The 57671-nt window shown below is 64.4% G+C and carries 48 protein-coding genes and 3 tRNA genes (1 of these 51 running past the window's edge); 23 read left to right on the top strand and 28 right to left on the bottom strand.

Annotated features, from left to right (window positions below):
• The 7 genes from NH448_RS09515 to NH448_RS09485 all read left to right on the top strand — a co-directional run.
• Nucleotides 1-108, top strand: partial view of an ABC transporter ATP-binding protein gene (locus tag NH448_RS09515; RefSeq protein WP_045994210.1) — the end only. The gene continues 1041 nt to the left of window position 1, outside the view; 108 of the gene's 1149 nt are visible here — the last part of the coding sequence; the start codon falls outside the window, past its left edge; its stop codon occupies nt 106-108.
• Nucleotide 109: 1 nt separating this feature from the next.
• Complete coding sequence (locus NH448_RS09510; protein WP_045994209.1) at nt 110-1213, top strand: ABC transporter ATP-binding protein; 1104 nt, start codon at nt 110-112, stop codon at nt 1211-1213.
• Complete coding sequence (locus NH448_RS09505; RefSeq protein ID WP_045994208.1) at nt 1210-2097, top strand: sugar ABC transporter permease; 888 nt, start codon at nt 1210-1212, stop codon at nt 2095-2097. The genes NH448_RS09510 and NH448_RS09505 overlap by 4 nt, the downstream gene beginning before the upstream one ends.
• Nucleotides 2090-2983, top strand: a complete 894-nt coding sequence (locus tag NH448_RS09500) for a carbohydrate ABC transporter permease (RefSeq protein ID WP_045994207.1) — start codon at nt 2090-2092, stop codon at nt 2981-2983. Before NH448_RS09505 ends, NH448_RS09500 begins: the two co-directional genes overlap by 8 nt.
• Nucleotides 2984-2994: 11 nt before the next feature.
• Nucleotides 2995-3267: a DUF2160 domain-containing protein gene (locus NH448_RS09495; RefSeq protein WP_108133102.1), complete on the top strand. Its 273-nt coding sequence runs from the start codon at nt 2995-2997 to the stop codon at nt 3265-3267.
• A 66-nt stretch (nt 3268-3333) separates the two neighbouring features.
• Nucleotides 3334-5073, top strand: coding sequence for an ABC transporter substrate-binding protein (locus NH448_RS09490; protein ID WP_045994205.1), 1740 nt, complete (start codon nt 3334-3336; stop codon nt 5071-5073).
• Between the two features lie 265 nt (nt 5074-5338).
• Nucleotides 5339-6592 carry a uracil-xanthine permease family protein gene (locus NH448_RS09485; protein ID WP_045994204.1) on the top strand — a complete coding sequence of 418 codons (1254 nt, stop codon included), beginning with the start codon at nt 5339-5341 and terminating at the stop codon, nt 6590-6592.
• Between the two features lie 90 nt (nt 6593-6682).
• On the opposite strand, the gene NH448_RS09480 is transcribed toward NH448_RS09485, so the two are convergent.
• Entirely contained in the window at nt 6683-7264 is a 582-nt protein-coding gene (locus tag NH448_RS09480) for a cupin domain-containing protein (RefSeq protein ID WP_045994203.1), read from the bottom strand.
• A 175-nt stretch (nt 7265-7439) separates the two neighbouring features.
• Between NH448_RS09480 and mobA the strand changes: the two genes are divergently transcribed.
• The 7 genes from mobA (at nt 7440) to NH448_RS09445 (ending at nt 12725) form a co-directional block, all read left to right on the top strand.
• The gene (mobA, locus tag NH448_RS09475) at nt 7440-8051 is read left to right on the top strand and encodes a molybdenum cofactor guanylyltransferase MobA (RefSeq protein WP_045994202.1); all 612 of its coding nucleotides are present in this window, start codon (nt 7440-7442) and stop codon (nt 8049-8051) included.
• Entirely contained in the window at nt 8048-8617 is a 570-nt protein-coding gene (mobB, locus tag NH448_RS09470) for a molybdopterin-guanine dinucleotide biosynthesis protein B (protein ID WP_045994201.1), read from the top strand. The genes mobA and mobB overlap by 4 nt, the downstream gene beginning before the upstream one ends.
• Nucleotides 8614-9864: a gephyrin-like molybdotransferase Glp gene (glp, locus tag NH448_RS09465; protein WP_045994200.1), complete on the top strand. Its 1251-nt coding sequence runs from the start codon at nt 8614-8616 to the stop codon at nt 9862-9864. Before mobB ends, glp begins: the two co-directional genes overlap by 4 nt.
• 9 nt (nt 9865-9873) lie before the next feature.
• The gene (gene moaC, locus NH448_RS09460) at nt 9874-10686 is read left to right on the top strand and encodes a cyclic pyranopterin monophosphate synthase MoaC (protein ID WP_045994199.1); all 813 of its coding nucleotides are present in this window, start codon (nt 9874-9876) and stop codon (nt 10684-10686) included.
• Between the two features lie 3 nt (nt 10687-10689).
• Nucleotides 10690-11148: a molybdopterin synthase catalytic subunit MoaE gene (gene moaE, locus NH448_RS09455; RefSeq protein ID WP_045994198.1), complete on the top strand. Its 459-nt coding sequence runs from the start codon at nt 10690-10692 to the stop codon at nt 11146-11148.
• Nucleotides 11145-12137, top strand: coding sequence for a GTP 3',8-cyclase MoaA (moaA, locus tag NH448_RS09450; protein WP_253028693.1), 993 nt, complete (start codon nt 11145-11147; stop codon nt 12135-12137). Before moaE ends, moaA begins: the two co-directional genes overlap by 4 nt.
• Before the next feature lie 303 nt (nt 12138-12440).
• Nucleotides 12441-12725 (top strand): hypothetical protein, encoded by a 285-nt coding sequence (locus tag NH448_RS09445; protein WP_045994196.1) that lies wholly within the window; start codon nt 12441-12443, stop codon nt 12723-12725.
• A 216-nt stretch (nt 12726-12941) separates the two neighbouring features.
• On the opposite strand, the gene NH448_RS09440 is transcribed toward NH448_RS09445, so the two are convergent.
• Nucleotides 12942-14528 (bottom strand): ribonuclease J, encoded by a 1587-nt coding sequence (locus tag NH448_RS09440; protein WP_253028698.1) that lies wholly within the window; start codon nt 14526-14528, stop codon nt 12942-12944.
• Nucleotides 14529-14817: 289 nt separating this feature from the next.
• Here NH448_RS09440 and purU point away from each other — a divergent pair, with 289 nt between their 5' ends.
• Nucleotides 14818-15672, top strand: a complete 855-nt coding sequence (gene purU / locus NH448_RS09435; RefSeq protein WP_045994195.1) for a formyltetrahydrofolate deformylase — start codon at nt 14818-14820, stop codon at nt 15670-15672.
• 173 nt (nt 15673-15845) lie between these two features.
• Entirely contained in the window at nt 15846-16538 is a 693-nt protein-coding gene (locus NH448_RS09430) for an energy-coupling factor ABC transporter permease (protein ID WP_045994194.1), read from the top strand.
• 25 nt (nt 16539-16563) lie between these two features.
• Here the strand turns inward: NH448_RS09430 and nadB are convergent, their stop codons facing one another.
• From nadB to NH448_RS09385, 9 genes are all read right to left on the bottom strand, one after another.
• Nucleotides 16564-18135, bottom strand: a complete 1572-nt coding sequence (gene nadB / locus NH448_RS09425) for an L-aspartate oxidase (RefSeq protein WP_253028692.1) — start codon at nt 18133-18135, stop codon at nt 16564-16566.
• Nucleotides 18116-19261 carry an FUSC family protein gene (locus NH448_RS09420; protein ID WP_253028691.1) on the bottom strand — a complete coding sequence of 382 codons (1146 nt, stop codon included), beginning with the start codon at nt 19259-19261 and terminating at the stop codon, nt 18116-18118. Before NH448_RS09420 ends, nadB begins: the two co-directional genes overlap by 20 nt.
• Nucleotides 19262-19617: 356 nt before the next feature.
• On the bottom strand, nt 19618-19836 hold the full coding sequence (locus tag NH448_RS09415) for a hypothetical protein (protein ID WP_045994191.1): 219 nt from the start codon (nt 19834-19836) through the stop codon (nt 19618-19620).
• 282 nt (nt 19837-20118) lie between these two features.
• Nucleotides 20119-20205 (bottom strand) — tRNA-Leu (locus NH448_RS09410).
• A gap of 84 nt (nt 20206-20289) precedes the next feature.
• Nucleotides 20290-20363 (bottom strand) — tRNA-Cys (locus NH448_RS09405).
• A gap of 25 nt (nt 20364-20388) precedes the next feature.
• Nucleotides 20389-20463, bottom strand: a tRNA-Gly gene (locus tag NH448_RS09400).
• Between the two features lie 92 nt (nt 20464-20555).
• Entirely contained in the window at nt 20556-21104 is a 549-nt protein-coding gene (pgsA, locus tag NH448_RS09395; protein ID WP_045994190.1) for a CDP-diacylglycerol--glycerol-3-phosphate 3-phosphatidyltransferase, read from the bottom strand.
• 94 nt (nt 21105-21198) lie between these two features.
• Complete coding sequence (uvrC, locus tag NH448_RS09390) at nt 21199-23013, bottom strand: excinuclease ABC subunit UvrC (protein WP_253028690.1); 1815 nt, start codon at nt 23011-23013, stop codon at nt 21199-21201.
• A 112-nt stretch (nt 23014-23125) separates the two neighbouring features.
• Nucleotides 23126-23770, bottom strand: a complete 645-nt coding sequence (locus NH448_RS09385) for a response regulator (RefSeq protein ID WP_045994188.1) — start codon at nt 23768-23770, stop codon at nt 23126-23128.
• A gap of 537 nt (nt 23771-24307) precedes the next feature.
• Here NH448_RS09385 and NH448_RS09380 point away from each other — a divergent pair.
• Nucleotides 24308-25057: a hypothetical protein gene (locus NH448_RS09380; RefSeq protein ID WP_253028689.1), complete on the top strand. Its 750-nt coding sequence runs from the start codon at nt 24308-24310 to the stop codon at nt 25055-25057.
• Between the two features lie 14 nt (nt 25058-25071).
• Here NH448_RS09380 and NH448_RS09375 read toward each other — a convergent pair whose 3' ends face one another.
• The 4 genes from NH448_RS09375 to NH448_RS09360 all read right to left on the bottom strand — a co-directional run bounded on the left by NH448_RS09375 (nt 25072) and on the right by NH448_RS09360 (nt 34933).
• The gene (locus NH448_RS09375) at nt 25072-30498 is read right to left on the bottom strand and encodes an ankyrin repeat domain-containing protein (RefSeq protein WP_253028688.1); all 5427 of its coding nucleotides are present in this window, start codon (nt 30496-30498) and stop codon (nt 25072-25074) included.
• A 22-nt stretch (nt 30499-30520) separates the two neighbouring features.
• Nucleotides 30521-31993: a type IV secretory system conjugative DNA transfer family protein gene (locus tag NH448_RS09370; protein WP_045994186.1), complete on the bottom strand. Its 1473-nt coding sequence runs from the start codon at nt 31991-31993 to the stop codon at nt 30521-30523.
• Nucleotides 31994-32044: 51 nt separating this feature from the next.
• Complete coding sequence (locus tag NH448_RS09365) at nt 32045-32872, bottom strand: hypothetical protein (RefSeq protein ID WP_045994185.1); 828 nt, start codon at nt 32870-32872, stop codon at nt 32045-32047.
• A gap of 201 nt (nt 32873-33073) precedes the next feature.
• Entirely contained in the window at nt 33074-34933 is a 1860-nt protein-coding gene (locus NH448_RS09360) for a DUF4231 domain-containing protein (RefSeq protein WP_253028687.1), read from the bottom strand.
• 441 nt (nt 34934-35374) lie between these two features.
• Between NH448_RS09360 and NH448_RS09355 the strand changes: the two genes are divergently transcribed.
• The 5 genes from NH448_RS09355 to nanR all read left to right on the top strand — a co-directional run bounded on the left by NH448_RS09355 (nt 35375) and on the right by nanR (nt 40445).
• Entirely contained in the window at nt 35375-36373 is a 999-nt protein-coding gene (locus NH448_RS09355) for a sialic acid TRAP transporter substrate-binding protein SiaP (protein ID WP_045995038.1), read from the top strand.
• 46 nt (nt 36374-36419) lie between these two features.
• Nucleotides 36420-36986, top strand: a complete 567-nt coding sequence (locus tag NH448_RS09350; protein WP_108133178.1) for a TRAP transporter small permease — start codon at nt 36420-36422, stop codon at nt 36984-36986.
• Nucleotides 36987-37010: 24 nt separating this feature from the next.
• The gene (locus NH448_RS09345) at nt 37011-38390 is read left to right on the top strand and encodes a TRAP transporter large permease (protein ID WP_108450206.1); all 1380 of its coding nucleotides are present in this window, start codon (nt 37011-37013) and stop codon (nt 38388-38390) included.
• Nucleotides 38391-38495: 105 nt separating this feature from the next.
• Entirely contained in the window at nt 38496-39572 is a 1077-nt protein-coding gene (locus NH448_RS09340; RefSeq protein WP_253028686.1) for an Ldh family oxidoreductase, read from the top strand.
• 141 nt (nt 39573-39713) lie between these two features.
• Entirely contained in the window at nt 39714-40445 is a 732-nt protein-coding gene (nanR, locus tag NH448_RS09335) for a transcriptional regulator NanR (RefSeq protein ID WP_108133181.1), read from the top strand.
• Between the two features lie 161 nt (nt 40446-40606).
• Here the strand turns inward: nanR and NH448_RS09330 are convergent, their stop codons facing one another.
• From NH448_RS09330 to NH448_RS09275, 12 genes are all read right to left on the bottom strand, one after another.
• Complete coding sequence (locus NH448_RS09330; protein WP_108133182.1) at nt 40607-41755, bottom strand: mannitol dehydrogenase; 1149 nt, start codon at nt 41753-41755, stop codon at nt 40607-40609.
• A gap of 37 nt (nt 41756-41792) precedes the next feature.
• Nucleotides 41793-43493: an altronate dehydratase family protein gene (locus NH448_RS09325; RefSeq protein ID WP_253028685.1), complete on the bottom strand. Its 1701-nt coding sequence runs from the start codon at nt 43491-43493 to the stop codon at nt 41793-41795.
• 144 nt (nt 43494-43637) lie between these two features.
• Nucleotides 43638-44693 carry a zinc-binding alcohol dehydrogenase family protein gene (locus NH448_RS09320; protein WP_253028684.1) on the bottom strand — a complete coding sequence of 352 codons (1056 nt, stop codon included), beginning with the start codon at nt 44691-44693 and terminating at the stop codon, nt 43638-43640.
• A complete protein-coding gene (locus NH448_RS09315) occupies nt 44690-45541 on the bottom strand; it encodes a fumarylacetoacetate hydrolase family protein (RefSeq protein ID WP_108133184.1) in 852 nt (283 codons plus the stop codon). The genes NH448_RS09320 and NH448_RS09315 overlap by 4 nt, the downstream gene beginning before the upstream one ends.
• Before the next feature lie 63 nt (nt 45542-45604).
• Nucleotides 45605-46354, bottom strand: coding sequence for an SDR family oxidoreductase (locus tag NH448_RS09310; protein ID WP_253028683.1), 750 nt, complete (start codon nt 46352-46354; stop codon nt 45605-45607).
• Between the two features lie 747 nt (nt 46355-47101).
• Entirely contained in the window at nt 47102-47713 is a 612-nt protein-coding gene (locus tag NH448_RS09305; protein WP_124804839.1) for a cytochrome P460 family protein, read from the bottom strand.
• A 501-nt stretch (nt 47714-48214) separates the two neighbouring features.
• Entirely contained in the window at nt 48215-49375 is a 1161-nt protein-coding gene (locus NH448_RS09300) for a fumarylacetoacetate hydrolase family protein (protein ID WP_253028682.1), read from the bottom strand.
• A gap of 41 nt (nt 49376-49416) precedes the next feature.
• Nucleotides 49417-50838 carry an FAD-binding oxidoreductase gene (locus NH448_RS09295; RefSeq protein ID WP_253028681.1) on the bottom strand — a complete coding sequence of 474 codons (1422 nt, stop codon included), beginning with the start codon at nt 50836-50838 and terminating at the stop codon, nt 49417-49419.
• 58 nt (nt 50839-50896) lie between these two features.
• The gene (locus tag NH448_RS09290; RefSeq protein ID WP_124804836.1) at nt 50897-52153 is read right to left on the bottom strand and encodes a TRAP transporter large permease; all 1257 of its coding nucleotides are present in this window, start codon (nt 52151-52153) and stop codon (nt 50897-50899) included.
• The gene (locus NH448_RS09285) at nt 52150-52641 is read right to left on the bottom strand and encodes a TRAP transporter small permease (protein ID WP_045995049.1); all 492 of its coding nucleotides are present in this window, start codon (nt 52639-52641) and stop codon (nt 52150-52152) included. The genes NH448_RS09290 and NH448_RS09285 overlap by 4 nt, the downstream gene beginning before the upstream one ends.
• Before the next feature lie 59 nt (nt 52642-52700).
• Entirely contained in the window at nt 52701-53789 is a 1089-nt protein-coding gene (locus tag NH448_RS09280; protein ID WP_083970675.1) for a TRAP transporter substrate-binding protein, read from the bottom strand.
• A 119-nt stretch (nt 53790-53908) separates the two neighbouring features.
• Complete coding sequence (locus tag NH448_RS09275) at nt 53909-55222, bottom strand: L-fuconate dehydratase (protein WP_253028680.1); 1314 nt, start codon at nt 55220-55222, stop codon at nt 53909-53911.
• A 231-nt stretch (nt 55223-55453) separates the two neighbouring features.
• Here NH448_RS09275 and NH448_RS09270 point away from each other — a divergent pair, with 231 nt between their 5' ends.
• Nucleotides 55454-56419 (top strand): LysR family transcriptional regulator, encoded by a 966-nt coding sequence (locus NH448_RS09270; RefSeq protein WP_083970676.1) that lies wholly within the window; start codon nt 55454-55456, stop codon nt 56417-56419.
• Between the two features lie 512 nt (nt 56420-56931).
• On the opposite strand, the gene NH448_RS09265 is transcribed toward NH448_RS09270, so the two are convergent.
• On the bottom strand, nt 56932-57671 hold a 740-nt coding region (locus NH448_RS09265), incomplete at its 5' end, for an aldehyde dehydrogenase family protein (RefSeq protein WP_253028679.1).

Below are 57671 nucleotides of genomic sequence, written 5' to 3'. Positions count from 1 at the left end.
ATGGATGGCAAGACCCTGCACGTGCCGCCGGAAGCTGGTGACGGAGGGGTGCGTCCGCCGCTTCCGTCGTCACAGCAGGCACCGCCGGCGTCGGGGGAGGAGCGCTAGCATGGCCGAGATTCGCCTTTCACAGTTGGCGCACAGCTATTCGGCGTCGCCTTCGAAGCGCAGCGACTACGCCATCGAACAGATGGATCACGTGTGGGAGCAGGGTGGTGCCTATGCCCTGCTGGGGCCATCCGGCTGCGGCAAGTCGACCCTGCTCAATATCATCTCCGGGCTGCTGGTGCCTTCCCAGGGCGAGGTGCGCTTCGACGGGGTCATGGTCAACGAGCTGCCGCCTGAAGAGCGCAACATCGCTCAGGTGTTTCAGTTCCCGGTGGTCTACGACACCATGACGGTCTACGACAACCTGGCCTTCCCGCTGCGCAACGTGAAGACCCCGGAGGAGCGGGTTCGCGAGAGGGTCGAGGAGATCGCGGATATCCTTGATCTGACCGACCGCCTGGCCAGCAAGGCGCGCAACCTCAGCGCCGACGAGAAACAGAAGGTGTCCATGGGGCGTGGCCTGGTCCGTGATGATGTGGCGGCCATCCTGTTCGACGAGCCACTGACGGTGATCGACCCGCAGCTCAAGTGGAAGCTGCGGCGCAAGCTGAAGGAGATCCATCAGCGCTTCGCCATCACCATGATCTACGTGACCCACGATCAACTCGAAGCCTCGACCTTTGCCGACAAGATTGCGGTGATGTACGACGGTCGAATCGTCCAGTTCGGTACCCCGCGCGAGCTGTTCGAAAGCCCCGCTCACACCTTCGTCGGCTACTTCATCGGTAGTCCCGGCATGAACTTCTTCACGCCATGCATCGATGGCGACAACATCCTGATCGACGGCCAGCGCCTCGAGCTGTCCGCCGAGATGCGACGGTCGCTGCTTGATGCTCGTGAACGCAGCGACAACCTCAAGCTGGGCATTCGTCCGGAATTCATCGAGCTTGCCGAGGACGGCACGAGCGGCACCCTCAGCGCCGTGGTGGACCACTGCCAGGATCTCGGGACCTACTCGATCTTGACGCTGGCGCTAGACCAGGCGCGCTTCAAGGTGCGCGTGGAGGAGGGCGGGCTCGCGCTTTCCGGGCGCGTATCGGTGCGCTTTCCCGAAAGATGGTTGAGTTTGTACGTAGATGAATCCCGGGTAGAGGTGGCGCCATGAACAAGGTCCCCAACAATCGCGCCTGGTGGCTGGTGCTGCCGATGCTGGCGCTGGTCGCCTTCTCGGCCATCGTGCCGCTGATGACGGTGGTCAACTACTCGGTGCAGGACGTCTTCGACGCCAATACCCGGTTCTTCACCGGCACCGAATGGTTCGTCAAGATGCTCAACGATCCGGCGCTGCAGGCGGCGCTGGCCCGGCAGTTTGCGTTTTCGCTGACCATTCTGGCGATTCAGGTGCCGCTGGGAGTGGGGATCGCGCTGTTGATGCCCAAGCGTGGCTGGCGGGCGTCACTGGTGTTGATCCTGGTGACCTTGCCCTTGTTGATCCCGTGGAACGTGGTGGGCAGCATCTGGCAGATCTTCACCCGTGGCGACATCGGTCTGATGGGCTGGAGCCTGCGCCAGATCGGCTATCCCTACAACATCACCTCGAGTCCGCTGGACGCCTGGGTGACCATCGTGCTGATGGATGTCTGGCACTGGACCTCGCTGATCGCACTGCTCTGCTACAGCGGTCTGCAGGCGATTCCCGAGGCCTACTATCAGGCGGCGCGCATCGATCGCGCTTCACGCTGGGCGGTGTTTCGCTATATCCAGCTACCCAAGCTCACCAACGTACTGGTGATCGGGGTACTGCTGCGTTTCATGCATTCCTTCATGATCTACGCCGAACCCTTCGTGTTGACCGGCGGCGGGCCGGGAAGCGCGACCACCTTCCTCAGTCAATCGCTGGCGATCATGGCCACCGCCCAGTTCGATGTAGGGCCTTCGGCGGCCTTTTCGCTGATCTACTTCCTGATCATCCTGCTGGTCTGCTGGGTGTTCTATACCGCCATCATGAATCTGCAGAAGGACCGGCAGGGAGGGGCTCGCCATGACTGATGCCACGCCATCCAGTCCCGACCAGGTGCGAAAGCGCGCCGAAAAGGAGGCGGCCCGCCGCCGTCGACAGGGCCGTTCGACAGGACGACGCTTTCGCCGTGGCTTCTTGATGCTGGCCTACATCGTGTTTGTACTGCTGCCGATCTACTGGCTGGTCAACATGTCGCTGCAGACCAACAGCGAGATCCTCGGCGAGCTGACCCTATGGCCGCAATCGCTGACCCTGGCCAACTACGCCAAGATATTCACCGACCCGAGCTGGTACATGGGTTACGTCAACTCGATCACCTATGTGTTGATGAACATGGCCATCAGCATGAGCGTGGCGCTGCCGGCGGCCTATGCCTTCAGTCGCTACCGTTTCATCGGTGACAAGCACCTGTTCTTCTGGCTGTTGACCAACATGATGGCGCCACCGGCGGTGTTCCTGCTGCCGTACTTTCAGCTCTACTACACGGTGGGCCTGTTCGATACCCACATCGCCGTGGCGCTGGCCCACTGTCTGTTCAATATTCCGTTGGCGGTTTGGATCCTCGAAGGCTTCATGTCCAGCGTGCCCAAGGAGATCGACGAGACCGCCTTTATCGATGGCTACAGCTTCCCGCGCTTCTTCGTCCAGGTGTTCATTCCGATGATTCGCTCCGGCATCGGCGTGACGCTGTTCTTCCTGTTCATGTTCTCCTGGGTCGAGCTGTTGCTGGCACGCACCCTGACCTCCACCGAGGCCCAGCCCATCGCCTCGGTGATGACGCGAACCTCGACCGCCTCGGGCATCGACTGGGGCACCCTGGCGGCGGCCGGGGTACTGACCATCGTGCCCGGCATCGTGGTGGTGTTCTTCGTGCGCCATCACATCGCCAAGGGCTTTGCCCTGGGCCGGACCTGAGGAGCACCGACATGGACTGGATGGTATGGACCCTGCCCACGGCGATCTTCTTTGGTGTCATTGCGCTGTTGCTGGTGGTCATGACGACCTGGGAGCTGGTATCGCCGACGCGGGAACGGCGCGGTTTTCTGCCGATCAGCACCACCCGGGGGGACCGTTTCTTCATCGGCATGCTGTCGGCGGCCTACATCCATCTGGCGGTCGTGGGCTTCACCAGCCTGAGTCTGTGGCTGGCGCTGGGCGTATCGGTGGTGTGGATGCTGGTCCTGCTGCGATGGGGCTAGCGGGGGCCAGGCTCCCTTCGACGACAACGATCGACCTGACGGTCGACGACAACAATAGAGGTGACCATGAACGCTAGACTCAAGCTGACCAGACTAGGTGCTGTGGGGCTATTGCTGCTCAGCGGCGGCGCCCTGGCCCAGGACGATCGAACGGCGGTGATCGAGCGCCTGGCCGACGAGGTGTTCAAGGACTCGACCCTGAGCCGCGAGGAACGCATCGCTGAACTGGAATGGTTTGCCAAGGCTGCCGAGCCGTTTGAAGGCATGGAGATCAACACCGTCGCCGAGGGCCTGACCACCCACACCTGGGAGCGCGACGTGCTGGCTCCGGCATTTACCGAACTGACCGGTATCGAGGTAACCCACAACATCATCGGCGAAGGTGATGTGGTGCAGAACATGCAGACCCAGATGCAGTCGGGGCGCAATATCTATGACGCCTACGTCAACGACTCGGACGCCATCGGTACCCACATTCGCTACGGCTCGACCATCAACCTGAGCGAGGCCATGGCCAACGAGTGGAAGGACCTGACGCTGCCGACCCTCGATCTGGACGACTTTATCGGCATTCAGTACACCACCGGGCCCGACGGCAGCATCTACCAGCTACCCGATCAGCAGTTCGCCAACCTCTACTGGTTCCGCTATGACTGGTTCCAGCGCGATGACCTGAAGGCACAGTTCAAGGACATCTACGGCTATGATCTGGGTGTGCCCACCAACTGGACCGCCTATCAGGACATCGCCGAGTTCTTCAGCGAGCACGTCGGCGAGATCGACGGCCAGAAGGTCTACGGCCACATGGACTACGGCCGTCGGGATCCGTCGCTGGGGTGGCGTTTCCATGACTCCTGGCTGTCCATGGCCGGCATGGGCAGTCCCGGGGTGCCGTTCGGCAATCCGGTAGACGACTGGGGCATTCGGGTCGATGAAGAGAGCCACCCGGTGGGGGCCAGCGTCAGCCGTGGCGGCGCCACCAATTCACCGGCCTCGGTGTTCGCCGTCACCAAGATGGTGGAGTGGCTTCGAGACTATGCGCCGCCCGAAGCCCAGGGCATGACCTTCGGCGAGGCCGGGCCGGTGCCGGCCCAGGGCAACGTGGCCCAGCAGATGTTCTGGTACACCGCCTTTACCGCCGACATGGTCAGTCCCGATGTGGCAGTGACCGACGATGAGGGCAATCCCAAGTGGCGCATGGCGCCGTCTCCCACCGGCCCGTACTGGGAAGAGGGGATGAAGGTCGGCTATCAGGACGTGGGGGCCTGGACATTCTTCGATTCGACGCCGGAGGATCGGCGCAGCGCGGCCTGGCTGTTTGCCCAGTTCACCGTGTCCAAGACCGTCTCGCTGGAGAAGCTGATGGCGGGGCTGACGCCGATCCGCCGGTCCGACATCTTCTCCGACCAGATGACCGAGATGGCGCCGAAGCTGGGTGGTCTGGTGGAATTCTACCGCAGTCCCAACGAGTCCAACTGGACGCCTACCGGCACCAACGTGCCTGACTATCCGCGCATGGCGCCGCTGTGGTGGCAGAATCTGGCTCCCGCGGTCAATGGCGACATCTCCGCCCAGGAGGCGCTGGATAATCTGGCCGGTGACCTCGACAACATCATGGCGCGTCTGGCGCGGGCCAAGGTGTTTGCCACCTACGCGCCGGTGCTCAATGAACCCAAGGACCCCGAAGAATGGTTGAGCCAGCCCGGCGCGCCCAAGGCCAAGCTGGACAACGAGATGCCCCAGGGCACCACGGTGCCCTACGAGCAGATGATGGAGGAATGGATGTCGGCCGGTACCCGCGAGTAAGACGGGGACCTGTGCGCAGGTGACGGCGCTTCGCAGGTCGTCTTTCGTGCATGGCCCCTGATGTGCAGGACGCCGGGCCCTCGCTGGAGACAGCGGGGGCCCGGTGCCTTGTGGGCAATACATGGCGCCGGCTGGATAGCACAGGCTGAATGAGAGGAGCGTCTGCCAAGCGTTGGCGGTGGCGTCGAAAGACGCGCAAAATTTTGCCGAAACGTTGCGCGTGCGTTGGTACCATAGCCGGCGTTTGTCCACCGCGGAGCCCTCCATGTCAGACCCCTCGTCCTCTTCCTCGCCCGTCGCCCCATCGGCGGATTCCTTGCCTCGGCTGGCGCTGGTCGGTGCCCAGATGCTATTCGTGGCGTTCGGCGCCCTGGTGCTGGTGCCATTGCTGACCGGCCTCGATCCCAACGTCGCCATGTTCACCGCCGGTATCGGCACCCTGGTGTTCCATCTGACCACGCGTCTGACGGTTCCGGTGTTTCTGGCGTCGTCCTTTGCCTTTATTGCCCCTATTCAGGGCTCCATCGCCCACTTTGGTGTCTCCGCCACCCTGGGCGGGCTGATCGCTGCCGGTTTCGTCTACGTGGCGATCTCCCAGGCGGTTCGGCTGAAGGGGACGGGGTGGCTGCATCGGCTGCTGCCGCCGGTGGTGGTAGGACCGGTGATCATGGTCATCGGTCTTGCCCTGGCGCCGGTCGCGGTGAGCATGGCCACCGGCGAGAACAGCGAGACCATTGGTTACACCCAGGCCATGGTGCTGTCCATGTCGAGCCTGCTGGTGACGCTGATCCTGGCGGTCTTCGGGCGCGGTCTGTTGCGCCTGGTGCCGATCATGGGGGGGATCGTCACCGGCTATCTGATGGCATTGCTGATGGGGGTGGTCGACTTCAGCCCGGTACGTGAGGCGGCCTGGCTGGCGTTGCCATCCTTCACCGCGCCGAGCTTTCACTGGGCGGCGGTCCTGTTCATGATCCCTGTCGCCATCGCGCCGGCGGTGGAGCATATCGGTGACATGGTGGCGATCGGCTCGGTGACCCGACGCAACTACCTGGAGAAACCAGGCCTTCATCGCACCCTGTTGGGCGACGGCCTGGCGACCATTTCGGCGGCGCTGTTCGGTGGGCCGCCCAACACCACCTACTCGGAGGTCACCGGGGCGGTCACCCTGACCCGCGCCTTCAATCCGATGTTCATGGTGTCCGCCGCACTGGTAGCCATCACCCTGGCCTTCGTCGCCAAGCTGGGGGCAGTATTGCAGACCATTCCTACCCCGGTGATGGGCGGGATCATGACCCTGCTGTTCGGCTCCATCGCGGTGGTCGGCATGAATACCCTGGTGCGCGCCGGCAAACCCCTGACCGCCCCGCGTAACCTGGTGGTGGTCTCGCTGATCCTGGTGTTCGGCATCGGTGGTATGCAGTTCGGCGATGGCCAGTTCGCCCTGCAGGGGGTCAGCCTCGCCGCCTTGATCGGCATCGCCCTCAACCTGGTGTTGCCCCGGGCCAGCGAGGACGAATGAACCCTGCTATTACCATGGCCCGGCGTGACAGCCGGGCCATCGGCTGTTGGCGACAGGGCACTGACGATCATGCCCTGTCGTCGTCTTTGATCAATGATGTAGCTGCTCTCCGCCATCGGAAAAGGTGGGGGGAGTGTTCGCACTGACAATCACGCATTCCTGATCCCCCAGGTTGCGAAACCGATGGGGCAGGCGTGAGTCGAAGTAGTAGGCGTCGCCGGGGCCGAGCAGACCTGTCTCGCCGTTGACGGTGATCTCGATCTCGCCGGCGATGATGACGCCGCCTTCCTCGCCGTCGTGTTCAAGCATCTCTTCGCCGGTATCGGCTCCGGGCGGATAGCGCTCGTGGAGCACCGACATGCGTCGGTCCGGGCGTCTGGCCGCGACAAGCCGCCAGGACAGATGGCCATCACCGATCTCGGTGAGCTCCGCGGCGCGATAGAAGGGGCTGGGGTGGTTCGGTTCGTCACCCGCGAAGAAGGCGCTGATCGATACCGGCAAAGCGTCAAGAATCTTCTTAAGCGAGCTGACCGATGGGCTCACATTGTTAAGCTCAATCAGCGAAATGGTGCTGTTGGTCACACCGGCTCTTTTCGCCAGTTCGCGTTGAGAAAGCTGCTTTTCCTGTCGTAGTTGGCGCAATCTGGCGCCGACGTCGAAACTGTCTTCCATCCTGTTTCCCGTCTCGGCAAAGCCGATGTTGTGCATAATGATGGACACATGATACCCGCTAACGTCGCTGTCCGACATCCCTGGCGTCTACTGTCTACCCCGATACGCTCATGGCAGCCTGCGGGTGGCTAAGGCATCATGGAGGATGCTGTCGACGACCAATAAAAGAGGTGCAATGGTGGCGAGGCTGGACGCGAAGGAGATAAGCGGCGTGGTTCTGGCGGGAGGCCAGGGGCGACGCATGGGGGGAGTCGACAAGGGGCTGGTGCCGTTCGACGGCAAGCCGCTGGCGGCGCACGCCGTTGCCTGTCTGAAGCCCCATGTGGCTAGCGTGATGATCAATGCCAATCGCCATCTGGACGAGTACGCGGCTCTCGCCGATCGAGTGGTCGAGGATCACCAGGCGGGCTACCACGGACCCTTGATGGGCATCTACAGTGGTCTGGTCGCGTCCTCTACGCCCTGGGTGGTGGTGGTGCCCTGTGACAGCCCGGCGCTGCCCGCCGATCTGGTGCCCCGGCTGGTGGCTGGCTGGCGCGATGGGCTGGATATTGTCGTCGCCCATGACGGCGAGCGGCTGCACCCCGTGGTGGCGTTGCTGTCCCGTCACCTGCATGAGGATCTGGCGGCGGTACTGGAGCAGGGCGAACGCAAGATCGACCGCTGGTACGATCGCCACCGCTGGGATCGGGTCGACGTCAGCGACTGCGCTGCCGCCTTCGCCAATCTCAACACCGAAGAGGAGAGGCGACGGCTGGAGGCGTGTCGCCAGGAGCGTGACTCATGACGCAGGCGCTGAGCTTGCGCCCCGATCAGCCGCTGTTGGGCATCGCCGCCTGGAGCGGGACCGGCAAGACCACCCTGCTGGAACGTCTGGTACCGATGTTGAAGGGCGCCGGGCTCAAGGTGGCGGTGATCAAGCACGCCCACCACCGCTTCGAGGTAGACCAGCCTGGCAAGGACAGTCATCGCCTGCGTATGGCGGGGGCCGAACCTATCCTGATCGCCTCCCGCGCCCGGCTGGCATTGATGATGGAGACGCCGGGGGGCGAAGAGGCCGATCTGGCAACCCTGCTGGCCATGGTCGCGCCGCTGGAACCGCAACTGGTGCTGGTCGAGGGCTTCAAGGACTGGCCTTTACCCAAGCTGGAGCTCCATCGGCCGGCGCTGGAAAAGCCGCTGATGGCGGAAGACGATCCATGGATTCAGGCCGTCGCCAGTGACGCCCCCCTGGCGACCAGGGGCGATGCGCTCGATCTCAATGATCATGACGCCATCGCCGCCTGGGTCCAGGCCTGGGTGAGGCGATGGCCCGAATGGCTTGTCGCGCACCAGGGAGGAGAACCGTCATGACAACGCTCTCCTGTTTCGATCTTGGTGAGCGCATGCTCGGCGTCGTGGAGGCGCGCGATGCCCTGTTGACGCTGGTGGCTGGTCGCCTGGCGGCGGAAAAGGTGCCCCTGGCCAGGGCCCACGGCCGAGTGCTGGCCGAGGCGGTAGAAGCGCCCTTCGATGTGCCCGGGCATACCAACTCCGCGATGGATGGGGTGGCCCTCAACTGGTCGACCGAGGACCCCGGCGAGGTCTTTCTCCAGGTGGGAGAAGCCCTGGCGGGGCAGCCTTTTCAGGGTCGCCTGGGCGAAGGTGAGTGTATTGCCATCACCACGGGGGCGCCCTTGCCGCCAGGGGCCGACACCGTGGTCATGCTCGAACAGCTCGAGCGAGATGGCGATCGTGTGAGGGTGACACGCGCCGACCGCGTCAAGCAGGGGCAGAACGTGCGCCAGGCGGGCGAGGATCTGCGTGCCGGCCAGGTGGCCATTGCAGCAGGCAGGCGCCTCGAAGCCGCCGCGCTTGGCCTGCTGGCTTCTCTCGGGCAGGCCGAGGTCCGGGTGCGGCGACGCCCTCGGGTAGCCGTGTTCTCCACCGGCGATGAGGTCACGGCACCCGGTGAGGCACGCGCCCAGGCGGCGATCTATGATGCCAACCGCTATTCTCTGATGGGGTTGTTGCAGGAGCATGGCGCCGAGGTAATTGATCTCGGCATCGTCGCCGATGACACCGACGCCCTGGTCGAACAGCTCGCTGACGCCGCCCGGACCGCGGATCTGGTGGTCTCCAGTGGCGGAGTGTCGGTGGGGCAGGCCGACCACACCCGGGAAGCGGTGGAGCGTCTTGGCAGGTTGACCCTGTGGCGGATCGCCATGCGGCCAGGCCGGCCCATGGCATGTGGGGTGATTGGCTCCGACGAGACACCCTTGCTGGGACTGCCGGGTAACCCGGTGGCCTGCATGGTGACCTGTCTGGTGTTTGTGGTGCCGATGCTGGCGGCTCTGGAAGGGCGCTCACCCACTCAGCCACGCTGGAAGGCCTTGGCCGGTAGCGCCTTTCGCAGCAGGGTCGGACGTACGGACTACAGTCGCGGTGTCTTTCACTGTGATGCGGACGGGACCTTGCGGGTGGTCAATACAGGCAATCAGGGTTCCGGTATTCTGTCGTCCATGGTCTCGGCCAATTGCTTGGTCGAGATTCCCGAGGATACGGACTCGGCGTCCATCGATGATATCGTGATGGTACTCCCTCTCTTTCGATTTTCCTGAGGCTTGAACATGACGCTTTCCCATCTCAACGCACGCGGCGAAGCCAACATGGTCGATGTCGGCGACAAGGCAGCGACCCGACGGGAGGCGACGGCGACCGGAAGCATCTCCATGGCGCCGGAGACTCTGGCGCTGTTGAGCGATGGCAAGTTGCCCAAGGGCGACGTGCTGGCGACCGCCAGGATTGCCGGTATTCAGGCCGCGAAACGCACCCACGAGCTGATCCCGCTTTGCCACCAGCTGGCGTTGTCCAAGGTCAGCGTCGACTTCGAGATCGACGCCGAATCCAGTTGTGTCAGGGTGTCCGCCACCTGCCGTCTGACCGGACGGACCGGGGTCGAGATGGAAGCCCTGACGGCCGTATCGGTGGCCTGTCTCACCCTTTACGACATGTGCAAGGCGGTGGACAAGGAGATGGAGATCGGCGAAATCCACGTGGATGCAAAACAGGGTGGCAAGTCCGGTGACTATCTGCGTCGGAGCGCGACCGCTGCGACGGCAACGCCGATCGTGACCAGCCCCGAGAACAGCCCGGCGTTGACCCTGGGGCTTGCGTCCGCCGCGGAGCAGTGTGTCAGGGTGAAGTGCCTGGCTGAACTGCGCGAAAGGCTTGGCGTCGGTGAAGCATCGGTGCCACTGGACAGGTTGCCCAGTGCCGATGTTGCCGGTCTCAAGCAGGCACTGAAGACCCTGGATGATCGCTTCAAGGGGCTGGATGAAGGGCGCGTGCTGTGCGCCGTCAATCAGGTGATGGCGAGTGACGGTACCCGTCTGACCTGTGAGGACGAGGTGGCCTTCTTCCCGCCGGTGACAGGAGGCTGATCGATGATACGCGTGCAGCATGAGACCTTCGATGCAGGTCATGAACAGCGCCGGATGCTCGAACATCGCACCGACATCGGAGCGGTGGTCAGCTTCACCGGACTGGTCAGGGACTTCAATGAACGCCCGGACGTCACGGCGCTGACGCTTGAGCATTATCCCGGCATGACCGAAGCGTCGCTTTCCGAGATCGAAGCTGAGGCGCGACAGCGCTGGCCGCTCGATGAGGTAACCCTGATCCACCGGATCGGTCGTCTGGAGCCCGGTGATCCCATCGTACTGGTGGTGGTGGCCAGCGCCCATCGGCGTGCCGCCTTCGAAGCCTGCGAATTCTTGATGGACCATCTGAAGACCCGGGCGCCATTCTGGAAGAAGGAGCACACCGAAAGCGGCGATTACTGGGTATCTGAACGTCGTCAGGATCATGATGACGCCAAGCGTTGGGAGGTCGCTTCGCAATGACACAACAGTTGATCGATAGTTTCGGTCGCCGGGTGACCTACGTCCGATTGTCTGTCACCGACCGCTGCGACTTTCGCTGCGTCTACTGCATGAGCGAGGAGATGACCTTCCTGCCACGTGCCCAGGTGCTGACGCTGGAGGAAATCGCTCAGGTGGCGCAAGCCTTCACCGAGCTCGGCGTGGAAAAGATTCGTTTGACCGGGGGGGAGCCGCTGGTCCGTCGCAATATCGAGCAACTGGTGTCCAGTATAGGGGCCTTGCCGGGGCTTCGGGACTTTGCCATGACCACCAACGGGGCGGGCCTGAGGCGGCATGCCGAGGCGCTGTGCCAGGGCGGCATGAAGCGTCTCAACATCAGCCTGGATTCGCTGGATCCCGAGCGCTTTCGACGGCTGACACGTACCGGTGACCTCGACAAGGTGCTGGACGGCATCAGCGCCGCTCGGCAGGCCGGCTTTGAGCGCATCAAGCTCAATGCGGTGGTGCTCAAGGGGCGCAACGAAGACGAGGTGCTGGATCTTGTCGAGTTCTCCAGGGCAGAGGGGCTGGATATCAGCTTTATCGAGGAGATGCCGCTGGGCGATGTGTCCGACCATTCCCGTGCCGAGACCTATTGTTCAAGTGACGAGGTGCGCGAAAGGATCGAGCAGCGCTACCCCCTGATGGCCACGACGGAAGCCACCGCAGGGCCTTCTCGCTACTACCGTATGGAGGATAGCGAGACGCGGGTCGGATTCATCTCGCCCCATAGCCATAACTTCTGTGCTTCCTGCAATCGTGTTCGGGTCACGGTGGAAGGGCGTCTGCTGCTGTGCCTTGGCAACGAGCATTCGGTGGATCTCAGGGCGGTATTGAGGCGCTACCCCGGTGACACGGAGAAGCTCAAGGCCGCCATCGTGGAGGCGATGCCGCTAAAGCCTGAGCGGCACCATTTCACCACCGATGGGGATGTTCAGGTGGTTCGCTTCATGAACATGACCGGTGGCTGACAGCGCTTTCGCCAAGTGACCGCTTGTCTCCTTACCTGCGCGGGCGCCTTGGGCGCCCGCTCTTTGTATCCTGGCCGCTGTCTTTTTTCCTCGAGGTGTCAGCGTTTCAACCAATATTGACCGGTCAAGGGGTGACTGGGCTCGTCCAATGAGCTCGCTGTTGACGTATAAAGACCGCCAATATTTCGGTAATTGACAAGGAAAAATCTCCAGCATTTCTTGCCAAGAGTGGCCGGTTGCATATACTTTTCTTCAAGTGAATTGCGGCGTGCGCCGCTTGGTGTCAAAGCTATGGAGTGAGCTATGTCCAGCGAATCATTGGAACGTATTGCGAGAAACAAGAACGTGGCACGGGCAGCGGCTCGTCAACTGAGCATGGAACAGCTGCAAAAACTGGCGGAAGTGGTCGAGGAGGTCATCGATCAGAAGCGCGACGAGGAGCGCCAGCGCCAGGAAGAAGAGATGCAGAAGGCCCAGAAGCTGGCGGAGATCCGTGAGCAGATCACCGAAGCCGGCCTGTCGCTGGATGATCTCGTATCGGAGCAGCCCAAGCGCAAGCGTGGACGTCCGCCCAAGAACGCCAAGTGATTCTGCTGGCGCAGGTGTGGTCACGCGAGTTCGGTTGACCTGACCTTGCACGGACGTGTCGCGTCGCCAGTGCAGCTTGGCCGCTGTGTCACCAAGGCGCGTGCATGACGCAAAGCGCGTGAATGGTGACGGCACGGCCACAAGTACGGCGAACGTCGAGCCGCGACCGGCCCTGGAAACGTCCAGGGCCGGTTGTTTTGTTTATAGGGGGGAGGCTCAGACGTCGCCGGCGATGCCTTCGATATCGCTCGCCATCAACTGGAGTTCGACCTGTGGCAGACGCTGTAAGTGTTCGCCCAGCCAGGCCTGAATACGAGGGTAGAGGCCACGACGGAGCGCCGACAGGGAATCGACGGCCAGGTCGTCGAGTTGTTCGTCGAGCCAGTCGATGAAATTGTCCTCGTCCAGGGGGCTGGTCTGGCTTGAGTCGATCATCAGCCGGCCAATTCTGGCCCAGCCGGTGTCGGTCGCTACCAGGCTGATGGCGAGGAAGAGTACGCCGTGGCGATTGCGCGCATGTGCCGGAGATTGACGCCGGTCGATGCCCCCGCGTTCGATGATGCACTGAGACAGAGGGAAGCTTTCCTCGCGGGTCAGGCCGCCCTGGTCGAACCGGATCAGATCGCCGTTGCGAGGTGCCAGCGGAGCCTCGATGCCCAGGCGACAGGCCAGTTCCTGATGAGCTGACTGATGGTTTTCCTCGCCATGGACCGGCAGCAGTCTGGTCGGCTGGAGCCAGCGATAGAAGCGTTCCAGTTCCTGCTGTGCGGGGTGCCCGGAGGCATGCAGTTCGGGGTGGCTGGCATCATCGATGATGGTGACCTGAAAGCGCGCCAGGCCGCGCTTGAGCCGCTCGATAAGGTGCTCGTTGCCGGGAATGGCCTTGGCCGAGAAGATGACGGTGTCGCCAGTGGTCAGCTCGAAGTGAGGATGCCTTCCCTGGGCAAGGCGCGACAGCGCGGCGCGGGGTTCGCCCTGGCTCCCCGTGGCAATGACCAGCACTTCCTCGGGTGGTAGATAGCCCAGGTCGCTGACGGGCACCAGCGCAGGAAAGTCGTCGAGATAGCCCAGTTGCCTGGCATGGCCCACCATGCGCTCCATGGAGCGCCCGAGCAGGCTGACCCGGCGTCCGCAACGAGCAGCGGCGCGGCCGATGGCCAGGACCCGTGCCAGATTGCTGGCGAAGCAGGAAACGACAACGCGGCCCTGGCAGCGGGAGATGGTAGACACCATGGCCCTTGCGACCTCGCCTTCACTGCGTGAATGGCCGGCCACGTTGGCATTGGTGGAATCACCCACCACCAGATCGACCGGCGCGAGGGCGCGAAACAGATCTTCGTTCACCGGTTGGCCGATCAGCGGCTCTGGGTCCAGTTTCCAGTCGCCGGTATGCAGGATGCGCGAGTTGCCTGCCTGAATGAGCAGAGCGCAGCTTTCCGGGATGGAATGGGTCAGCGGCAGGAAACGAAGGGAAAACCCTGCGATGTCCCTGGCGTCCCCGGGTTCGATGACGTCTATCGCGTCGGTGGGAAGTCCCCGTTCGCCGAACTTGACGCGCAACATGGCGGCGACCAGAGGGGTCGCCAGAATAGGGCAGGCCCAGCGTGGCCATAGCCAGGCGGCGGCACCGATATGATCTTCGTGGCCATGGGTAATGAGCAGCGCCTGCGGACGGATGCCGCGGGTATCCAGTATCGAGGTGTCTGGCACCTGGAGCGGCTCACCTGGAAGGTCCTGGCGAATAAGCATGCCACAGTCGACGGCAATCCAGGCGTCCTGATAGCCGTACAGGCTTAGATTCATGCCGATCTCGCCACAGCCTCCCAGGGGCAGAAAATGCACCGGTGGGCGGCGTCGTGGTCGAATCTGGGCTCGCGGAATCGGCATCATGCTCGGCATCGTGGACGGTGTTCATTTCACTATACGGGATCGACCGCGCACGACTCAACGCGAGAGGTCAAAGGACCCGTGCAGCGGTCGTTCGCCATCTCACTTTTCGCTACAATGCATGCCCCGAATGGGCGTGCTCATCGCCCCTCCCCATGGTGGTGCAAGGTTGGTCACCGAGAGTTGGTCCAAGGATACAGGTGTTATGTCCCATTTCTATCGTCTGGTCGTGTCGTGTCCCGATCGACTGGGTATTGTCGCCAGGGTGTCGAACTTCATTGCTGGCCACGGTGGTTCCATCACCGAGGCCAATCAGCACTCGGACCTGGCCTCTGGTCGCTTCTTCATGCGCTACGAAATCCTGGCCGACTCCATCGGCATGTCGAAGGAAGCCCTGTGCGAGGCCTTTGCGCCGGTAGCGCGTGAATTCGAGATGGACTGGGCGCTGCGCGACACTCGTCAGAAGCGGCGCGTCGTGCTGATGGTTTCCAGGGAATCTCATTGCCTGGTGGATCTGTTGTATCGATGGACCGCTGGAGAGCTCGATTGCGAGATCGCGGCGGTGATTTCGAACCATGACGACATGCGCAAGATGGTCGAGTGGCACGGTATTCCCTACCATCATGTGCCGGTTTCGGCAGACGACAAGAGTGCCGCCTTCGCCGAGGTCGAGCGTCTGGTCGAGGCGTCCGAGGCCGACAGTATCGTGCTGGCGCGCTATATGCAGATTCTTCCACCTGATCTGTGCGAGCGCTACAGTGGGCGAGTCATCAACATTCACCATAGCTTCCTGCCATCCTTTGCCGGGGCCAAGCCTTATCACCAGGCTTACCAGCGCGGCGTCAAGCTGATTGGTGCGACCTGCCACTACGTCACCGAGGAACTCGACGCCGGGCCGATCATCGAGCAGGATATTCACAGGGTCAGTCACTGTCATACGCCGGATGATCTGGTGCGTTTCGGGCGCGATGTAGAAAAGACCGTGCTGGCACGGGGGCTGCGTTGGCACCTCGAAGATCGGGTGCTGATCCACGACAACAAGACCGTCGTCTTTGCCTGAGTCGGCATCAAGGGCGCCGGCCGTTCTTTCGACGCCCGGCGCCTGGGCGGGAGTGGGTGAGCGCGGGAATGGGTGATCGAGGGGGTGTCGAAAGCCTGGTCCGGTCACTCACCCAGGCATGCCAACCGAGCCGGAATCGCCCGTACAGGTAGGCAGCAGGAAGAGGAGGGGTCATGTCCTTTGCTCAGGTGATCCTTGCCCCCTGGCTGATCTGGGTTTGCGCGGGGGTGGCGCTGTCGGCCCTGGTGCTTGCCCTTTTCCAGCGTCCCTGGCGCGCCCTCTTTCAAGATACTGGCCTGCAGCATCGCTGGCTGGCGGCAACGCTGATGGTGGCGATGCTGTGGCAACTAAGGGCCCAGGCGGTCGATTGGCTCAGTCTGCATCTGCTGTTCACCACTCTGATGACGCTGGTCTTTCGAGGCCCCCTGGCGCTCTTGAGCTGTCTGCTGGTCAATCTGTCACTGGTGCTGACCGGGCGCGTCGCCTGGCCACTGCTGGGCGTCAATCTGGTGGTCACCGGCCTGGTGCCGATGCTGGTGACGGTGCTGATCTGGCGCCTGGTCGATCGACGGCTGCCATCTCATCCCATGGTTTTCCTGTTTATCGGCGGGTTCTGGTGCGCGGCGTTGTCGGCACTGGCTTCGGGGCTCGCGGTGCTGGGGTTGACGCGGCTCGGCGCCAGTGACCCGTCAGCGTTATTCCAGGCCAGTGAGTACGCGCGTTTCCTGCCGCTGCTGATGCCGTCGGAGGCCTTTATCAGCGGCATGCTGCTGAGCATTCTGATGTTCTACCACCCACACTGGGTCGCCACCTTCAACGACAGCCGTTACCTGGACGACGATGGTCGCGGCGGCCGGGGCCCGTGAGCTGAGCAGGGCCGGCGACCTTGCCTCAGGCGGGTTTGATCTGGCGTGACGGTTGCGGTGTCGGGTCCGCGTGGCGGGCGCAGTCCGGATTGTAGTGCAGCCCCCGGGATTCTCGCCTTGTGCAGGCGCTGGCGACCGTCAGACTGGCCAGAGTGAGCGCCTGGCGACAGGCGTGCAGCTCGACACTCGCGGCGCCGCTCCGAGTCAGGTCATGAAACTCCGATTCCAGTTGCTCGAGGGTCGTGCGTGCCTCGGCCAGCCCTTCGTCCTGGCGCACGATGGCGACCCTCGCGCTCATGATCTGGCGGACGCGCTGGCGCAACGAGGCGAGTCTCTCGCTGGAAACCTGTCGATCTCCGGTTGTTGCGCTCGGCCGTGGTGTCAAGGTGCGTCCCGGCGCCGGCTCACTCAGGTGGCGAGCGGCGGATCTGGCGTAGACCAGGCACTCGAGCAAGGAGTTGCTGGCCATGCGATTGGCTCCGTGCAGTCCGGTGCAGGCGACTTCGCCGATGGCGTAGAGCCCCGCCACGCGCGTGGCTCCCCGATGGTCGGTGGCGACGCCGCCGCAGCTATAGTGGGCCGCCGGCACCACCGGGATGGCCTGGGTGGTGATATCCAGGCCGCGCGCGAGGCAGTGGGCGTGGATGGTGGGGAAGTGGTGACGTATGGCGGCGTCGCCGAGGTGGCGGATGTCCAGCAGCACATGGTCGCTCGAGGTGCGCTGCATCTCGGCGTCGATGGCGCGGGCGACCACGTCTCGCGGGGCCAGTTCGGCGCGCTCATCGATGGCGGGCATGAACCGCTCGCCACGCACGTTCAGCAGCAGGCCGCCTTCGCCTCTTACCGCCTCGCTGACCAGAAAGGGCGGTCCCTGTGGATCGAACAGGCAGGTGGGGTGGAACTGCTGGAACTCCAGGTTCATCAGTTCGGCGCCGATCTCCCAGGCCATGACCATGCCCTCGCCACTGGCCGGGGCGGGGCTGGTGGTATGCAGGTAGAGCCCGCTGGCGCCGCCGGTAGCCAGGACGGTGTCCTGGGCGACAAGGTCGTGAGGACGCTGGTGGGCGTCCAGGCAACGAGCACCGCAGCAGGCACCCAGGTCATCGGTGAGCAGTTCGACCGCGATCAGGTCGTCGCGCAGCGCGATCTGCGGATGGGCGCGCACTCGGGCCAGCAGGGTGTCGGTCACGGCCCGGCCGGTGGCGTCGTCGGCGTGGATGATTCGGCGAGCGTTGTGGCCGCCCTCCCGCGTGAGGTGGTAGGGGTAGCCACTGGCCGCCTCGGGATCCGGTGTGAAGGGCACGCCAAGACTCAACAGCCAGGCGATGGCGTCGGGGCCGTTTTCCACGGTGAAGCGCACCGCCGCTTCATCGCACAGCCCGTCCCCGGCAATCAGGGTATCCTGGATGTGGGCCTCGATGTCGTCCTGAGGCGACAGCACCGCGGCAATACCACCCTGGGCCCAGCGACTGGCACCTTGCGCCTCGACACCGGGGCGCAGCAGGGTGACCGGCCGGCGATCGGCGATCTCCAGGGCCATCGCCAGACCGGCGACGCCGCCACCGATGATGAGGACGTCAAGAGGGGCGTTTGCCATGCGTGGTTCCTTCCTTGCGGTCGAAAGAGGGGGCTCGGTGGAGCCCGTGTCGGGGGGCGCGGCGGCGCAGGCGCCTGCTGGGTAGCCGCTCGAGTCCGCCCAGGCGGCGGGCGGTCGCTTCGGTCAGGCGGGCCAGCTCCCGGGTCAGCCAGAGATAGCCGCTGGGGCTGAACAGCATTCTGCCATCCTCGGCGCGTGCCGTGGAGGCGAGGTCGGCGAAATCGTCCAGCGCGAAGGGCGTGACCTCGAGCGTGACCGGGCGTCCGGTGCGCACCTCGAAGGCGAGGGTGCCGAGATCCCGCGCCAGGGCGTGCTGCTGATCGCGCAGCCCTGCCATGGCATCGATCTGTTCGTGACCGGCGCGCGTGGTCCAGTGGGTCTCGAGCAATAGCTCCAGGGTGGACAGCATGCGTCGCTGGTAGGAGATCAGCTCGTCGACCTCGCCGCGGGTCAGGCGTCCTTCGCGGTGGACCGCGTCGGTCAGTCCGCGCTGCTTGACCAGCATTTGGCTGGCGGCCTTGAACAGTGCCTGGGTATCGATGCCCGGTGCCGATGTGGCACTGGTGTGGGTGTGATACAACCGCGCCATGCGATCCAGACAGTCGGCCAGCAGGAAGCGCAGCATGTCGGTGGCCTTGTGTGGCAGGAAGACCAGGGTGGCGCCGATGCCGACCAGGGTGCCGAGCAGTACGTCGGCGCTTCGCCAGAGTGCCACGCTGAGCTGTTGCGAGCCGTCGCCGATCACCAGCAGCAGGCTGATGGCGAACATCAGTCCGCTGTAGGCCTGGCGACCGCCGAAGACCACCCAGGTGGCGATGGCGATGCCGATCAGCGCGCCGAGTTGTACGCCCCAGCCTGGCAGCGGGAGGATGATCAGCGCCAGGCCGAGGGCTGCGCCGATCAGGGTGCCGGCCAGGCGCTGGCGCCCCTTGTCCAGTACGCCCCCGATATGGGGAAGGTTGCCCATCACCATGACCGTGCTCACCAGCGCCCAGCCACTGTGCTGGAAGGGGAACGTCTGGACGATGGCAAAGGTCACGATCAGTGCCAGACTGACCCGGAGTACGTGGAAGAGGCGGCGATGGCGGTGATTGATGAAAGGGTCGCGCAGGCGTCCGAGCAGCATGGTTCAGCCTCTCTGTCGGCCTGGGGCCGGCTCTCGAGCCGGTTGAGGGTGGGCGGTGGGAGGCGCCGTCATACGCTGTCCGAGATCGTCTGGCAGGGGATCTCGGGGTAGAGAAGCATTGTCGCTCAAGATGCTAAAGACCGTGCAGTGCTGATGAAAATGGGGGTGAAGTTTACCACGCAGGCTCGCGTGCCGTCCCGAGCCAAATGATGTCTCGAGGGGCGGTGTCCAGGTGGCTGACAACGGAAAGGGGCCCCGTCCCTGGGGCCCCTTTCATCATGGTGAGTCATCGTGGTGGGTCATGGTCGCACGTTATGGCCGCACGTCATGACTTGGCAGGACTCAGCGCCAAAGGCTCAGGCGGCAGCGTCCTCTTCCATCATCTTGTGAATGAGCTCCTTGAGGTCCTCGACCTGTTGCTCGAGGGCTTCCACCCGGTCCTCTTCGCTGTTCTGCTGAGCTTTTTCCTCGATTTCCTGCATGTGCTCCTGCAGGGCTTCCGAATCCATGGCGAAGGTGCTGCCCGCCATCACAAATGCGGCGATCATGGTCGATCCGACTAGCGTGCGTTTCATGTGGCATCTCCTGGAAGTCGTCCCTGAACCCTGTGAAGGCCCGCGCTCACTCCATCGAGGCGATATGGCGCTCTGCCGTCCGTGAACTGAACCGGCACAATTCACTATAGGAGGTATTTCTTTATTCGCCATTATTGATATTTCGGCGCAAGCGATGAGCAAGGATGTGGGGAACGATGAGAAGGCGATGCGAAAGCGACAAGAGGGCGACCAGAACGCGACCAGAACACCACCACAAGGCAGGTCGTCGGGGGAGTGGGTCACGTAAGACATCGATAGGGTTGGTGCCCGGAGCCGGGCTCGAACCGGCACGGTGTTGCCACCGAGGGATTTTAAGTCCCTTGCGTCTACCAATTTCGCCATCCGGGCAGGAACGTCGCCAGAGGTAAGGCGATAGGGTCCGAAGGGATCGGACACGGCTTCTGGGAAGCGGGGCACACCTGAAAGGAAAAATGGAGGCTGGAGTCGGAATCGAACCGGCGTACACGGAGTTGCAGTCCGCTGCATAACCACTCTGCCATCCAGCCTCATGAGTCATCCATCGTCTGATGATGGAGCGGGAAACGAGATTCGAACTCGCGACCCCAACCTTGGCAAGGTTGTGCTCTACCACTGAGCTATTCCCGCCTGACTCGAGGACGTATTATACGGATAAGTCGGTGACTGTCAAACGCTTTTCCCTGAATTTTCGAATAGGCCCCGGATCGCCAGAGCACTGCCTACAGCGAGCGGCTCAGGTGCGGCCAGGCGGCCCGCAGGTACTGGATCATCGACCACAGCGTCAGTATGGCGGCGGCGTACAGGGTGACAACGCCCAGTTCGGCGATCAGGTGGCCGGGAGGGAAGGCCAGCAGCAGCAGCAGGGCGACCATCTGCAGGGTGGTCTTTACCTTGCCGATCCAGGACACCGCGACCGAACCGCGCTTGCCCATCTCCGCCATCCACTCGCGCAGTGCCGAGATGACGATCTCGCGGCCGATGATCACCAGCGCCGGCAACGTCAGCCAGGCGGCGTCGTAGCGCTCGATCAGCAGTGCCAGCGCCACTGCCACCATCAGCTTGTCCGCCACCGGGTCGAGGAAGGCGCCAAATGGCGTCGACTGGTCCCACCTGCGCGCCAGATAGCCATCCAGCCAGTCGGTGATGGAGGCCAGGCCGAACAGGGCGGCGGCGGTCAGCATGCTGTATTCGAAGGGCAGGTAGAACAGCACCACCAGCAGGGGGATGAAGACGATGCGTGCCAGGGTCAGAATGTTGGGAATGTTCATCGATACCGCTGTCCTTGCTGGAGGGGGGCGACAAGAAGCGACGGACGACGTTGGCGCCCGTCAAAGTGGTTCATTCTATCCGTGATACCTCAACTCATCCATGCAGGGCACGATGAATTGTGTCTGCCATGGTGGCGCTGATGCCGGGAACCCGAGCCAGTTCATCGCGGGTGGCCTGCTTGATGCCCTGGAGTCCGCCGAAGAAGCGCAGCAGTTCACGTCGGCGTTTGGGGCCGACGCCGGGGATATCCTGAAGCGTCGAGGTGCGCCTGGCCTTGTCTCGCTTGGCACGGTGGCCAGCGATAGCGAATCGGTGCGATTCGTCGCGGATGTGCTGGATAAGGTGAAGACCCGGCGAGGTCGGTGGCAGCGCCAGAGAGCGATCCACGGTCTCGACAAAGAGGGTCTCTAGGCCAGCCTTGCGGGTGGTGCCCTTGGCCACCCCGAGCAGGATCACGCCGTTGATGGCGAGCTCGGCGAGCACCTCCCGCGCCATGTTCAACTGGCCCTTGCCGCCGTCCACGACCAGGATGTCGGGTAACACGCCTTCCCCTTCGTTGAAGCGCTTGAAGCGACGAGTCAGCGCCTGCTGCATCGCTGCGTAGTCATCGCCGGCGGCGACTCCCTTGATGTTGAAACGCCGATAGTCGCTCTTGCGCGGGCCGTCCTGGTCGAACACGACGCAGGATGCCACCGTGGTCTCGCCGTGGCTGTGACTGATATCGAAGCATTCGAGCCGTTGCGGCGTCTCGTCGAGCTCGAGTGCCTGGCGAAGATCTTCGAAACGTTTGGCGAGCTGGGTCTGGTTGGCCAGTTGGCCGGCCAGTTGCTGCTCGGCGTTGGTGCGGGCGAGTTCACGCCACTGGGCGCGGTGACCGCGGACCTTGTCGGTCATGCGTACCCGGCGTCCGGCATGCTCGCTCAGCGCCCGGGCGATCAGTTCGGCGTCGGGTACGGCGTGGCTGGTCAGCACTTCAGTGGGGATCTCCCGGGCCTGTCCGAGGTAGTACTGGCTGACGAAGTCACCCAGCAGTTCCGGCTCCCCGAGATCGAGGCTGTTGGCGGGGCTGTAGTGCCGCGCCCCCAGCAGACGCCCCTGACGAATCGACAGCACCGAGATGCACAGGGCACCCGGCTGGGAGGCCAGGGCAAAGGCGTCGGCGTCTCCGCTGCCGGTATCCACCACCTGGCGCTGCTGCAGACGGCGCAGATCCTGCAACTGGTCGCGCAGACGTGCCGCTTCCTCGAAGTCGAGGGCCTGGCTTGCGGCCTCCATGTCGCGGGTCAGCTCCTGGCTGACCGATTCGCTGCGTCCTTCCAGGCACTGGATGGCGTGTTCGATATCGCGGCGGTAGTCTTCTTCGCTGATGTAGCCCACGCAGGGGGCGCTGCAGCGCTGAATCTGATACTGCAGGCAGGGCCGGGTGCGGTGTGCGAAGACGCCGTCCTCGCAGTTGCGGATACGGAACACCTTCTGCATCAGTGATAGCGTTTCGCGCACGGCGCCGCTGGAGGGATAGGGCCCGAAATAGCGGCCGTCATCGTGGCGGGTCCGTGCGCGCTTGTGTTCCAGAGCCGGGAAGGGATGACGGTCGGTGACAAACACGAAGGGGTAGGACTTGTCGTCACGCAACAGGATGTTGTAGGGCGGTCTGAGCTGCTTTATCAGGGTCTGTTCGAGCAGCAGCGCCTCGGTCTCGCTGTTGGTCACCGTGACCTGGATGTCGTGGATGCGAGCGACCAGCGCCTGAGTCTTGGTATTGAGTGCGCCGCGGAAATAGCTCGCCAGGCGAGCCTTCAGGCGACGAGCCTTGCCGATATAGAGGGTATTGGACTGGTCATCGAACATCCGGTAGATACCGGGTGATTCGCTGACGGTCTCGAGAAAGCGTCGGGCATCGAAGGTCATGGTCTGGTAAGGCTCACCCTGTCACATCACGTCAGGGAGCTCATGCTACCAGAGCCTGGCGGGGGACGTATCGTCCCCGACGGCACATTGGGTAAGAGCCTCAGGCTGGCTTCTAGTCTTCCTTGAAGCCTTCGACAAGCCCATGCCGCAGCCCCAGGTGGGTCAGGGCGACATCGGAATTGACGCCGAGCTTTTCGAAGATGCGATAGCGGTAGGTGTTGACCGTCTTCGGGCTCAGGAACATGCGATCGGCGATGTCGGCGACGCGTTGGGCGTTGACGATCATCATCGCGACCTGAAGCTCGCGCTGGGACAACTGATCGAACGGATTTTCCTCGTGGTCGATGCGCGACAGTACCAGCCGTTGAGCGATCTCCGGGCTGACGAAGCGCTGTCCGGCGAACACCGCGCGGATGGCCTTGACCATCTCGTCGTGCTGGGAACCCTTGCTGATGAAGCCGTGGGCACCGGCCTCCAGCAGCCGCTGGGCAAAGGCTTCCTCGATAAAGGCCGTCAGCACAAGAATACGGATGTCCGAGGTCAGTCGGCGGATCTTGCGAGTGGCCTCGAGCCCGCCGATGCCCGGCATGCGAATGTCCATCACCACCACGTCGGGATTGAGGCGGCGAGTCTGAGCAATGGCCTCTTCTCCGTCCGCGGCTTCCCCGACGACATTGATGTCCTTCTCTGCATTGAGCAGATGAACGATGCTGGTGCGTACCAGGTGATGATCGTCAGCGACAAGAACCCTGATCAATGCCGATACTCCTGGAAAAGGTGAAAACTGGGATCATGGATTTGACCGAGGCGAGCCAATGCTCATTGCGGGGTCTTCTCATGATGATTCGCAGTAGACTGTCACAAATTGATCCTAAGGGGAATTGGGTCTCCGGGGGGCGACGGCGTTTTCAGCATAGCTGCATTGATAGTGTGCTATATCTCTGATAGCGGCGCGCCGCGGTATCGGGCGCTTGTCGCCCGGGACTGCTGCATGAGCCCCAACGTCTAGGTTGGCTTGATGTGATGCCGCCTGTCGCGTCATTTCATGTTACCAGCCGCAGGGCGGGTGTGCAGTGTCGTAGGCGTGAACCGGGCGCCGCCAAGGCGAGACCATGGCGATGGACGGGCGAAACCGTCATGCGGACGCGCCGGCAGGCTATGCTGAACTTGACCGGCGTCAATGAAAGCACGATTGCGTCCACGACACGCCTTGATCTGGTGCGCACTGGCTGCGTAGTGCGGCCCCGTGTCCCGATCGAGTCCTCTGGATGGCCAGTCTGGCCAAGGTTGCGCCATGTCCTGTCCCCTGTCTGAACAAGACTCCCTGCTCGCCGACAAGTTGCGTTTTCGCCTGGCGCGTCCCACCAGCGCCTATGACGTCCTTGGCTATCGTTGCACGGGGATACCTTGCACCCCGCCAGGCGCGCGCGAAGCGGTCTGGGCCAGGGACGACTACCGTTGTCGCTTTTGTGGCTTTCGCAGCGCCAAGTATCAGCAGGCGGTGACCCTGGGGACTGACAGTCGCAATGTCGATGATATCGTGACGGCCTGTCTGTTCTGTGATCAGGTGAATCGCCTGGATCTGGTGCCTTCCATGCGTTCCTGTGTACTGGTGTGGCTGCCCGGCGTGACCCAGGCGGACCTCAATCGGCTGGCCCCCGTCATTTTTGCTGCGCGCCTCGACAGGCGGCTGCAACTGCGAGCACGCGTCCTGCTGGAGCGTGTGATGGAGGCGCGAGCCGCCGCCAGAGAACGCTTCGGTAGCGACGATCCACTGACCCTGGTCGAGTTGCTGAGAGCGAGGGGAGAGGGGCGAGCGGACGGCCTGATGCAGCAAGGCTTGCGCCTTTTTCCGCTGGATCGGCGGGTCGTCAGTCAACAGGGGCTTTGCTTCAATCAGTTCCCGCAGATTCTGGCGTACTGGCGCTCGAGGAAGGGCCCGCTAGGGGGCGAGCGAATCGCCGAAGCGCTGGCGATGAGCGAATCGCGGCTGATGGCCGGGGGCGGTTCAGATGCCACCGCCTCTTCGGTTCCGTCGTCCTGACGTCCGTAGCTTGGTCAGTCCAGCGGCGCGTGGATGCGCTCGGGCAATCCGGCAGCGATGGGTTCGTCATCGAGCATCTCGATGTTGCCGCTGGCGCTCAGCATGAAGCGGGCGAGAAAAAAGGCGTCGGCATAGTAGAGCGTCGCCAGGTAGCGATAGACGTCTTCGTCATCGGCCGGGTCCTGGCGCGGCGCGTGACAGCTTCCGGCGACGATGGCCTGAATATCGGGATGGACCGGGAGCAGCGGATCCTCGAGCGAATCGACAATATAGAAGGGACCGTCCGGCCCCCTGACGAAGAAGCAGAAGAAGCGCAGGTAGCCGAGCGCATTGGCAGCGCAAAGCTGGATCGGCTGGCGAGCGTTCAACTCGTGGATCGGCGGTGCAGTACCGGTCAGCCGGGTCAGCGGGCGCGGCACGTGGTCTCCAGCAGTGCCTTCCTCGACGAAGTACAGCGCCAGGCCCTGCATCCAGTCGGGATGTTGCAGGCGTATCAGGGTGGCGTCGGGGTACCAGGGCAGTCGGCAGGCGTCGGCCACCAGTCTGTTGTCGGCGAGATGCTTTCCATCAATACGGCTGCCGCAGGGCCAGTGGGACTCGACAAATGCCGGCCTGCAGCGCCGCCAGGGGTACTGCCAGGGGTTGCCTTCCAGGGTCGGGGCGAGAGCGCCGCGGGCAATCGCTGGATCGGGGCCCATGTCGTTGGGCGAGGTGCCTGCGCACTGTTCCTGGTCCCCATCCGCCGCAGGGGCGCGCAAGGCCGCCACCGCTTTCTCGATAACCGCGGTGGACTGACCCGCGCCTTCGAGCCAGGCAAGTATCCTGGGGTCGGCCACCGGGCCGTCCTCGAGGGCGCGTCCAGCGTCGTCGCGAGTGCATGTCCGGGTCAGACGTTCAGCGTATACCTGGGCGACGCTGCGTCCGTCGCGAGTTCGCATGGCCGCATCGGCGTTTCGCTGAATCAAGGCCAGCGCCAGTGGAAACTGGCCTAGTGACAGCGCGATCAGCACCGGTGCATCGCGGTCACGAGTGGCCATGTCAATATCGGCTCCGGCGTCTGCCAGCACGATAGCGATGTCCTTGTAACCGCCTTCGGCGGCCAGTTGCAAGGCGGTGACGCCTGGCTGTTCTGCGCAGGCATCGACCTCTGCGCCGGCGGCTACAAGCCGTTCGACCAGGGTTTGGTGATTGAACTGTACGGCCAGGTGCAGAGGGTGCCAGCCCTCGGCGTCGCTGGCGTCACAGTCTGCCCCCGCCATGATAAGCGTCTCGACTAGGTCCAGCGCTCCGCCGACACAGGCCAGGTGGAGCAGAGTGGGGGCTAGGGGCGCCTTGGCGCTTCCTCTTGTGGCAACGCCTGGCTCGGTTGCCTGCTCGATGTCCGCCTGCTCGATGACCCCCTGCCCGATGAGCAGGACCTTGGCCGCCTCGCTCGCGCCCTTGAGGCAGGCGAGCTGCAGGGCGCTCATGGCGTGCTTGTCGAGGACATCCACCGATACGCCGCCGAGATCCAGCAATGCCGTGACGACCTCGGCTCGATTGGCCAGGGCGGCCAGGTGAAGCGCCGTGCGGCCATCCGGGGTGGTGGCCTGCATGTCGGCCCCGTGGCGAGCCAGCAGCCTGATTGGCTCGGCATGTCCCTGATCGGCGCACAGGTGCACCAGGTTCCAGCCGGCAAAGGGGCTGCGACCAGGCCAGTGCAATTGGGTGTTCGGGTCGCTGCCGGCGCGTAGCAGTACCTCGGCACAGGCGACATGACCACCGGTCACCGATGCCTGCAGCGCGGTCTGATGGATCGGTTGCTCTGCCTTGGTGTCTTCTCGATGGTCTCTGGCGTCGAGTGTGGCAGTTGTATGGCAGAGCAGGGCCAGGGTATCCGGGTGGCCGTGCTCGGCGGCCAGGTGCAGCGCTGTGCGGCCGTCGCCGATCGCCGCGGCGGGATCGGCCCCGTGCTCGAGCAACAGCTCGGCCACCCTGGTGGCTCCGCGGGCGGCGGCGATGTGCAAGGGGGTGTGTTCGAAGTCGCCGAGCTTGCCTGACGGGACTCCCTTTGCGCCTTCCTTGCGCCAGGCATCCTGCCGTTCCCGGGCGCTGCTTTCCTTGCCCCAGTCCGCGGCGAGCGCGAGGGCACCGAGGTCGGCGCCGCGTTCAATCAGCCAGCGGGCTATTTCCGGATGATCATTGTAGGCGGCCAGGTGCAACGGCGTGGCGTCGTTGGCCAACCTGGCGTCGATCTCGAGTCCTTGGGCCACCAGCGCCTCGGCGGCCTTCACATGATTGCCGCGGGCGGCGAAGTGCAGATAGCTCCAGTGCGTCTGATGGGGGGCTGCCGGGTCAGCCCCGAGGGCAATCAGGTGGCTGATGGTGTCGGCTCGATCGTTGGCGATCGCCTGTTCCAGCGGGGTCTGACGGTTGGCGTTGGTGAGGTCGGGGCTCTGGCCGCGTTGCTGTATCAGGTAGTCGAGCACCCTGTGCTGGCCGGCGAGCGCGGCCAGGTGCATCGGTGTCTGGCCGTGGGGCGCTTGCTGTGCGTCCAGGCTGGCCCCTGCTTCCACCAGACGCTGCAGGCAGTCGACGGCTCCTGCCTGTGCCGCCAGGTGTACGGGGCGCCAGTGGTCCTCATCGACGTGGTCAGGATCGGCACCGGCCGCCAGCAGCGGTTGCAACAGGTCGAGGCGGTTTTTCCAGACCGCCCAGAAGGTCGCGGTGCGGCCATCCTTGCGCGGTAGATCGACCGCCTCGGGCCTTCTGGCCACCATTGCCGCGATGATATCGGCGCGCTGGTAGAAGGTGGCCAGGATCAGGTGTGTCGGCTTGCGAGGGCTCTGGGTGACCACCGCTGCAGGATCGGCTTCCAGCAGCAGCAGGGTAAGGCAGAACTCCCGCAGGCGGGCAAGCTCCTTGGTCGTTGGCGGGCCTTCGCCGAGCACATCATGCCAGATCGCCAGCACCCGGGCCGCGCGATCCAGGTAGAGCAGGCGATAGGCGTTCCAGCGCGCGGCGTCCGGCGGGCTGGCAAGACAGTGCTCGGCTTCCCCCACCAGTTGGCGGACGCATTCGCGTACCGGGCGCTCCCGTTCCAGCCACTCGCTGGCCTGGGGCCAGTGGTGGAGTACCGCTTCGTGGACCAGGCGGACACGCCCGTGGCGTTCATCGATCAGCAGGCGCCGCTCGCGCAACGCCCGGGCCAATTGAAAGGCGTCTGTGGCATCCGCCGCGGGGAAGACCGTGGCGGGTAGCGTAAAATGCTTTTCGCCGACCTGGCGCCAATCCACCAGGCGACGCAGCAGGTCACCGACGACGCTATCCGACCACAGTGCGCCGGACGCCGCCTTGGCCTGCTCGAAGGCCTCATTGGCGAGTTGGGTGATGGCGCCTTCGATACTGTCGTGGCCCTCGGCGTTGGCGGTGTCCAGTACCCACAGGGGGGGCTCCCGCTGGCGGTCGCCCCCGTCGGGGGTACGAAGGTGACCGGTGGTCTGGAAGGCCTCGGAGCCAGACGCGCTCTCGGTGAAACCTGCTCTGGCGCTGGTGCCGAGCTCTTGGGTGTCGTCGTCGGCCTGGCGGTCCCCACTGCGGCCAAAGCTCGTGGTGATAGCGTCACCCAGGGACGCCGAGTCAGCGATGGTGGCTTCTTCGGCGAGCCGCAGGCCGTGCTCGTAGAGATTGCGCAGCGCCAGTGACAACAGCGGCAGCAGGCTGTCCTGGGCGTCGCCTCGACCATGATGGCCGCGAATCCGCTGGATATTGTCCTTGAGCCGGGCCACCAGTGCGTCGCTGATGGCCAGGCGTCCGGTCAGCCGAAAGGGCTTGCGAATAATTTCGTCGAGACTGTTGTCAGGAGGAAACGACATCCTCGTTACCTGGCCAGTGGCATGGAGTTCGTTGAGCAGACTGTCGCGCTCCACCAGCTCCTGACGGTTTCCCTGGAGGGTGACAAAGATGCCCAGACGCGGGGCCAGGGCGCGGCATGAATGGGCCGCGTGGAGCCACTGCACCAGCGGATCCCAGAACTCGGCTTCCTGCTGTTCGCCATACAGAGCGTCGACGATCTCCTCGAACTGGTCGAAGCCCAGCAGTAGACGAGGAGGTCGAGCCAGGCGCGTGGCGGCGGCGTCCAGCAGTAGACACAACTCCTCGTTCAGGGCTTCGATACGCAGGTCCGTTGACGTCCTTCCCAGCAGACGGCGAGCTCGCCTGGCAGTTGGTTCATCGCACCAGCCGGCGCCTTCCAGGCGTTTCACGATGGCGTCGAAGAGCATCGTCAGCACGCATCTGTCGCCGCTTGCTGCGTCCGTGGCTCGGCTATCCGGGGCCAGGTCGGAAGGGCGCAATATGCCGTCAAGGCAGCGATGATCGGCGCTGTCCGCTACCAGGGCTCCGATGATGCCGGCACGCAGGAACGACGACTTGCCCGAGCCGCTTCCGCCCTCGACCCAGACCACGGGGACCCGGTCCTGCTGGTTCCAGCGCTGCTTGAGTTCCTCTCTCAAGGTGCTTCGCTGGTCGGATCGCCCGCAGAAAAGCGCGTGGTCCCCGACGTCGTAGGACTCCAGACCCTTGAAGGGGTCTCTGTCCGACGCCGTCAGGGCCAGGTTCAGGTCCCGCTCCATGAAACGTCGCAATTCACCGATAAAGGCGTCCTGAGAATCGATGACACGAATGACGTGGCCGCGACGTTGCACGAAGGCCACCAGATTGATCAGTTGCTTGAGCTGCTGGGTGCGGTCTTCCAGTCGCCTGGTGATGCAGGCCGAATCCGTTCCGCACTTGTCCTGGCATTCATGAAAGTGACGATAGTTGCCCCAGGCGGCTTTCAGTGGCTCGGTGGTGTCCAGCAGGTCCCTCGGCCCGACCAGACACAGCAGCAGTGGCAGTGGGCGAGATCCGGCCGATGCCTCCTGACGCTGTCGCTCGCGGTAGGCCAGGGTGGCCAGCAGTTCAAAGGTGGAACCGGTAAGGGCGAATCCACCACGGTCGGCCCAGGCGTTGTCCCAGGGAATCACCAAGCCTGGGGTATCGCCGCCGTCGTTGGGCTTCATGGGATCGAGGACCCGCAGGTCATCGATGGGGTGATGGCTTGCCAGAGGGCTACCGACCTTTTCACCGAAAAGGCAGATCACCCCTCTGCAGAGGGGATCCGAGGGGTGGGGAATCTGCTGCTGGGCCGGCACCGCATCATCGAAACCGTCTTCGGCGGTATCGACCTCCCAGGCGTAGAGCCGAAGGCCGTGATCGTCGGCGGCCTGGTGATGCAGCGTCTCGATCTCGTCCCTGCAGGCGCGGCGCAGGTAGGCCACGTCACCGGGTGACGCAAGAAAGATGCTGGGGTGTTCCAGCGACGGAAAGGTGTTTCCAGATGAACCGGATGAACCGGCTGTCCCGGGAGGGGGGAGGTCGGTCGCTGTGGCGTTCGGGGGCTCGCGGGAGACGTCGCTCATGGGCTGGGTCCTGTCCCGGGCGTCAGGCCCACTGCGCCAGCAGTCGATCCAGGAAGGCAGGATCGACCACCGGTGGTGGCGTAGGCTTGGGCCGTGCCGGACTGACTCTGCGCAGACGACGTTGCGGACGCAGCGCCTGGGGCATGATCTCTCGGCTGCTGTCGTGCAAGGGGTTGCGGTCGAACTGGCCACGAAACAGCGGGTCGCTGCGGTATTCCGGTCGCCTGGCCAGGCGTGCCTCGTCGCCGGCGATCAGCAAAAGCATCTCGTCGAAATCCAGGTCGAGCAGCTCCTCCGGGCGCGGGAAGCCGGTCAGGGTCGCCAGGTCCATCGCCGCGTTCATGTTGGGTACGCCAAAGGACTGCACCACCCGACAGTTGTTGAGCATGGTCTGCCAGTCCTGGGGATACAGCTGTCGCAACTGGCTCATGTCCTGCCAGAAGCTCCAGGTCTGCAGGCCGTAGCCGCGCAGCAGGGTGATGGCCTGTCGCAGCTGCGGCAGAGGACCGAGCTGGGGTGCCTCGTCGAGCAGGAACAGGGTACGCAGCGCTGGCGCCCGGCGTCGGCGCACCACCGCCGCGATCAGTACGCCGATCCACAGTCTCAGCAGGCGGCCGTGGGATTCGAGCTTCTCGGGGGGAATCACCAGGTAGATCGATAACAGTTCCCCGCGGGTGACGTCGTCCAGCGAAAAGGTGGAGTCCTGGGTAGCCTCCAGTACCGCTTCACCGCGCAGGAAGCCGAGACTGTTCTGGGCGAAGGCCATGTAGCCGGCCAGGGTGGTCTCGGCCGGCAGAGTCAGACTGGCGGCGGTGGCTTCCAGGTCCGGATCCTGCATCTGGCGCATGCGCTCGGCCAGCTTGGCCAGCTCTTCGGTATCCTGGCTGACCATCTTGCGTAGCTTGCCGAGCAGCCCCTTGCGCTGTTCCGGCTGGCTGCGGATCAGGTAGAGCAGCAGACCATTGAGCACCTGCTGGGCGCGCTGCAGCCAGAAGCGGTCACGGCCGTCGAAGCCGTGTGACTCCATCATCAGCTCCGACAGCATGGCGATGTCATCGAGCTCGGTGCGTGAATTGGGGATGACGATGTCGGTGGGGTCCAGCCGATCTGCCGGCAGGTCGGTGATGCCCATGGGGTCGAGCACGATGACCCTGTGGCCCATCTGGCGGCGGCGACGGGCGGTCACCGCCGCATTCTCGCCCTTGGGGTCGACCACGATCACCGGCCCCGGATAACGCAGCAGGGTGGGGATGATGCAGCCGGTTCCCTTGCCCGAGCCGGTGGGGGCAATGGTCATCAGATGGCCGCTGCCCTCGAACAGGATCGGATCGAGCTGCTCCTGGTTCGCGTTGGTGCTTGGCGCACCGATGCGGAAACCGAACGGCTGATGAGGCTGACCCTGCTCCAGCGACCAGCCCACCAGCAGACCGTCCCCCTCCACCGATGACGGCAGGCGACGAGGGGGCAGAGGCGAATCATCCGGTACCAGGGTCATGGTGTGGGGTCCTCGTGGGCAGGCAAGGGGGCTCAGCGCAGGTAAGCTGATTCAGGGCAGGCGCACCGCGCCGATAAAGCGTTCCAGTCGCAGCGGCAGATCGTCGAGCAGGGTGCGGTCCTCCTCCATGTGGACCTCGCCGTCGCGCAGCACCGTGAAGTCGCAGTCCCACAGCGAGCGCCCGTAGACCACCGGTACCTGGATGTGCCAGGCGACGACCGGACTGTCGACGTCGCTGTTGAGGGAGCGCTGTTCAGCCAGATCCCCGCTGTGCAAGGTCATGGGGGCTGGCGCGTCGGCTTCGTCGTTGGCGCATACCACACGGGGGGGATAGCTTACCTTGGACAGCGCCTGACGGACCGCATCGAGCGCCTGAGGCGGCGGATCGGCATCGACCCAGGGAAAATAGTCGGCGGATTCCAGCACACGAAAACGGCCGCTCTCGGCACCTCCGATGATGAACCCGGTGAACAGGTGCAGGTATTCCAGCGCCGCGGCTGGGGAAGTGGCAGGATCGCCATAGACACTGTTCAGTCGAAACAGCGCCTTGCTGGTCAGGTCCAGCGGCCAGACACCGCTCTGGCCATAGATGAAGGCGAACAGGCCGGGGCCTTCTTCGGTCTCCAGCAGGACGTCGCAGAGCAGATGGCGGCGATAGCACAACAGTGGCATGGCGCGGATCGCCAGGGCGGTAAAGCACTCGCAGGTGGGCCGGATATCGTCGGCGAGCTGGGCCTGGGTCAGGTCCAGCAACAGCGGCAGACTGTCCTCGGGGGACAGCGTCTTCCAGTCCCCCGGGACGGGCGGCACGCTGGGAAAGGCCTGGTCTGCAGGCGTGAGGTGCTTCTCGAGAAATGTCTCCCAGCGATCTCGGTCCATGCAGGCCTCCGCCTGTATTGGGGCTACCGCTTCAGAAGCCCCGGTGGTGCAGCAGGGGCCGGGGGGCTGTCTTCACCCTAGATAGCCGCTGTCGTCTTGGCAACGGCTTCGGCGCCAATCAGAGCGGCAAAAATCTGGTGTCTCTCGATCATGAATCCCGTGTTCAAGGCGGCCAGGTCAGCAGGTACTTTTCCGACGGGCCTAGAATCCGGGCACCAGCTCCCGCTCGCTGTAGATCATGCTCCAGACCTTGAGGTCGTCGGCCATGGTCAGTTGCAGCTGACCGAGCAGACGACGGACCACGGGGCGCTCCGGTGTGTTCAGGCGAGAGGTCAGCTTGCTGCCCAGGCGCTTCAGGCGTTGACTCATGCGCCGGGACTGCTGAGCGGCGGCACGTAGATCGCCGGTGGCGCGGATGCCGAAGATGGCCGCGCCCAGCACCGGCAGAAAGCCGCCGAGCAGGGTGGCTACGGGCTTGTAGAGCTCCGCCGGAAGTGCCGGACCGTTGAGGTAGACCAGATAGCACACCAGATACAGGACGCCACTGGCCAGCGTCAGCCAGAGCGCCCCCTTCGCCAGGTACTCGAGGCGATCGTCCTGAGTCTCCAGGCGCTCGGCGGTTTTTTGGTGATAGCCGATCTGGCCGTCGATCTCTTCGTGCAGGGCCACGTCCAGGGCCCGCCTGAGGCTATCACCGGAGACGACGGCGTCGGGTGGGCCGAGTTCCCGCAGTGAGCAGCGCACGTACCAGGGAATCCAGTCGAAGCGACCGTTGTCCACCGGCGGCTCGGCGGCGCCGACGGGTGAGGTACCGATCAGCAGCGATAGCCGTGCCGGGCGGATCGCCTCGGCCAGGCTGCGGTAGGCCAGCCAGCGGCTCTGCCACTGCCCACGACGCCCGAGCCAGGTGATGAGCAGGATGCTGGCGATGATCGCAAGCTCCATGCTGACCAGCAGCGCCTTGACGCCCTTGCTGTCCCACGCCAGCACCGCCAGCAGACCCACCAGCACGGCGAGCGCTGCCAGCAGGAAGTTGGTGGTGTAGGCGCTGCGAAAGCGGTGAGCGTAGTCGATGGCGCGATTGTCTGCGGCGATCCAGCGTTGTCGCAGGCGCTGGTCCAGGGTCGCCTCGTAGCTATCACCGCCAAGATGGTGTGCGGCTCTGAGTGTTTCCTTCCAGGCTCCGCTGCGTTCACGTTCAAGCCCCAGGTCGACCGATGCGGCGAAGGGTATGTCGCGTACCAGCAGGGCACGCAGCCACTCATGAACACAGTGACGGGTGCGCGGCCGTAGGGTCTGGCGGGCAAAGTCGCCAAGGCCCTTGAGCGGGCAGCTGGCGTCGTCGGGGCCGTGGCCCAGCAACAGCAGCTGTTCGAGTCGGTCGTTCAGTAGCTGGCTGATGTCACCTGGCGTCAGGGCTTTCCAGTCGCCGTCTTCCAGGGGCTCGACGACGTGCTCTCGGGGGACCCACAGGTGCAACTGGCCCTGCAGGTCGAGCCACAGTGTGATCAGGCCACGCAGGCGTGCCTCGTCGATGATCTCGGCGGTACCTCCACGCCCTCGGGAGGGCTTGCCGTCCCATACCGCCAGTAATACGTCGGAATGCGCCAGCACCAGATGGCCGGCCGCCTCGTAGCCGGCTTCCCGCTGATCGCCGGGCTCGCCGAGGTCGAGTTCGGTACAGCTGGTCACCGCCGGATGCTCGAACCAGCGCCAGTAGTCGGCCAGGGCGTCGCCATTGAAGTCGTCGGCGTATTGCCGACGTCGAAAGGGCAGGATCAGGTTGATCTCGTAGCCACGTGAGGCCGCCGCCTCGGCGACCAGCCGGTCGGCTCCCTCGGCGATGGCGCTGGCCAGTCGCATGCAGGCAGGCTCATCGGCATAGAGGCCGGGTTCGGCCTGTGCTCCCAGCCGGCGCGTCTCGGTGGCGAGGCGTTCGAGTATGTCCTGAGCCGCCTTGCCCAGCGCATCATGGTCGGCCTCCGCCAGGTCCTTGGGGCGGTGCCCGGTCACGCCCACGCGCAGGGTGAGTCGAGGGGCAAGATAGGCATTGTCGGTCACGGCGTGTCTCCGGGCTCGTCGAAGGGATCCTCTGGGGATCGCGTCGTGGCTTACTGGAGCATAGGTGAGGTCGCCTCGTTTCGCCGGCCAGCGAGTCTGACGGCAGGCTGCTGGCGTCCAGGGCGAGCGTCTGCGGGACCAGGCTCAGGCCGGTGATGTCAGGGCGATGCAGGATAAGTCCCAGGTCCTGTGGGTAGGCGCCATGATCTTCCGCACACGCCTGCAAAGCTCCCTTGCACTGGTGCCTCTTCATGGTCGACGTTGGTGGAGCATCGACCAAAGTCTCGTCGTCACTTCCTTGCATGGGCCAGTGGGGACAACTAGATTCAGTCTCGGTGGTATGACACGTATACAGTCGCCCAGGCATGGAGCCTGTCGATTCGATTGCGTGCATCCACCTTGCACACTCCACACGCCACAAGAGCCCGGGAGAACAACAAGATGCGCCCCAATCACTGCCAGCCGCCCGCCCGCTTCATTCGTCGTAGCCTGATCGCCGCCATGGTCGGCGTCAGCCTGTCGGCGGCCGCCCAGGCGGAAACGCTGACCTTCGCCCACGTCTACGAGACCTCGGAGCCTTACCACGAGTGGGCCGTCTGGGCCGGCGAAGAGATCGAGAAACGCACCGATGGCCGCTACTCGGTGGAGGTGCACCCAGCCTCTTCACTGGGCAAGGAAGCCGACATCAACGAGGGGCTGAGCCTCGGCACCGTCGACCTCATCTTTACCGGCAATCAGTTCGCCGGCCGTTCTTACGGTCCCATCGGCATCGCCGGTGCGCCCTACATGTTCCGTGACTTCGATCACTGGCAGGCCTACGTCGACAGCGACCTGTTCGCCGAGATCGCCCAGGGCTATGAGGACGCCACCGGCAACGTGCCGCTGGCGATGAACTACTACGGCAAGCGCCACACCACGTCCAACGAGCCGATCAATACGCCGGAGGACATGCAGGACCTGAAGATCCGCGTCCCCAACGCGCCGATGTACATGATGTTCCCCGAGCAGGTCGACGCCAATCCCACGCCGATCGCCTTCGCCGAGGTCTATCTGGCCCTGCAGCAGGGTGTCGTCGACGCCCAGGAAAACCCGCTGCCCACGATCAAGGCCAAGGCCTTCTACGAGGTGCAGGACGTCATCAACCTGACCGGTCATATCACCGACTCCCTGATCACGATTGCCGGCGGTCCGCTGTGGAATCGCCTGTCCGAAGAGGATCGGCAGATCTTCCGCGACGTCTATGAAGAGGCCGGCGAGAAGATCACCGCCGACATCGTGCAGCAGGAGCAGGACCTGGTGGCCTGGTTCGAGGAGCAGGGCGTCACCGTCAACGAGGTCGACACCGCACCGTTCCGCGAGGCGGTGATGCCGGCTCACAACGGTGACGCGGCGACCTGGGACCAGGAAACCTACGATCGCCTCCAGGCTATCGGCCAGTAAACGACGGAGGGGAGGGCGCCGTGCGCCCTCCCTCGGGAGATCCTTCATGACCCGATCTGACGTGAGTGACCCTGGCGTCGAACACGAGACCACCAGCGCCTTCGAGGTGCCCGATGACGACGACCGGATCCGACCGGGTGACTACGGCATCGAGGACTATCTGACGCTGGTGGTCTTCTGGCTGCTGGCGTTGGACGTCTTTGTTCAGTTCTTCAGTCGCTACGTGCTCGGCAACTCCATCGCCTGGACCGAGGAGATCGCCCGCTACCTGCTGGTAGCGGTGGGTTTTCTCGGCAGCGCCATGGCCGCCCGCAAGGGCTCGCATATCGCCGTGGAATTCTTCTATCGCTACCTGTCGGAGCCCACCGCCCGGGTCATGTGGACCCTGGTGGATCTGGTGCGTATCGCCTTTCTCGGCATGCTGGCCTGGATCACCTGGCAGCTGGCCCAGCGCACCAACTCGATGATGGTGTCGGTGGACCTGCCCAAGAGTCTGCTCTATTACGTGGTGCTCTTCGGGGTGGTGCTGATGCTGGTGCGCTCGATCCAACTGGCGGTGCGTCACTGGCGCACCGGCGAGAGTGAATTGATGTGTCGCGATGAAGACGACTGAGCGCCTCGAACAAGGAACAACCCCATGACTGAAGCAATGATCAGTGCCCGGCGCGGATCGCCAGTGCCCCCGGTGGTGGCGGCACTGGCGGTCGTCGGCTGCATCGCGCTGGCGTTTTTCGAGAACTACCTTTCGTTTCTGTTTGCCGCCCTGTTCACCCTGCTGGTCTGCGGGGTGCCCATCGCCATCAGCCTGGCCGGCTCTTGCCTGATGTACGTTCTGCTGACAGGACGCGTGCCCGACGTGGTCGTGGTGCACCGCATGGTCAATGGCATCGACAGCTTCCCGCTGCTGGCGATCCCTTTCTTTATCCTCGCCGGCAACCTGATGAACAACGGCGGCATCACCACCCGCATCTTTGACTTCGCCAAGGCGCTGATGGGCTGGATGCGTGGGGGCTTGGGCCACGTCAACGTCGGTGCCAGCATCGTCTTCTCGGGGATGTCCGGTGCCGCCGTGGCCGATGCCGGTGGCCTCGGCACCATCGAGATCAAGGCCATGCGCGACGCCGGCTACGATCAGGAGTTCGCCGTAGGCATCACCGCAGCGTCTTCGACCATCGGCCCGATCATTCCGCCAAGCCTGCCCATGGTGATCTATGGGGTGATGGCGTCGGTCTCGGTGGGGCAGCTATTCGCCGCCGGCCTGGTGCCGGGCCTGCTGATGGGTCTGACGCTGATGGTGATGATCACCTGGCTGTCGCGGCGTCGCGGCTACCAGCGCGATGCACGGTTCTCGGTCTCGGTGCTGGGCAAGACGTTCTCGCGGGCCTTCCTGTCGCTGCTGACCCCGGTGATCATCGTCGGCGGCATCGTCACCGGTGCCTTTACCCCGACCGAGGCGGCGATCGCGGCGGTGGTCTATGCGCTGATTCTGGGGGGACTGGTCTACCGTACCCTGACCTGGCGGCGACTGTTGAAGGTCAGCATGGAAACCATCGAGACCACCGCGGTGATCCTGTTCATCGTTGCCGGCGCCTCGATCTTCGCCTGGATCCTGACCAGCAACCAGGTCACCCAGCACGTCATGGGACTGCTGGGACCCTTCCAGGACAATCCCATCGCCGTGCTGCTGATCATCAATCTGGTGCTGATCGTGGTGGGCTGCTTCATGGAGACCATCGCCGCCATCACCATCCTGGTGCCGGTGCTGCTGCCGGTAGCGGTGGCGTCCGGGGTGGATCCGGTGCACTTTGGTGTGATCATGGTGCTCAACCTGATGATCGGCCTGTTGACCCCGCCGGTAGGCATGGTGCTCTACGTGCTGTCGCGGGTGTCGCATATCTCCTTCGAGAAGTGCATGCGCGGCACCCTGCCTTTCCTGATCCCTCTGGTGGTGGCGCTGTTGCTGGTGACCTTTATTCCGGCGATTTCGCTGTGGTTGCCGACGCTGGTCTACCGCTGAGTCCCGGGTCGCCGCTGCGGCGGTGACGCGGTATGGCCGAGTCAAGGCGGCGCCGAGCGATCGGTGCGCGCCTTGCGGCCCTTATCCCCCTCACAAGGAATCCCCATGAGTGCCAGTCAATACGAGGCCTGTCGGGTCGATTACAAGGATCTGCATCGCTTTATCGAACAGGCGCTGGCGGCTGCCGGCGCCGATCAGGCCTCCCGGGAAGCGGTGGCCAAGGCGTTGGTCACTGCCTCGCTGATGGGCACCGACAGCCACGGCCTGAGGCTATTGCCGCACTACCTCAACGCCCTGCAAGGCGGGCGGATCAAGGGCAGCCCGACGCCGAGCATCAAGCAGCGTCTGGCCGGCACTGCGGTACTGGACGCCGATGATGGCTTCGGCCATCTGGCCGGGTATCGGGCCATCGATCATGCCGTCAGCATGGCCCGGGAGGTCGGCATCGGTGCGGTGGCGGTCGGCAACTCGTCGCACTTCGGTGCCGCCGGCTGCTACGCCCTCGCCGCGGCAGAGCAGGGCATGCTCGGCATGGCCTTTTGCAATTCCGATCCGTTCGTCCTGCTCCACGGTAGTCAGCGGGCCTTCCACGGCACCAATCCGATCGCCTTCGCTGCACCGGTGGCCGGCGAGGATCCGTATCTGCTGGACATGGCCACCAGCTCGGTGCCCATGAATCGGGTGAAGCAGTATGCGGCCATCGGACGGCCCTTGCCGGCGGACATCGCCGCGACCAGCGACGGCAGCACGACCACCGACGCCCGCCAGGTCAGCGCCTTGTTGCCGGTAGGTGGCGCCGGCTTCGGTTTCAAGGGGGCCGGGCTTGGCGGCATGGTCGAGGTGCTGAGTTCGACCCTGGCCAACATGGTCCACGGTTTTCGCCTGCTGCCGATGGGCGGGCCGGACATGTCGACTCCCCGCGGCGTCGGCCACTTCTTTCTGGTGATGGACCCGGGCGCCTTCGAGGAGCGCAGCGCCTTCGAGCGTCGCCTGGCCGAGTACCTCAAGGATCTGCGCGAGATGACGCCGGTAGAGGGTCAGCGGGTGCTGGCGCCGGGGGATCGCGAGTGGCAGACCCGCGACGAGCGCAAGCAGACCGGCATTCCCCTGGACCATGCCCAGCGCGACCAGTATCGCCAGATCGCCGAGCGCTTTGCGCTGGCAGCGCTGACCGAGCACTGACCGAGCGCCGTCGAGGTTTGGCCTGGCCCGGGGCGAGTGTGCCGCAGTGACGCCTTGCTGCCCAGGGGGTGCGCCTTGCAGTACCATGTGCGCCGTGTCCCGGAGACGCTCCGGGTGATGGATCGAGGGAGACCCGCGTCGATGAGCAAATATCGGGTGGAGCGCAAGACGCTGTCCGAGCAGGTGGCCGAACAACTGGAGGCTGAAATCCTCGAAGGGCGGCTGGGCGAGAATGATCAATTGCCGTCCGAACGTGAATTGATGGAGCAGTTCGGGGTCGGGCGCCCGGCCGTGCGGGAGGCGCTGTTCTACCTGCAGCAGCTAGGCTTGATCGCGATAAACAGCGGCACTCGGGCACGGGTTATCCGGCCCACCGCCGAGGCCGTGATGGCGAGGCTGTCCGGGGTCACCCGGCAGTTGTTGGCCAAACCCGAAGGGCAGCAGTACTTTCAGGAGGCCCGGGCGCTTTTCGAGGTCGCGCTGGCCCGTCAGGCGGCGCAGCACGCAAGCGATGAGGAGATCCAGGCGTTGCGCGACGCTCTGGCGCATCAGCGTTCGGTGATCGGCGATGATGCCGCCGTCAAGCGGGCCGATAACGACTTTCATGGCGTCCTGGCGAGTATCGGGCACAACCCCATCTACGACGCCATCCATCAGGCACTATCCGAGTGGCTCGATGACCGTCGCGCCCTGGCGCTGCAGCAGCCCGGGGAGGACCTGGCTGCCCTGGAGGCCCACACCGAGATCGTCGAGGCCATCGCCGCCCGGGACCCGGAAGCCGCCGAGGCCGCCATGCGACGGCACCTCGATCGTCACTACGGCACCTATATGCAGCTCAAGCAACGCCTCAAGAGTCGCCAGGACGACGCCTGAGCTGAGGGAGCGGAAGCACCCGTGCTGCACCGGGCAACGAGAACGGCCTTGGGCCAAGGGCGTGAGCCGAAGCCATACGCCGCCGCCGGATGACATCCGGCGGCGGCGTGTTATTGAAGGGTGCCTTGTTTGAGTGATCCGCCAGTTTGCCCAGGACGTTGTCAGGTCGAGGACAGGGACGAGGTCGACGCGGAAGCCGTCGAGGGGAAAGCGCTGGCCAGGCGTGGTACGTCCCGACCCTGGCGGGCGGCCATCTGTACCACCGGCGCCAGCCTTCGCTCCAGCTTCTGGGGATGATTCTGGGCGATATCTCCCAGTCGGTGGTCCAGCCATGGATTGCGGAAACGATCCAGAATGCTGTCGACGTAGTCCTCGAGTTCCATGCCCGGAAGTTCCTGATCGAGCACCGGCACCACCTCCTGGCGCAGCATCTTCTCCAGTTCGTCTCCCAGGCGGGGGTCGTCTATCGCCTGGCGAACCAGTGTCACTTCCTCGCCGAGACCGAGATCCAGGACGCGAGCGACCAGCCAGGTATGAGCCAGGTTCAAGAGGTGCAGCTTGCGCCGCTCGAAGGGACGGATATCGTCGACCAGATGTACGTCCGGGTGGGAGAACGGCATCACCAGCCCGGGCGTTTGCTGAATCGCCCAGAGGCCATAGGGCTCGGCGACGGCGCCCACCGGATCCAGCTCGGCGGAGACGATGCGGTCCACCAGGGTCACCGCCCACACGCAGTCCCGCTCGAGCCATGCCATGAAGCCATCGTCGTCGTAGTGGGCCTGTGCCAATTCCAGGATGACGTCCTTGAGCTTGAGGGCGTTGTCGGTCAGAAGCTCGCATGGCAGCAGGGTGACGCCGGGACGGCCGGCGTCGAAGCGTGTCTTCAACAGGTGCGTCAGCTTGGCGGGGAAGCTCTCGGGGCAGTCCCGCCGTGGGCCATCGCCCGCCGGGACCTGATAGCCCGCCTCGGAGGTGTTGGAGACCACGTGAGTTACCTCATCGCGAAAACGCCGTTCCACTTCGGCCCAGGCTTCGCTGGCAACCAGCGCGGTGGTGATGCTGTCGACCTGATGGGTGGTATCGATCAATTCGCCATCACGTCGGCCGCGCATCCTGACCGGGTAGACCGGGTCCCGGGCCAGGGCGTGGGCCTTGGTTCGCCCGGCCGCACGGTCCGAGCTCTGTACCGCAATGATACGGATATCACTGCCGTGTTCGTCCCGCGCCTGGCTGGCGAACAGGTCGACGTGGGCCAGCAGAAAACGGCCGATGCCGAACTGCATCAGGGTGACGGTGGTTGCGTTTTGCATGTTGCCAGTCTCTCTCAAGGGAAGCTCACAGGCTCTCTCACAAGGACACCCCACGCTTCCAGGGAATGAAGTCGTGCTGGGCCAGCCCCACGGCGCGGGTGGTGTAGCGCCCAGACGCGGTCTCGATGCACAGCGCCAGCAGGTCATCGGCGAGCTCGTCGATGGAGGCCTCGCCCCGGATCACCGCTCCGCTATCGAAGTCGATGATGTCCGCCATGCGGCGGGCCAGGTCCGAGTTGCTGGCGACCTTGAGGGTCGGTGCCACCGGGTTACCCGTGGGCGTGCCGAGCCCGGTGGTGAAGATCACCAGGTTGGCGCCGGAGCCGACCAGAGCGGTAGTGGACTCGACATCGTTGCCGGGACTGCACAGCAGCGCCAGGCCGGGTCGCGTGGCGGTCTCGGTGTAGTCGAGGACCTCGACCACCGGGCTGTCGCCGCCTTTCTTGGCGGCCCCGGCGGACTTCATGGCATCGGTGATCAGACCATCGCGGATATTGCCCGGCGAGGGGTTCATCGAGAAACTCGCGCCGACGGCGTCGGCGTGGCGCTGGTAGGCCTGCATCAGCGACGAGAAACGTTCGGCGGTGGCGTCGTCGACGCAGCGCGACAGCAGTTCGTGCTCGACTCCGCAGAGCTCGGGAAATTCGCTGAGGATGCCGCTGCCGCCGAGGGCAACCAGGCGATCGATGACACCGCCCACCACCGGGTTGGCCGACAGACCCGAGAAGCCGTCGGACCCGCCGCACTCCACCCCGATACGCAGGGCCGATAGCGGCGCCGGCTGGCGGGTTACCTGGTTGGCCTCGCGCAGGCCATCGAAGATGGTGCCCAGGGCCTGTTCGATCAAGGCGTCTTCGCTGGTGCTGGCCTGTTGCTCGAGGTAGTGCACCGGGCGCAGGCCCTGCGGGTCCTTGCTTGCCACCGCCTGCTTGAGCATGGCGATCTGGGCCTTCTGGCAGCCAAGGCTCAGCACCGTGGCGCCGGCCACGTTGGGGTGGGTGATGTAGCCCGCCAGCAGGTTACACAGCGCCTGGGCATCGTCGTCGGTGCCACCGCAGCCCAGGGTATGGGTCAGAAAACGCACGCCGTCCACGTTGGGAAAGGGCGAGGAGGGAGGCTCGGTCACATGGCTCGGGCTATCGCCATGAAGCATCTGGCGTGCCATCTGCTTGTAGTCGCGGAAGGGGTCGTCACCCAGGGCGTCCGCCACACACTGGCGAAGCACCTCGATATTGCGGTTCTCGCAGAACACCAGCGGCACCACCAGCCACAGGTTGGCGGTGCCCACGCCACCGTCCGGACGATGGAAGCCATCGAAGGTGTGATCTTCGAAGGCGGAAACGTCCGGTGCCTGCCAGTGCTCCCGGCGGGTGACCGGGGTATCCGAGTGGGTGAAGTGCTCCAGGTTGTCGGTGCGGATCACGCTGCCACGGGCGATCGCCCGGGTGGCCCGGCCGACGGTGACGCCGTACATGGTGATGGTGTCACCGACGGCCAGATCCTCGAGGGCGAACTTGTGCTTGTGGCGGATGGCTTCCACCAGCGTCAGGGTGTCGGCACCCTCGTCGATGCGGTGCCCCTGGGGCAGGTCGCGCAGGGCGACACGCACATTGTCGGCAGGATGGACCCGCAGGCTTTCCTGGGCGGGCTGGTCGCTGGCGATGGTCGCGTTGGACGACGCTGCCTTGTTCGATGCAGCGGTGGTCGATGACGTGGTGGTCGATGACTGTGTGGACATGGGACGGTCCTCGGCAAAGGCGTTGACGTTGTTATCGTGACGGCCTGGCGATCGGGTGCAGCAGATGACGGTGGGTGCCGTACGCCGCCTGGTGAAAGAGTGTTCGGTGCCCGTCGAAGGGGGCTCGCTGGTCCTGGCGCCGACTTATCGATCGAGGTGAATCATCGCCTTGATCACGCCGGCCTCGCCGCCGCACCACACCGGCATGGTCTCCGGCAGGGCCTCGAGCTTGGCACGATGGGTGATCATCGGGCGCACCTGGATACGGCCTTCTTCCAGCAGTTCGGTGACGCAGTCGAAGTCTTCGCGGGTGGCGTTGCGGCTGGCGAGCAGGGTCAGTTCTCGGCCGTGAAAGCTCGGGTCGTCAAAGCGAATGTCTGACTTGACGATGCTGACCAGTACGTAGCGGCCGCCGTGTCCGGCCAGGCCGAAGCCGGCCTCCATGGCGCTCGGGTTGCCGGTGGCGTCGAACACCACGTCGGCCAGTGCGCCGTCGTTGAGACTGGCCAGGCGCGCCTGCGGATCGTCCTCGCCCACTACCAGGGTCTGCTCGAAGCCGAGCGCTTCGCGGCAGAAGGTCAGGCGTTCGGCGCTGGTATCGAGCAGCAGTACCCGTGCACCGCGGGCCCGCGCGACCTGGGCGACGCCGATGCCGATGGGGCCGGCGCCGACCACCGCCACCAGTTCATCCGCTTCCACCGCGGCCCGGCGCACCGCGTGGGCACCGATGGCCTGGCACTCGATCAGTGCCAGCTCGTCTGGTTCCAGTGCCGGGCAGGCCACCAGATGATCGACCGGAACCTTCAGCCACTCGGCCATGCCGCCGTCGCGATGGACGCCGATCACCTGCATCGCCTGACAGCAGTTGGTCTTGCCGCGCCGGCAGGCGCGACACTCGCCACAGTGCAGGTAGGGGATCACGTACACCGGCTGGTGCTCGAGGCGGGCACGGGTCGCCTCGTCCACGTCGTCGGCAAGGGCCTCCACCGTACCGGCCAGTTCGTGCCCCAGCACCCGGGGGTAGTCGAAGTAGGGCTGGTTGCCGCCGAAGGCGTGGATATCGGTGCCGCAGACCCCGATGCGCGAAATGCGCACCAGGGCCTCGCCGCCGGCAAGCTCGGGGCGGGGGCGCTGTTCCAGGGCCATCTGCCCTGGTTCGACGCACACCGCCACGGTCATGGGCTGGTCGCGCTGGCTCATGCGTCCGAATCCGCCACGACCTTCTGGGTCTGCACCCCGAGGCCCTCGATGCCCAGGCGCATGGTCTGACCCGGACGCAGGAACACCGGCGGATTCTGGCCCAGGCCGACACCAGGCGGCGTGCCGGTGGAGATGACGTCGCCTGGCTGCAGGCTCATGAAACGGCTCAGGTAGCTGATCAGGTAGGCCACCTGATAGACCATGGTGCGGGTATTGCCGTCCTGGTATCGCTTGCCGTCGACCTCGAGCCACAGGTTCAGCGCCTGGGGATCTTCCACTTCATCCGGGGTCACCAGCCAGGGGCCGAGGGGACCGAAGGTGTCGCAACCCTTGCCCTTGTCCCAGGTACCGCTGCGCTCGAGCTGGAATTCCCGCTCGGATACGTCGTTGATCACGCAGTAGCCCGCCACGTGCTCGAGGGCGTCGGCTTCGTCGATATAGCGACCGCCCTTGCCGATCACCACGCCGAGTTCGACCTCCCAGTCGGTCTTGGAGGAATCGCGGGGAATAATGACGTCGTCATCGGGGCCGCAGATGGCGCTGGTCCACTTGTTGAAGATCACCGGCTCCGGCGGCACCTCGGCGCCACTCTCGGCGGCGTGGTCGGCGTAGTTGAGGCCGATGCAGATGAACTTGCCGACCTGACCGACGCAGGGGCCGATACGGGTGTCGGCGGGAACCTCGGGCAGGCTTTCCAGATCGAGGCCGGCGATGCGCGCCAGGCTGTCACGTCCGAGGGCCTCTCCGGCAACGTCATCGATGACGCCGGACAGGTCACGGACACGTCCGTTGGCGTCGAGAATACCGGGAGCTTCCTGGCCGGGGGCGCCGAATCGCAGCAGTTTCATGGGGTGTCCTTTGTCGTTGATTGGATGGATAAGGTCGATGGATTGATGTCGTTGTGTCGTCTTTTACGCCAGCCAACCGCCGTCGATGATCTGGCTGGTACCTGTTGTATACGCCGATTCATCCGAGGCCAGATAGACGGCCAGTGCGGCTATTTCCTCGGGCCTGCCCAGGCGTCCCATTGGCTGGCGGTCGAGGAAGGCCTGGCGCACCTGGGCTTCGTCCTGTCCCTGAGCCTCGGCCTGGGCGCGAATACGCTGCGCCAGGGAGGGCGACTCCACGGTACCCGGACAGATGGCGTTGCAGCGGATGCCGTGGGTCACGTAGTCCGCCGCCACCGAGCGCGTCAGACCGATGACGGCGGCCTTGCTGGTGCCGTAGGCAAAGCGTCCGGCAACACCCTTCAGGCTGCTGGCGACCGACGCCATGTTGATGATGCTGCCACCACCGGCCTCCAGCATACCGGGAAGAAAGGTCGAGATGGTGTGGTACATGGCGGTGACGTTGATCGCCATGGAGCGCTCGAAGTCCTCGATGGAGCACTCCAGCAGGCTGCCGCTATGCACGTAACCGGCACAGTTGAACAGGATGGTCGGTGTCGGAATCTTCGCCCCCAGCTTGGCGATCGCCGCAGGGTCGGTCACATCCAGGGTGTGGCAGCGGACACCCCGTCGATCTGCCAGATCCTCGAGCTTGGCCGGATCGAGGTCGGTGGCGTGGACCTCCGCGCCCTCGGCGATAAAGCGCTCGACGGTGGCGCGACCGATGCCCTGGCCGGCGGCGGTGATCAAGGCGGTCTTTCCTGACAGACGCATGATGTCTCCTGTTGGCAGGGGCGACGAGGTTGTTGTCATGGCGGCGAAACATCAGGTGTCGTAGTGACGAAGGCCTGGTGCTCTCCCTCTAGCTGAAGCCTGCTGGTGCCGCGGGTTTTCGCTAGGTGGTATGACAGGATGCTAGCATGACGTTATCCGTAGTATGGCGCAGGTTGGCTGGATTGCAATTGGCGCTAAGGGCCGACTTTGGTCGCAAGGGATCAAGAGTGCCGGGGTAGCGGAATATGGCTGATAGCAAAGAGCGGGGACGGATATCGCTGGTCCGCGGGAAGAGGGCGCCGAGAACATAAAAAAAGGCGGCCGGGGAGGGCCGCCAGGAGGGCAGGGAACGCAAGAAGGATGGCGGATATCGCTGCCGAGAGACATCCTTCTCTCGGGGCAGCCCCTATGCCACTTCTGGACTCCGGGGCGAATCCAGTGGCTCGCCGGTAGACGTACCCTGCAAGGCCATAGGGTGACGCAGGGTCACCGCCATCGCTTCATGCTCGGTGGTGCCAGGTGCTTGTCTTGCCGGCCTTCGTGCTACTGGGTATCGGGTGTTTATATGTCTATACGGCCGGCTGCGGTTCGCATGTGCACGTACCGCACGTTTCTACATAGCACCTTTCATTGGCACCTTTCATTGGCACCTTTAGGCACCATATTCCAGATGGTCCCCGTTCCTGACTCTGACTCCCTGGCCGATGGTTCAGGCCCTGGACTGTCGGAACGGGGCCAGACAGGCGATCAGCCGTCGTTGCCAAGCTGGGACTGGGTGCCGCCACCGGCGTCGTCGCCGGCGCCCTTGCCGGCGGTCAGTACCGGGTAGTACTGGGTAAAGACGAAGTCGTCGGCTGCCGCCGCCGCGTGGCAGGCGTTGCAGGCCGCGGTGGGGAAGGGCGCCGCTGTCTCCTTGAGACTCGAGTGGTCCGGCGTCGAGAAGCTGTAGTAGGCCCAGTTGCCGGGCTCGTCCGGGAAGTGCTCGCTGCTCTTGATGGTCGCCTCGAGGCCGATGTATTCGCCCATGAAGTAGCCGTTGCCGCTGGCCGCCTGCTTGCTGCCGACGCTGATCAGCTCCTTGATCATGATGGCGCCATCGCGGAATTCACCGGTTTCCTTCCAGTGGTCCCAGCTTTCCGGATCGATGTAGACGGCGTGGAACTCGGGAAAAGGCGCCTTGCCGTTGTTCATGTCATTGGGCGTGAGCGGGGTGCCGACGAACACCCATTCGCGGAAGCCGGTGGGGCGCGTGAGCTCCCCGTCGGTGATCTCGAAGTAGGTCTCGGCGACCGCGTCAAAGGCGATCAGGCTGGCGCCCATGGCGGCGGCGATGGCGGTGAGACGGGAAATCCTGAGCATGGTCTGTCCTCCTTGGTCACCGAGGCGCACCTGGACGCATCCATCCACGGGTGCTGCGCTGACGGCGACGAGTCACGGCAAGGGCGGCGCAGGCTTCTTGGGTGGCCTTTGGCTTGCTCCCTGTCCTTTATCCGGGCCTTGAGGCCCTTGTCTGATGATGGTCGATGTTCCTTGGTCCCCTCGCTCGCGCGATTGCAGCGATGACGTTGCCGGTCTTGTTCCTGACCTTGCGTTGTTCCTGACCTTGCATTCGCGATGTAACGCGCCTTGCGCAAGAACAACCGTCATATGTCGATTCACTGACTGACATCGGCGGGAGGGGTCTTGAAGGTATATGTCAGGCCCATGTCACTCGCCATGTCCGGCGCGGGAACTCGCATACCGCATGCGCGAATGCTTGAGTAGCAGCGCGTAATGGCACAGTTGGCGGCCTGAAACAAAAAAGCCTCGCCGAGGGCGAGGCAGAAGGGAGATGTCGGTTCGTGCGGGTCTTGCGTGGTGTCAGCCGCGCTGGTGGGCGAGCCAGGCGCGGATACCGTAGGTCCAGGGGGGCAGCTGGTCGGAGCGTTCGACGCGATTGACCAGAGCGCCCAGGCGAGGCGTCGAGATGGTGACCACATCACCCAGGTGATGGGTAAAGCCCTGGCCGGGCCCGTCGCGGTCCTGAATCGGCGAGAACATGGTGCCGAGGAACAGCATGAAGCCATCGGGGTACTGGTGATGCGCGCCGATGGTCTGGCCGACCAGGTCCAGCGGGTCGCGACTGATCTCGCGCATGTCGCTCTGGTCTTCCAGCAGGAAGTCGTCGTCGTTGCCTTCGATGCGCAGGCTGACCATGGCCGAGCGCACGTCGTCGATCGAGAAGTGGTCATCGAACAGGCGAATGAAGGGGCCGATGGCACAGGAGGCGTTGTTATCCTTGGCCTTGCCCAGCAGCAGGGCACTGCGTCCTTCGACATCGCGCAGGTTGACGTCATTGCCCAGCGTCGCGCCGCGGGCGTTGCCTTGTGCATCCACCGCCAGCACGATCTCGGGCTCGGGGTTGTTCCAGCGCGATGACGGGTGCAGCCCCACCGCCGCGCCCTGGCCCACCGCGGACAGCGGCTGCGACTTGGTGAAGACCTCCGCGTCGGGGCCGATGCCGACCTCCATGTACTGGGACCAGGCGCCACGGGACTGAAGCTCGGCCTTGAGCGCCATGGCCTCGTCGGAGCCGGGGCGGATCTTCGACAGGTCACCGCCGATCACACGCTTGAGTTCTTCGCGCAGCTCGCCGGCGCGGGCGGCGTCGCCACCGGCCTGCTCCTCGATGACGCGTTCCAGCAGGCTGACCGCGAAGGTCACTCCACAGGCCTTGATCGCCTGGACGTCGCAGGGGGCGAGCAGGTGGGGGGCGCGCTGGGGTGTCTGGCAGGAATTTTCCAGCAGGCTGTCCAGGCTACCCAGAGGCTCGCCATCGGCGTTGGCGATCAGCTCGGCGGCGTCGTCGCGTTCGAGCAGGTCTGCCATGACATTGACGGTGGCTGACAGATCGATAAGTTGGCCATCGCGAACGGTCACCAGGACGGGGCCTCGCTGGTCGTCGAGCCACACTCGACCGACCAGCAGGGCACGGTCGGCGTCGTCGGGCAGGATGTTGCGGGCGGTAAGGCGGGGACTCATGTTAGGGCCTCTGTCTGTTGAAAGTGGGAGCGTCAATCGGGTCAGCGCTGCATTCGCGGCAGGATACGCCCTGGGCTCATCAGGCCGCGGGGGTCCAGCAGGCGTTTCAGGCCACGCATGATGTCGTGCTCCGGCGCCGACAGGCTTTCGAGGAAGTAGGGCTGCTTGACGCGACCGATGCCGTGCTCGGCGCTGATGCTGCCGTCGAACTCGGCGACAATGGCAAACAGCTGCTCTTCCAGCTCATGCAGCAGACTGCGCTTGTCGTCGTCGTCCAGGTGCGCCGGCGGCAGGATATTGAAGTGCAGGTTGCCATCGCCGACGTGGCCGTAGGCGATGACCTGAGAGTCTGGCGAGGCCTCGGCGATCGCCGCCTCCGCCTGGTCATGGAAGGCGGTAAGCTGGGAGATCGGCAGCGAGACGTCGGTACGCAGGTGCTCGCCGCGGCGCTGCTGGCCTTCCAGCATGGCCTCGCGCAGCTGCCATAGCTGGGCCGCCTGGGTATCGCTTGTGGTCAGCACACCATCCTCCAGCAGGCCGTCCTCGAGTCCTCGCTCGAATAGCGCCTCGATCATGCTGTCGAGATCGGCAGGCCCGCTGGCGGCGACTTCCATCAGCACGTACACCGGGTGGGGTGCATCCAGCGGGTCCGGCAGTGAGGGATCGGCCTCCAGGGCAAGCTCCATGCAGGCCCGCGGAATCAGCTCGAAGGCGGTCAGCAGGTCGCAGCAGCTGCGTCTTGCCTGGGCGTAGAGTTTCAGCACCGAGGCCACGTCGGGGCAGCCGATCAGCGCCGTGCGTGTCACCTGGGGACGGGGGTAGAGCTTGAGTACCGCGCCGGTGACGATGCCCAGGGTACCCTCCGCGCCGATGAACAGCTGCTTCAGGTCGTAGCCGGTGTTGTTCTTGTGCAGTGCCTTCATGTCGTCGAGCAGACGGCCGTCCGGCAGTGCCACCTCGATACCCAGTACCAGCTGGCGCATCATGCCGTAGCGCAGCACGTTAAGGCCGCCGGCGTTGGTGGCGATATTGCCGCCGATCTGGCAGCTGCCCTGGGCGCCGAGGGCCAGCGGAAAGGTGCAATCCTCGGCCTCGGCGGCGTCCTTGATGGTCTGCAGCACGCAGCCGGCGTCGACGCTCACGGTGAAGTTGATCGGATCGATGGAGCGAATTTTATTAAGCCGCTCCAGGCTGATGACCAGCTCCGGTGTCTGGCTGTCCGGCAGGGCGCCTTCGACCAGGCCGCTGCCGCCGCCTTGGGGGACCACCGGAATATCGTGGCGATGGCAGTAGCCGAGTACCTGCGCCACCTGCTCAGAGGTCGCCGGGCGAGCCACCGCCAACGGCAGACCGCCGCGGGCGCCGGCCCAGTCGACCCGATAGCGCTCGAGGTCGTCTGTCAGCACGCCGGTGCTGCCCAGGGTCTCTCGCAGAAAGGTCAGCAGGTCGTCGTTGGCGCTCATCGGGGGCTTCTCCGCTTGGCGGGCGGCCAGGGGCCGCCCAGGTTGTTCAAGTTCGGGGTTATCGGAACCACAGCACCACTCCCGGGAACAGCAGGAACACGACCAGCAGTGCCACCAGGGTGAAGTAGAAGGGCAGCAGGCTCTTGACCAGGCTTTCCATGCCGACCTTGCCGACGCCACAGCCGACATAGAGCACGGTGCCCACCGGCGGGGTGATCAGGCCGATACCCAGGATGAAGGACATCAGCACGCCGAAGTACACCGGGTCGATGCCAAGCTTCACTACCACCGGCGTCATCAGCGGTGCCAGGATCACCATGGCAGGGGTCAGGTCCATGAAGAAGCCCACCACCAGCAGGAAGGCCGACAGGATCAGCAGCAGCAGAAGCTTGTTCTCGGTGATGGCGGACAGGCTCACTACCAGTTGCTGGGGAATCATGTTGGCGGTCAGAAGCCAGGCCAGCACGCTGGCGAAGGCCAGCAGCAGCATGACCACACCTGTCAGTCGACCGGTGCTCACGCACAGCTCGAAGAAGCGCTTGAGCGACAGGCTGCGATAGACGAAGAAGGACACCGCAAAGGCATAGACCAGCGCGATGGCGGCGCTCTCGGTGGGGGTGAAGACCCCGGTGAGGATGCCACCGACGATGATCACCGGCAGCAACAGCGCCAGGATGGCGTCCTTGAGGGCACTGGCGAGCTCCGGGAAGGAGAAGGCCTGGCCCTTGCCGTTCTTGCGTGACTGCACGTAGGTGGTGGCCGCCAGTCCCAGGGTGATCAGGATGCCGGGCACGATGCCGGCCAGGAACAGCTGGGAGATCGAGGTGTTGGTGACCACGCCGAACAGGATCATCGGGATCGACGGCGGGATGATGATGCCGACCACCGAGGCCGCGACCACGATGGCGGTGGCCATGGGCGCGCTGTAGCGATGCTGCTTCATCGGCTCGATCATCATGCTGCCGACCGCCGAGGCGTCGGCCACGGCGGAGCCGCTGATGCCGCCGAAGAACATCGAGGTCATCACCGCCACCTGACCCAGACCGCCGGCGACGAAGCCGACCATGGCGCTGGCCAGTCGGACCAGACGGGTGGCGATGCCGCCCTCGCTCATCACCTCGCCGACCAGGATGAACAGCGGAATGGCCAGCAGCGGAAAGGAGTCCAGTCCGTTGACTGCCTGGGCGACGATGGGCGATAGCGAATAGTCGGAATAGAAGAAGATGAACAGACTGATGGCGCCGAGGCCAAACGAGATCGGCATGCCAATGACGATGCAGATGGCAAGCCCGATAAGGATGCTCCACAGGATCATGGTTCGGACCTCCTGAGCAGGGCCACCAGGGCCAGGGTGTTGGCGATCAGGGTCAGCCCTGCCATCACCGGCATGGCGCTATAGAGCCAGGTCTTGGGGATGCCGAGCATGGGGGTAGCGCTGGTATAGCCGGAGATCAGCTCCTTGAAGCCGAGCAGGATGCAGATGCAGACGAGGTAGATCACCGCCACGGCGGTCAGTCCCAGCACGCGGCGCAGCCCGGCCGGGGCCAGGTCCTTGAAGTAGGTCACCGCCACGTGTTCCTTCTCGAGGCTGCCGAGCCCGGCGCCAAGCAGTACCAACCAGATGAACAGCACCCGGGACAGCTCCTCGGCCCAGGCGTAGGAGGTATTGAGCACGAAGCGACCGAAGACATTGGCGGTCACGCAGAACACCACGCCGAGCACCAGCAATCCGACGGCGATGCGCAGCGTGGTAATCAACCACCCCAGGAGTCCCGGGGTGGAAGTGGAGGATAGGGTGGTCATGGGTCACCTCCGTGGTGACGACGACCCCGCCGCCGACAGCGGCGGGGTCGGGCTAGGGCTTACTGGGAAACAGCGCGGATATCGTCGATCAGCTCTCCGCCGATCTTCTCGCGCCACTCGTCATAGACCGGCGACAGGGTCTCTTGGAAGGTGGCCACCTGTTCCGGGGTCAGCTCGGTGATGTTCATGCCCTCGTCCATCAGCTCCTGCTTGATCTGGTCGTTGAGGGTGCGGCTGACTTCACGCTGGTAGTCGCCCATCTGCTTGGCGGCGTCGGACAGCAGATCCTGATAGCCCTCGGGCAGACGGCTCCAGAAGCGCTCGGAGACCAGGGTGATAAAGGGCGTGTAGACGTGGTTGGACTCGGTGGCGTAGTCCTGCACTTCGTTGAACTTGGACGATTGAATGGTGATCCAGGGGTTCTCCTGGCCGTCGACCACACCCTGCTCGAGGGCGGTGAACAGCTCGGCGAAGGACATCGGCGTCGGGTTGGCGCCCAGGGTCTTCCAGATATCCAGGTGGATCGGGTTCTGCATGGTCCTGACCTTGAGGCCATCCAGATCCTCGGGCGAGGCCACCGCGTTCTGGCTGTTGGTCAGCTGGCGATAGCCGTTCTCGGCCCAGCCGAGGGCCTTGAGTCCATTGGTGCTGGCGGTTTCCAGCATGCGATCACCGATCTCGCCGTCGAGCACCTCGTCGGCCACTTCCGGGGTGGGGAACAGGAACGGCAGGTCGAACACCGCGAATTCCGGGAACATGTTGACCAGCGGTGACGTGGACGGCGCGGTCATCTCCAGGGTGCCGGACTGCAGCGCGCTGACCGCCTGGAGGTCATCGCCAAGCTGTGCGCTGTGGAACAGCTCGACCTGGATATGGCCGTCGCTGCGCGCCTCGACGATGTCCTCGAAGTACTCGAGGCCACGGTACTGGGCGCCGGACTGGGTGGTGCCGATGCTGAACTTGAGGGTGTAGTCGTTGCCGTCACCTTCGACCACGGGTCCGTCGACCTCGGGGATCGGCGGCATCTCGCTGGCGGCCTGGGCGGTGGCAACACCACCCAGCGTCAGGCTGCCGATGGTCAGGGCGGCGATGGCCGCGCCCAGGCGGCGACGGGTGAAGGGGGCGACGGACGTTGTGATTGTTGTCATGCTTCTCTCCAATTTGCGTGGCGTGCTGGCCATTGCGTAGCGCTCTGGCCCTTGCTTGGCGTGCTGGCCAGCGGCCCCGGGAAGCGTTTCATCCCGGGGCCGCTGGCCGGTGGAGCGGCTCAGGCGTCTTGCCAGGCCGCGCCTTCGGGGTAGCGATGCATCTCGAGGGACTCGGGCTTCATGGTGATGCTGTAGCCCGGCGCCTTGGGCACCAGGTAGCGACCCTGACGGATACGCACCGGGTCGACAAAGTGCTCGTGCAGGTGGTCGACGTACTCCAGCAGGCGACCTTCCAGCGAACCGGAGACGGCGATGTAGTCGAACAGGGAGATGTGCTGGGTGTATTCGCACAGGCCCACGCCGCCGCCGTGGGGGCAGATCGGCACGCCGTACTTGGCCGCCAGCAGCACCACGATGATGACCTCGTTGAGCCCGCCCAGACGCGCCGCGTCGAGCTGACAGAAGTCGATGGCGCCTGCCTGCAGCAGCTGCTTGAACATCACCCGGTTGTGGCAGTGCTCGCCGGTGGCGACGCCGATGCCACCCTCCAGGCCGCCCCTGAGGCGACGACGGATCTCGGCGTGACCGAGGATGTCGTCGGGGCTGGTGGGCTCCTCGATCCAGTGAGGATTGAACTCGGCCAGACGGCGCATGTTGACGATGGTCTCGTCCACATCCCACATCTGGTTGGCGTCCATCATCAGGGTGCGTTGTTCGCCGATCTCTTCACGCAGGATCGCGGCGCGCCGGCGATCTTCCTCGATGTCGCCACCGACCTTCTGCTTGAAGTGCTGCCAGCCCTCGGCCAGGGCTTCGCGGCACAGTCGACGCATCTTTTCCTCGGAATAGCCAAGCCAGCCCGCGGAGGTGGTATAGCCGGGGTAGCCCTCGGCCTTCATCTCGGCCTCGCGCTCGCCCTTGGTGCCGGCCTTGCGACGCAGCAGGGCGATGGCCTCCTCGGGGGTGATGGCGTCGGTGACGAAGCGGAAGTCCAGGCAGCGCACCAGCTGTTCCGGGCTCATGTCGACCAGCAGCTTCCAGATCGGCTTGCCTTCACGCTTGGCCCACAGGTCCCAGATAGCATTGACCAGGGCGGCGCTGGCCAGGTGCATCACGCCCTTTTCCGGACCCAGCCAGCGTAGCTGGCTATCGCCACTGGTCAGCTCGCGCCAGAAGGTGCCCATGTTCGCGGTGATGTCCTCGAGCTTGCGGCCCACCAGGGTGGGTGCCAGGGCGTTGACCGCGGCGACGCAGAGATCATTGCCGCGGCCGATGGTGAAACTCAGACCGTGGCCCTCGTCTTCCTGATCGGTGTGCAGGATGACGTAGGTGGCCGAGTAGTCCGGTGCCTCGTTCATGGCATCGGAGCCATCGAGCTGGCGTGAGGTGGGGAAGCGGATATCGCGGGCGTCGACCCGAGTGATGGTGGTCATGCTGGCGGCCTTGTGGTGAATATTGTTGGTTGTCCGACGAGTGGCCAGGGAAAGCATCATGGGCGTCGATCAGCGGTTGGCTCCTTGCGGAAAGTGCCTGCCTCTCTGGTTGCTCTCCCGTTCCTCTGTTGCTGCTGTCTCGTCGTTCTATTGTCAGTGAGGGCAGTCTAAACAGAGCGCTAAAAGAACGGCCAATCCAAGTTTTTGGCCATTTGATAACCTCAGGTTATCATGTGTTTTTCAATCATCGGGATGATGCGCTACATGCCCCATGACAGCGGTATTCACGCCAAGACGTGGCTACGGATCAGGCATATGGTATTGCTGGTCGCCTTGGACGAAAGTCGTAACATGCACGCGGCTGCAAGGCAGCTGAATATCAGCCAGCCGGCGGCCAGCAAGATGCTCAAGGACATCGAGGGATTTCTCGGAATACCGCTGTTTCTGCGTGAGCCCGGGCGGATGGAACCGACCGACGCCGGTGTGACGGTATTGCGCTATGCACGGCGTCTGCTCAACGACACCGATCGGCTGGTCGAAGAACTGGCTTCACTGCGCGAAGGCGGGCACGGTCGGCTGGCGCTTGGCTCGGTACCCGGTGCCGCCCCGGTGATGTTGCCAAGGGCCATGGCGGAGTTGAAGTCGCACCGGCCGCGGCTCGCCATCTCGTTGATCGAGAACTCTAGCGATCGACTGCTGGTGGATCTCGAATACAAGCTGCTCGACGCCGTCATTGGCCGCTACACCGAGCCGTCCCAGCGTCATCTGTTCGACTTTCTGCCGCTCAAGGAGGAGCCGGTGTCGGTGGTGGCGCGACCCGACCATCCGCTGTGTCAGGGGACGCCTGAGTTGGCCGAGGTGGTGCGCTGGCCCTGGGTGCTGCACCCCATGGCGAGCCCCATGCGCGGGTTGTTCGAGGCGGCCCTGGCCGAGGCCGGCGTCGCCTCGCCGCGCAACGTCATCGAGACCACCTCCACCCAGGCCTCGCTTCAGCTGGTGGCGAGTACCGATACCCTGTCGCTGTTGCCAAGCTCGGTGGTCAAGACCACCTTCTCTCAAGGCCGTTTCGCGGTACTGCCGCTGACCATCGGAGAGCCGCTGGGCTACTACGGCGTGCTCACGCGCAAGGGCGAGCCCTGGCCTGAACTACTGACCGAGTTTGTCGCCAGCCTGGTCGGAGAAGAGGATGCGCCCTGAGCAATATCGTAGCCAGGAATGATCGTGGGCGTGAAAGGATGTTTCTGGGATGTCTTGGCCAACAAGTAGGGCGTTTCAGGCCGGCAATGATGACCAGAATATTCGCTGAATAAGCGTGAAATGTCACCGATTATGGATCGGATGTGATTGCAAAGGCAGTAGGGAACGGTAGCGGGAGGGTGTCTGGATAGGTAGTTGGATAGGTGTCTTGATAAGCGACGTGATGTGGGGGTAAGTGTGCCAATAGCCGTCGTTGAATCATGAGCCAAGGCCATCGTTCACTGCGTGTCTTTATCGGGGGATTCGGACCGCAGGACGATGACAGAAAGACGGGGCTAGAAAGACCAGGGCAGAATGACAAGAACAAGAAGACGAGACAGGAGGCGCCGATGATCGGCGCCTCCGTCGGTTCGCTTCAACCATGGCTTCAGCTATGTATTCAGCCAGGTCTTCAGCCATGGTTTCAACTACGTCGGGTCAAGACCCTTGGTTGAAGACGTGTGCCAGGCGGTTTACGCCTCGCGCTTGCCGTCTACCAGGCGGCTGACGTTCAGCGGGTTGCCGTCCTTGAGCGCCTGCGGCAGCAGGGCGTCCGGCAGGTTCTGATAGCACACCGGGCGCAGGAAGCGGTGGATGGCGGCGCTGCCGACCGAGGTGGTGCGCGAGTCAGAGGTGGCCGGATAGGGGCCACCGTGGACCATGGCGTGGCACACCTCGACCCCGGTGGGCCAGCCGTTGGCCATGACCCGACCGGCACGCCGCTCGAGGATCGGCAGCAGGCCACGGGCCGCGTCGATGTCGCCGTCGTCCATCTGCAGGGTCGCGGTCAGCTGGCCCTCGAGCCCCTCGGCCAGTGCCTTGACCTCGTCCAGGTCGGCACACTCGACCACCAGCGAGGTCGAACCGAATACCTCGGCCTTGAGCGCCTCATCATTGAGGAAGTCGCTGGCCTTGGCCACGAACAGGCCGGCCTGGCACTGGTTGGGTCCGTCGCCCTGTGGGCCACGCGCCACTTCACGGGCCTTGTCGCTGCCGCCAAGGGTGTTGACGCCCTGGGTGTAGGCGTCGTGGATGCCCGGCGTCAGCATGGTCTGGGCGCCTGCGCCCTTGACCGCTTCGGCGGCAGCCTCGACGAAGCCGTCGAGCGCCTCGCCCTTGACCGCGATCACCAGCCCCGGGTTGGTGCAGAACTGGCCGGCCCCCATGGTCAGCGAGCCGACGAAGGCCTCGCCCAGCTCCTTGCCACGGGCCT

The organism is Halomonas sp. OfavH-34-E (assembly GCF_024124525.1).
GTDB lineage: Bacteria > Pseudomonadota > Gammaproteobacteria > Pseudomonadales > Halomonadaceae > Halomonas > Halomonas litopenaei.
The sequence above is the reverse complement of the archived record's forward strand: the minus strand, read 5'-3'. Positions and strand labels throughout refer to the sequence as shown.

What these genes read in the sequence shown, in the direction of transcription:
- NH448_RS09510 (WP_045994209.1), top strand. Translation starts at nt 110, where the DNA reads ATGGCCGAGATTCGCCTTTCACAGTTGGCGCACAGCTATTCGGCGTCG.
- NH448_RS09505 (WP_045994208.1), top strand. Translation starts at nt 1,210, where the DNA reads ATGAACAAGGTCCCCAACAATCGCGCCTGGTGGCTGGTGCTGCCGATG.
- NH448_RS09500 (WP_045994207.1), top strand. Translation starts at nt 2,090, where the DNA reads ATGACTGATGCCACGCCATCCAGTCCCGACCAGGTGCGAAAGCGCGCC.
- NH448_RS09495 (WP_108133102.1), top strand. Translation starts at nt 2,995, where the DNA reads ATGGACTGGATGGTATGGACCCTGCCCACGGCGATCTTCTTTGGTGTC.
- NH448_RS09490 (WP_045994205.1), top strand. Translation starts at nt 3,334, where the DNA reads ATGAACGCTAGACTCAAGCTGACCAGACTAGGTGCTGTGGGGCTATTG.
- NH448_RS09485 (WP_045994204.1), top strand. Translation starts at nt 5,339, where the DNA reads ATGTCAGACCCCTCGTCCTCTTCCTCGCCCGTCGCCCCATCGGCGGAT.
- NH448_RS09480 (WP_045994203.1), bottom strand. Translation starts at nt 7,264, where the DNA reads ATGGAAGACAGTTTCGACGTCGGCGCCAGATTGCGCCAACTACGACAG.
- mobA (WP_045994202.1), top strand. Translation starts at nt 7,440, where the DNA reads ATGGTGGCGAGGCTGGACGCGAAGGAGATAAGCGGCGTGGTTCTGGCG.
- mobB (WP_045994201.1), top strand. Translation starts at nt 8,048, where the DNA reads ATGACGCAGGCGCTGAGCTTGCGCCCCGATCAGCCGCTGTTGGGCATC.
- glp (WP_045994200.1), top strand. Translation starts at nt 8,614, where the DNA reads ATGACAACGCTCTCCTGTTTCGATCTTGGTGAGCGCATGCTCGGCGTC.
- moaC (WP_045994199.1), top strand. Translation starts at nt 9,874, where the DNA reads ATGACGCTTTCCCATCTCAACGCACGCGGCGAAGCCAACATGGTCGAT.
- moaE (WP_045994198.1), top strand. Translation starts at nt 10,690, where the DNA reads ATGATACGCGTGCAGCATGAGACCTTCGATGCAGGTCATGAACAGCGC.
- moaA (WP_253028693.1), top strand. Translation starts at nt 11,145, where the DNA reads ATGACACAACAGTTGATCGATAGTTTCGGTCGCCGGGTGACCTACGTC.
- NH448_RS09445 (WP_045994196.1), top strand. Translation starts at nt 12,441, where the DNA reads ATGTCCAGCGAATCATTGGAACGTATTGCGAGAAACAAGAACGTGGCA.
- NH448_RS09440 (WP_253028698.1), bottom strand. Translation starts at nt 14,528, where the DNA reads ATGAATCTAAGCCTGTACGGCTATCAGGACGCCTGGATTGCCGTCGAC.
- purU (WP_045994195.1), top strand. Translation starts at nt 14,818, where the DNA reads ATGTCCCATTTCTATCGTCTGGTCGTGTCGTGTCCCGATCGACTGGGT.
- NH448_RS09430 (WP_045994194.1), top strand. Translation starts at nt 15,846, where the DNA reads ATGTCCTTTGCTCAGGTGATCCTTGCCCCCTGGCTGATCTGGGTTTGC.
- nadB (WP_253028692.1), bottom strand. Translation starts at nt 18,135, where the DNA reads ATGGCAAACGCCCCTCTTGACGTCCTCATCATCGGTGGCGGCGTCGCC.
- NH448_RS09420 (WP_253028691.1), bottom strand. Translation starts at nt 19,261, where the DNA reads ATGCTGCTCGGACGCCTGCGCGACCCTTTCATCAATCACCGCCATCGC.
- NH448_RS09415 (WP_045994191.1), bottom strand. Translation starts at nt 19,836, where the DNA reads ATGAAACGCACGCTAGTCGGATCGACCATGATCGCCGCATTTGTGATG.
- pgsA (WP_045994190.1), bottom strand. Translation starts at nt 21,104, where the DNA reads ATGAACATTCCCAACATTCTGACCCTGGCACGCATCGTCTTCATCCCC.
- uvrC (WP_253028690.1), bottom strand. Translation starts at nt 23,013, where the DNA reads ATGACCTTCGATGCCCGACGCTTTCTCGAGACCGTCAGCGAATCACCC.
- NH448_RS09380 (WP_253028689.1), top strand. Translation starts at nt 24,308, where the DNA reads ATGTCCTGTCCCCTGTCTGAACAAGACTCCCTGCTCGCCGACAAGTTG.
- NH448_RS09375 (WP_253028688.1), bottom strand. Translation starts at nt 30,498, where the DNA reads ATGAGCGACGTCTCCCGCGAGCCCCCGAACGCCACAGCGACCGACCTC.
- NH448_RS09370 (WP_045994186.1), bottom strand. Translation starts at nt 31,993, where the DNA reads ATGACCCTGGTACCGGATGATTCGCCTCTGCCCCCTCGTCGCCTGCCG.
- NH448_RS09365 (WP_045994185.1), bottom strand. Translation starts at nt 32,872, where the DNA reads ATGGACCGAGATCGCTGGGAGACATTTCTCGAGAAGCACCTCACGCCT.
- NH448_RS09355 (WP_045995038.1), top strand. Translation starts at nt 35,375, where the DNA reads ATGCGCCCCAATCACTGCCAGCCGCCCGCCCGCTTCATTCGTCGTAGC.
- NH448_RS09350 (WP_108133178.1), top strand. Translation starts at nt 36,420, where the DNA reads ATGACCCGATCTGACGTGAGTGACCCTGGCGTCGAACACGAGACCACC.
- NH448_RS09345 (WP_108450206.1), top strand. Translation starts at nt 37,011, where the DNA reads ATGACTGAAGCAATGATCAGTGCCCGGCGCGGATCGCCAGTGCCCCCG.
- NH448_RS09340 (WP_253028686.1), top strand. Translation starts at nt 38,496, where the DNA reads ATGAGTGCCAGTCAATACGAGGCCTGTCGGGTCGATTACAAGGATCTG.
- nanR (WP_108133181.1), top strand. Translation starts at nt 39,714, where the DNA reads ATGAGCAAATATCGGGTGGAGCGCAAGACGCTGTCCGAGCAGGTGGCC.
- NH448_RS09330 (WP_108133182.1), bottom strand. Translation starts at nt 41,755, where the DNA reads ATGCAAAACGCAACCACCGTCACCCTGATGCAGTTCGGCATCGGCCGT.
- NH448_RS09325 (WP_253028685.1), bottom strand. Translation starts at nt 43,493, where the DNA reads ATGTCCACACAGTCATCGACCACCACGTCATCGACCACCGCTGCATCG.
- NH448_RS09320 (WP_253028684.1), bottom strand. Translation starts at nt 44,693, where the DNA reads ATGAGCCAGCGCGACCAGCCCATGACCGTGGCGGTGTGCGTCGAACCA.
- NH448_RS09315 (WP_108133184.1), bottom strand. Translation starts at nt 45,541, where the DNA reads ATGAAACTGCTGCGATTCGGCGCCCCCGGCCAGGAAGCTCCCGGTATT.
- NH448_RS09310 (WP_253028683.1), bottom strand. Translation starts at nt 46,354, where the DNA reads ATGCGTCTGTCAGGAAAGACCGCCTTGATCACCGCCGCCGGCCAGGGC.
- NH448_RS09305 (WP_124804839.1), bottom strand. Translation starts at nt 47,713, where the DNA reads ATGCTCAGGATTTCCCGTCTCACCGCCATCGCCGCCGCCATGGGCGCC.
- NH448_RS09300 (WP_253028682.1), bottom strand. Translation starts at nt 49,375, where the DNA reads ATGAGTCCCCGCCTTACCGCCCGCAACATCCTGCCCGACGACGCCGAC.
- NH448_RS09295 (WP_253028681.1), bottom strand. Translation starts at nt 50,838, where the DNA reads ATGAGCGCCAACGACGACCTGCTGACCTTTCTGCGAGAGACCCTGGGC.
- NH448_RS09290 (WP_124804836.1), bottom strand. Translation starts at nt 52,153, where the DNA reads ATGATCCTGTGGAGCATCCTTATCGGGCTTGCCATCTGCATCGTCATT.
- NH448_RS09285 (WP_045995049.1), bottom strand. Translation starts at nt 52,641, where the DNA reads ATGACCACCCTATCCTCCACTTCCACCCCGGGACTCCTGGGGTGGTTG.
- NH448_RS09280 (WP_083970675.1), bottom strand. Translation starts at nt 53,789, where the DNA reads ATGACAACAATCACAACGTCCGTCGCCCCCTTCACCCGTCGCCGCCTG.
- NH448_RS09275 (WP_253028680.1), bottom strand. Translation starts at nt 55,222, where the DNA reads ATGACCACCATCACTCGGGTCGACGCCCGCGATATCCGCTTCCCCACC.
- NH448_RS09270 (WP_083970676.1), top strand. Translation starts at nt 55,454, where the DNA reads ATGTGTTTTTCAATCATCGGGATGATGCGCTACATGCCCCATGACAGC.